Annotated in this window: 44 protein-coding genes and 2 pseudogenes; 21 read left to right on the plus strand and 25 right to left on the minus strand. The window is 61.7% G+C overall.

Annotated elements, in window-relative coordinates; all coding sequences use genetic code 11:
• The 7 genes from VIO10_RS09995 to VIO10_RS10025 all read left to right on the plus strand — a co-directional run.
• The coding region (locus VIO10_RS09995; protein WP_331963142.1) for a HAMP domain-containing sensor histidine kinase at positions 1–1192 on the plus strand (1192 nt) is incomplete at its 5' end.
• The gene (thiL, locus tag VIO10_RS10000; protein WP_331963145.1) at positions 1189–2193 is read left to right on the plus strand and encodes a thiamine-phosphate kinase; all 1005 of its coding nucleotides are present in this window, start codon (positions 1189–1191) and stop codon (positions 2191–2193) included. The genes VIO10_RS09995 and thiL, both read left to right, overlap by 4 nt.
• A 9-nt stretch (positions 2194–2202) precedes the next feature.
• The gene (locus tag VIO10_RS10005; protein ID WP_331963148.1) at positions 2203–3417 is read left to right on the plus strand and encodes a hemolysin family protein; all 1215 of its coding nucleotides are present in this window, start codon (positions 2203–2205) and stop codon (positions 3415–3417) included.
• Positions 3414–4700, plus strand: coding sequence for a hemolysin family protein (locus tag VIO10_RS10010; RefSeq protein WP_331963151.1), 1287 nt, complete (start codon positions 3414–3416; stop codon positions 4698–4700). Before VIO10_RS10005 ends, VIO10_RS10010 begins: the two co-directional genes overlap by 4 nt.
• On the plus strand, positions 4697–5467 hold the full coding sequence (larB, locus tag VIO10_RS10015) for a nickel pincer cofactor biosynthesis protein LarB (RefSeq protein WP_331963153.1): 771 nt from the start codon (positions 4697–4699) through the stop codon (positions 5465–5467). The genes VIO10_RS10010 and larB overlap by 4 nt, the downstream gene beginning before the upstream one ends.
• Positions 5467–6789, plus strand: coding sequence for an AarF/ABC1/UbiB kinase family protein (locus tag VIO10_RS10020; RefSeq protein ID WP_331963156.1), 1323 nt, complete (start codon positions 5467–5469; stop codon positions 6787–6789). Before larB ends, VIO10_RS10020 begins: the two co-directional genes overlap by 1 nt.
• Positions 6786–7655, plus strand: coding sequence for an AlkZ-related protein (locus VIO10_RS10025; protein WP_331963159.1), 870 nt, complete (start codon positions 6786–6788; stop codon positions 7653–7655). Before VIO10_RS10020 ends, VIO10_RS10025 begins: the two co-directional genes overlap by 4 nt.
• Positions 7656–7889: 234 nt before the next feature.
• On the opposite strand, the gene VIO10_RS10030 is transcribed toward VIO10_RS10025, so the two are convergent.
• Together VIO10_RS10030 and VIO10_RS10035 are read right to left on the minus strand one after the other, a co-directional pair.
• A complete protein-coding gene (locus VIO10_RS10030) occupies positions 7890–8636 on the minus strand; it encodes an FAD-dependent oxidoreductase (RefSeq protein ID WP_331963162.1) in 747 nt (248 codons plus the stop codon).
• A complete protein-coding gene (locus tag VIO10_RS10035) occupies positions 8633–9067 on the minus strand; it encodes a 2Fe-2S iron-sulfur cluster-binding protein (RefSeq protein ID WP_331963165.1) in 435 nt (144 codons plus the stop codon). Before VIO10_RS10035 ends, VIO10_RS10030 begins: the two co-directional genes overlap by 4 nt.
• Positions 9068–9147: 80 nt before the next feature.
• On the opposite strand from VIO10_RS10035, the gene lexA reads away from it, so the two are divergent.
• Positions 9148–9756, plus strand: a complete 609-nt coding sequence (gene lexA / locus VIO10_RS10040) for a transcriptional repressor LexA (RefSeq protein ID WP_331963168.1) — start codon at positions 9148–9150, stop codon at positions 9754–9756.
• Between the two features lie 157 nt (positions 9757–9913).
• Here the strand turns inward: lexA and VIO10_RS10045 are convergent, their stop codons facing one another.
• A complete protein-coding gene (locus tag VIO10_RS10045) occupies positions 9914–10747 on the minus strand; it encodes a HAMP domain-containing sensor histidine kinase (RefSeq protein ID WP_331963171.1) in 834 nt (277 codons plus the stop codon).
• Between the two features lie 302 nt (positions 10748–11049).
• On the opposite strand from VIO10_RS10045, the gene cysK reads away from it, so the two are divergent.
• Together cysK and epsC are read left to right on the plus strand one after the other, a co-directional pair.
• Positions 11050–12012, plus strand: coding sequence for a cysteine synthase A (gene cysK / locus VIO10_RS10050; protein WP_331963174.1), 963 nt, complete (start codon positions 11050–11052; stop codon positions 12010–12012).
• A gap of 11 nt (positions 12013–12023) precedes the next feature.
• Positions 12024–12977, plus strand: coding sequence for a serine O-acetyltransferase EpsC (gene epsC / locus VIO10_RS10055; protein WP_331963177.1), 954 nt, complete (start codon positions 12024–12026; stop codon positions 12975–12977).
• 20 nt (positions 12978–12997) lie between these two features.
• Here the strand turns inward: epsC and metX are convergent, their stop codons facing one another.
• From metX to VIO10_RS10110, 11 genes and pseudogenes are all read right to left on the minus strand, one after another.
• Positions 12998–14845, minus strand: coding sequence for a homoserine O-acetyltransferase MetX (gene metX / locus VIO10_RS10060; protein WP_331963180.1), 1848 nt, complete (start codon positions 14843–14845; stop codon positions 12998–13000).
• A gap of 8 nt (positions 14846–14853) precedes the next feature.
• The gene (locus tag VIO10_RS10065; protein WP_331963183.1) at positions 14854–16161 is read right to left on the minus strand and encodes an O-acetylhomoserine aminocarboxypropyltransferase/cysteine synthase family protein; all 1308 of its coding nucleotides are present in this window, start codon (positions 16159–16161) and stop codon (positions 14854–14856) included.
• 684 nt (positions 16162–16845) lie between these two features.
• On the minus strand, positions 16846–18309 hold the full coding sequence (locus tag VIO10_RS10070; RefSeq protein WP_331963186.1) for a wax ester/triacylglycerol synthase family O-acyltransferase: 1464 nt from the start codon (positions 18307–18309) through the stop codon (positions 16846–16848).
• A gap of 158 nt (positions 18310–18467) precedes the next feature.
• Positions 18468–18797 carry a hypothetical protein gene (locus VIO10_RS10075; RefSeq protein WP_331963189.1) on the minus strand — a complete coding sequence of 110 codons (330 nt, stop codon included), beginning with the start codon at positions 18795–18797 and terminating at the stop codon, positions 18468–18470.
• A 165-nt stretch (positions 18798–18962) separates the two neighbouring features.
• Entirely contained in the window at positions 18963–19517 is a 555-nt protein-coding gene (locus tag VIO10_RS10080) for an ATP-dependent Clp protease proteolytic subunit (protein WP_331963192.1), read from the minus strand.
• Positions 19514–20479 (minus strand): P63C domain-containing protein, encoded by a 966-nt coding sequence (locus tag VIO10_RS10085; protein ID WP_331963195.1) that lies wholly within the window; start codon positions 20477–20479, stop codon positions 19514–19516. Before VIO10_RS10085 ends, VIO10_RS10080 begins: the two co-directional genes overlap by 4 nt.
• Entirely contained in the window at positions 20476–21354 is an 879-nt protein-coding gene (locus VIO10_RS10090) for an IS1595 family transposase (RefSeq protein WP_331963198.1), read from the minus strand. The genes VIO10_RS10085 and VIO10_RS10090 overlap by 4 nt, the downstream gene beginning before the upstream one ends.
• Positions 21355–21393: 39 nt before the next feature.
• On the minus strand, positions 21394–21636 hold the full coding sequence (locus tag VIO10_RS10095; protein WP_331963201.1) for a hypothetical protein: 243 nt from the start codon (positions 21634–21636) through the stop codon (positions 21394–21396).
• Positions 21635–21969: pseudogene (locus VIO10_RS16235) on the minus strand (cbb3-type cytochrome c oxidase subunit I); the annotation flags it as partial. The gene VIO10_RS10095 and the pseudogene VIO10_RS16235, both read right to left, overlap by 2 nt.
• 517 nt (positions 21970–22486) lie before the next feature.
• Positions 22487–22834: a hypothetical protein gene (locus VIO10_RS10105; protein ID WP_331963206.1), complete on the minus strand. Its 348-nt coding sequence runs from the start codon at positions 22832–22834 to the stop codon at positions 22487–22489.
• A gap of 520 nt (positions 22835–23354) precedes the next feature.
• Positions 23355–23828, minus strand: coding sequence for a hypothetical protein (locus tag VIO10_RS10110; protein WP_331963208.1), 474 nt, complete (start codon positions 23826–23828; stop codon positions 23355–23357).
• A gap of 237 nt (positions 23829–24065) precedes the next feature.
• Here VIO10_RS10110 and VIO10_RS10115 point away from each other — a divergent pair, with 237 nt between their 5' ends.
• From VIO10_RS10115 to VIO10_RS10130, 4 genes are all read left to right on the plus strand, one after another.
• A complete protein-coding gene (locus VIO10_RS10115) occupies positions 24066–25358 on the plus strand; it encodes a hypothetical protein (protein WP_331963211.1) in 1293 nt (430 codons plus the stop codon).
• A 256-nt stretch (positions 25359–25614) separates the two neighbouring features.
• Positions 25615–27852, plus strand: coding sequence for an acetate--CoA ligase family protein (locus VIO10_RS10120; RefSeq protein WP_331963214.1), 2238 nt, complete (start codon positions 25615–25617; stop codon positions 27850–27852).
• 43 nt (positions 27853–27895) lie between these two features.
• On the plus strand, positions 27896–28813 hold the full coding sequence (locus tag VIO10_RS10125) for an alpha/beta fold hydrolase (protein WP_331963217.1): 918 nt from the start codon (positions 27896–27898) through the stop codon (positions 28811–28813).
• A 5-nt stretch (positions 28814–28818) separates the two neighbouring features.
• Positions 28819–29196: a hypothetical protein gene (locus VIO10_RS10130; RefSeq protein ID WP_331963219.1), complete on the plus strand. Its 378-nt coding sequence runs from the start codon at positions 28819–28821 to the stop codon at positions 29194–29196.
• Positions 29197–29230: 34 nt separating this feature from the next.
• Here the strand turns inward: VIO10_RS10130 and VIO10_RS10135 are convergent, their stop codons facing one another.
• The 3 genes from VIO10_RS10135 to VIO10_RS10145 all read right to left on the minus strand — a co-directional run bounded on the left by VIO10_RS10135 (position 29231) and on the right by VIO10_RS10145 (position 31763).
• Positions 29231–29641: a hypothetical protein gene (locus VIO10_RS10135; protein WP_331963221.1), complete on the minus strand. Its 411-nt coding sequence runs from the start codon at positions 29639–29641 to the stop codon at positions 29231–29233.
• Between the two features lie 95 nt (positions 29642–29736).
• On the minus strand, positions 29737–30537 hold the full coding sequence (locus VIO10_RS10140; RefSeq protein WP_331963223.1) for an RHS repeat-associated core domain-containing protein: 801 nt from the start codon (positions 30535–30537) through the stop codon (positions 29737–29739).
• A gap of 41 nt (positions 30538–30578) precedes the next feature.
• The gene (locus VIO10_RS10145; protein ID WP_331963226.1) at positions 30579–31763 is read right to left on the minus strand and encodes an acetyl-CoA C-acyltransferase; all 1185 of its coding nucleotides are present in this window, start codon (positions 31761–31763) and stop codon (positions 30579–30581) included.
• A gap of 189 nt (positions 31764–31952) precedes the next feature.
• On the opposite strand from VIO10_RS10145, the gene VIO10_RS10150 reads away from it, so the two are divergent.
• From VIO10_RS10150 to VIO10_RS10165, 4 genes are all read left to right on the plus strand, one after another.
• Complete coding sequence (locus tag VIO10_RS10150) at positions 31953–32951, plus strand: glutathione S-transferase family protein (RefSeq protein ID WP_331963229.1); 999 nt, start codon at positions 31953–31955, stop codon at positions 32949–32951.
• A gap of 2 nt (positions 32952–32953) precedes the next feature.
• Positions 32954–34108 carry a glutathione S-transferase N-terminal domain-containing protein gene (locus tag VIO10_RS10155; protein WP_331963232.1) on the plus strand — a complete coding sequence of 385 codons (1155 nt, stop codon included), beginning with the start codon at positions 32954–32956 and terminating at the stop codon, positions 34106–34108.
• A 9-nt stretch (positions 34109–34117) separates the two neighbouring features.
• Positions 34118–34711, plus strand: coding sequence for a TetR/AcrR family transcriptional regulator (locus VIO10_RS10160; protein WP_331963235.1), 594 nt, complete (start codon positions 34118–34120; stop codon positions 34709–34711).
• Positions 34712–34808: 97 nt separating this feature from the next.
• Positions 34809–35717 (plus strand): radical SAM protein, encoded by a 909-nt coding sequence (locus VIO10_RS10165; RefSeq protein ID WP_331963238.1) that lies wholly within the window; start codon positions 34809–34811, stop codon positions 35715–35717.
• Between the two features lie 104 nt (positions 35718–35821).
• Here VIO10_RS10165 and VIO10_RS10170 read toward each other — a convergent pair whose 3' ends face one another.
• From VIO10_RS10170 to VIO10_RS10195, 6 genes are all read right to left on the minus strand, one after another.
• A complete protein-coding gene (locus tag VIO10_RS10170) occupies positions 35822–37063 on the minus strand; it encodes an acyl-CoA dehydrogenase family protein (protein WP_331963241.1) in 1242 nt (413 codons plus the stop codon).
• Positions 37060–37956: a nitroreductase family protein gene (locus VIO10_RS10175; protein ID WP_331963244.1), complete on the minus strand. Its 897-nt coding sequence runs from the start codon at positions 37954–37956 to the stop codon at positions 37060–37062. Before VIO10_RS10175 ends, VIO10_RS10170 begins: the two co-directional genes overlap by 4 nt.
• Before the next feature lie 26 nt (positions 37957–37982).
• A complete protein-coding gene (locus VIO10_RS10180; protein ID WP_331963247.1) occupies positions 37983–39572 on the minus strand; it encodes an AMP-binding protein in 1590 nt (529 codons plus the stop codon).
• A gap of 7 nt (positions 39573–39579) precedes the next feature.
• Positions 39580–40707 (minus strand): thiolase family protein, encoded by a 1128-nt coding sequence (locus VIO10_RS10185; protein WP_331963250.1) that lies wholly within the window; start codon positions 40705–40707, stop codon positions 39580–39582.
• A gap of 207 nt (positions 40708–40914) precedes the next feature.
• On the minus strand, positions 40915–41709 hold the full coding sequence (locus VIO10_RS10190) for an enoyl-CoA hydratase/isomerase family protein (protein WP_331963253.1): 795 nt from the start codon (positions 41707–41709) through the stop codon (positions 40915–40917).
• An 84-nt stretch (positions 41710–41793) separates the two neighbouring features.
• A complete protein-coding gene (locus VIO10_RS10195) occupies positions 41794–42666 on the minus strand; it encodes a TIGR03619 family F420-dependent LLM class oxidoreductase (protein ID WP_331963256.1) in 873 nt (290 codons plus the stop codon).
• 127 nt (positions 42667–42793) lie between these two features.
• Between VIO10_RS10195 and VIO10_RS10200 the strand changes: the two are divergent.
• A pseudogene (locus VIO10_RS10200) lies at positions 42794–43168 on the plus strand (flavin reductase family protein); the annotation flags it as partial.
• Positions 43169–43462: 294 nt separating this feature from the next.
• On the opposite strand, the gene VIO10_RS10205 reads toward VIO10_RS10200, so the two are convergent.
• Positions 43463–44368 (minus strand): hypothetical protein, encoded by a 906-nt coding sequence (locus VIO10_RS10205; protein WP_331963259.1) that lies wholly within the window; start codon positions 44366–44368, stop codon positions 43463–43465.
• Between the two features lie 15 nt (positions 44369–44383).
• Positions 44384–46540, minus strand: coding sequence for an ATP-dependent zinc metalloprotease FtsH (ftsH, locus tag VIO10_RS10210; RefSeq protein ID WP_331963261.1), 2157 nt, complete (start codon positions 46538–46540; stop codon positions 44384–44386).
• Positions 46541–46864: 324 nt separating this feature from the next.
• Between ftsH and VIO10_RS10215 the strand changes: the two genes are divergently transcribed.
• Together VIO10_RS10215 and VIO10_RS10220 are read left to right on the plus strand one after the other, a co-directional pair.
• Positions 46865–47842 (plus strand): hypothetical protein, encoded by a 978-nt coding sequence (locus VIO10_RS10215; RefSeq protein ID WP_331963264.1) that lies wholly within the window; start codon positions 46865–46867, stop codon positions 47840–47842.
• Positions 47843–47985: 143 nt separating this feature from the next.
• Positions 47986–52200 (plus strand): hypothetical protein, encoded by a 4215-nt coding sequence (locus VIO10_RS10220; RefSeq protein ID WP_331963267.1) that lies wholly within the window; start codon positions 47986–47988, stop codon positions 52198–52200.
• The last annotated feature ends 37 nt before the right edge of the window (positions 52201–52237 follow it).

Below are 52237 nucleotides of genomic sequence, written 5' to 3' on the forward strand. Positions count from 1 at the left end.
CGGCGGCGCGGTCGCGATCTTCATGCTGCTGGCGTACCTTGCGCGCGAACAGCAGGTGCGGGGAGAGCATTCGCCGGGGTCAGGCCTGGACTGGCTGATGCTGGGCGTGACCTGCCTGTTCTTCGGGCTGGTGTGGACGCGCTGGTTCAAGCGCCGTTGGAAATCCTGGGTCCTGCTGTACAGCCTGTTCGTGATCGGGATGTTCATCCTGATCAGCCGAGTTACGGGAGACCCGGAGTCGCGCTTTGTCGCGATCATACTGTGTCCGCTGGCAACCGCGGCGTTCGTGAGCTGGGGCACGCGCTGGCAGCTTGCGATGGCTGTCACGGCGCTACTGGGCTATGCCGCGGCCGAGTACCTGGTGCCGATTGCAACGCCATACGGAATCTACCGATGGATGGGTCTGGTCACAGCGGCGATCTTGGCTCAATACGCGGCGATTTTCATCGGCCGATTCCGCCGCCGCCTCAAGAAACAGGTGCAGGACCTGGAGGGAGCCGCGCGGTTCCGGCAGATGCAAATCGCGACGATGGCGCATGACATTCGCAGTCCGGTCGCGGCGCTGAGCGGCTACGTCAATCTGCTCGAGGAGGCAGACATCACTCCAAAGGAGCGCACGGACCTGCTCGAACGAATCGGTTCGACCGCGTGGAACATGGACCTGGTGGTGAGCAACGTGCTCGACTACTACGAGGTGCAGGAAGACGACGTCATCCCGGCGCCGGCCGACCTGGATCCGAACCAGGTGCTCAGCGAGGTCGCGGAGGATTGCGCCCGGCAGGCGCGGCGGCGGCGCCTGAACCTACGCATCGAGATCGCGCGGCTGCCGGCGTGCAAACTCGACCGGCGTCATGTCGGGCGGATCGTGAGAAACATGCTCGCGTATGCGATCGGAAGGACGACGAGCGGCGAAGTCGTGTTGCGCGCGCGGATGCGAAACGAATCGATTGCGGTCGAGGTCACCGACAACGGCCCGTCCCTTTCACCGGCGGAACTGGAAGCGCTGTTCGAGCGCCCCAACAAAAGCGGGGATCGCGGCGCGGTCCGCGGACTGGGACTGTATATCGCGCGCGCGATGGCGGAGGCGGCCGGCGGCCGGGTCGAAGCCCGCTTCGCGGACGGCCGGCATGGACTGACGCTGGTCGCGGAATTGCCGCTTGAAGCGCAACCAGCGAAAGCGCGCACGCCGTGAGCAAACTGCCCGACGCATCCCGCAAACTATCCGGCGAATTCGAACTCATCGCGCGACTGAGCGCGGGAATCCGCCTCAGCCGCCGCACGATCCTCGGCCCCGGCGACGATTGTGCAATTGTCTCGCGGCCGCGGGGGCAGACCCTGTTTACCATCGATAGCATGGTCGAGAATGTTCACTTCGATCTGCGATGGGGCAGTGCGCAAGCGCTTGGTGCGCGCGCCCTCACAGTCAACTTGAGCGACATCGCGGCGATGGGCGGGCGTCCGACCGCTTGCGTCGTGAACCTGGCCGTGCGCGAGGGAATTGCAACGCGGACGCTCGAACGGATTTACGCGGGGCTGCGCGATGCGGCGCGCGAAGCCTCCACAGATATCGTGGGCGGCAACATTACGCGCGCGCGCGAGCTGTCGATCACGATCGCGATGCTCGGCGAGGTTGGGCGCGCTGCGATGCGACGAGATACGGCGCGTCCCGGCGACGAGATCTTCGTGACCGGCACGCTCGGCGATGCGGCGCTCGGCTGGCGCATCCTGGCGCGCAAGCTGAAGCCGCGCGGCAATGCGAAAAAAGATCGCGCCGCCAGAAAATATCTCGTCGGGCGATTTCTGCGCCCGCAAGCGCGGCTGTATCCCGGCCAACGCCTGGCGGCGCTCAGGCCCGCGCCGGCTGCGATCGACGTCAGCGACGGATTCATGCAGGACCTGGGTCACATCCTCGAACGAAGCGGCGTCGGCGCCGAGATCGACGCCTCGCGAATCCCGGTTTCGCCGGCGTACCGTGCGCTGATGGGCGACAATCTCGTGCACGCGCTCACCGGCGGCGAGGATTACGAACTGATCTTCTGCGCGAGGCCCGGCCTGCGCGAATCCGAACTGTCGCGCCGCCTGCGCGTCGGGGTGCGGCGAATCGGCACGATCGTTCGGGGCAGGCGCGTGAACCTGATTGGTGATAGCGCACCGAATATCGCAGGATGGGATCAGCTGCGATCACGCGGTTAGATAGAAGCGATGATGTTCATGCTGCCTCTGGCGGTCCTGGCGCTTATCGTGCTCAGCGCCACGCTGGCCGCGTCCGAGACGGCGCTGTTCTCGATGGCGCGGTTGGAGCACACCCGCGAGCAGATGAGCCTTCTTGTGCAGCACGCGCTCGACCGTCTGATGCGCCGGCCGCTCGAGTCGTTGATCGTCATCATCGGGCTGAACGAAGCGTGCAACATCTTCGCCGACTGCCTCGCGACGATCATTGCGCTGGCGTGGCTTGGCGACAAATGGGGACCGATCGTCGCGGCGCCGGCGATGCTCGCGATCGTACTTTTGTTTTGCGACATTACGCCCAAGACATTCGCACTTGGCTTTCCGGCCGCGGTGACGTGGATCACGGCGCGGCCGCTGGCGGCGCTCGCCGATTTTGTTCATCCGTTCGCCCGGCATTTCACGCCGCTGGAGCAAGCACCGCGCCCGGGCCCGGTCTCCGAGGCGGAGTTCAAGACGCTGCTCAGGCTCGGCGAGCACCAGGGACAGGTTGAACCCGCCGAGCGCGCGATGATTCATCGTGTGTTCGACTTCGGCGCGCGGCGCGCGGCTGAGGTGATGACGCCGCGGGAGCGAATCTTCTCGCTCGACATCGAGATGCCGGTGGCGCAGCTGGTGACGGAAATCGCGCACGAAAATTTTTCGCGCGTGCCGGTCTATCGCCACAGCCAGGACAATATTGTCGGAATTCTGCACGCCAAGGATTTCGCGGCGCGCCGCCTGGAGCCATCGCCGCCGCGCGTGGAGCGCTTGCTGCGGCCGGCGTATTTTGTCCCGCCGGGCAAGCTGCTCGCCGATTTATTTGACGAGATGCGCCGCGGGCGCTTTCAGATCGCGCTGGTGGTCAACGAGTACGGCCGCCTGCTGGGTTTGGTGACGCTCGAAGACCTGCTCGAGGAATTATTCGGCGAGATTCGCGACGAGTTCGAAAGCGAAATTCCCGAGCTCACGAAAATCTCCGACCACGAATGGTCGGTGTCGGGCGCAATCGCGCTGGGCAAGCTGGCGGACGCGCTCGCTCCGGCGCGCGTAGTCGAAGCCTATGGCGGCGGCAAGACGCTGAGCAGCCTGGTCCTGCGCAGGCTCAAGCGCGTGCCGCGCGCGGGCGAGAAGCTGAGGCTCGGAGAATTCGAAGCCACCATCGAGCGCGTGCGCGGCGCGACCGTCGAGCTGGTGAGGATGCATCGATGACGATGGCTTGGCTGATCGTCGCGCTGGCCGGATGCCTCGTGGTGCAGGCGTTTTTCGCCGCCTCAGAGATCTCATTGGTTTCAGCCGACGATTTGAAAGTTCGCGCCGGGAGCGAAGGCGGGCACGAGCGATCGCGAATGCTCGGCGAATTGCTGGCCAATCGCGATCGTTTGCTGGCGCTGACGCTGACCGGTACGAACCTCGCCACGGTTGTCGCGGCGGTCCTGCTCACCAGCTTCCTGCATCAAATCCGGCCGCACCTGGTTTATCTCGCGCCATTTATTCTGACGCCGATTACTCTGGTGCTGGGCGAATGGATACCGAAGCTGCTGACGCTTGGAAATCCGCACGCGTTTGCGCTGTTCGCCACGCGGCCGTTGCGTTTGCTTGCGGCCGTGCTCGCGCCGCTGCTCGGCGCTGAGACTGTCCTGAGCCGATTGCTTCGCCGGCTTGCGGGTGTGCCGGCCGATGCCGGGAGCGTGTTCCTGAGCCGCGAGGATTTAGCGCGCTTGATGCGGCGGCGGCCGGGCGACGCATCCGAGCAGCCGCACGACGCCATCCTGCCCGCCGAGCAACTGATGATCAGCCGAATCTTTCGCTTCTCGCAAGCCGATGCGCGCAAGGCGATGGTGCCGCTGGTCGGTGTCGATGCGGTGCCGGAGGAAACCTCGCTTGCGGCGGCGATCGAAACTGTCCGCCGCGAAGGGTTCAGCCGCATCCCGGTCTTTCGGCGTCGAATCACGGACATCGTTGGCGTCGTTCATGTTTTCGATCTTTTGCAAGCGCCCGATCTCAGCCGCCCGGTGAGCGAAGTGATGCGGCCGGTCAGTTATTTTCCGGAATCGATGCCGCTCGACGAGGTGCTGGTGGCGATGCAACGCACCGGGGAAAATCTGGCCGTGATCGTCGATGAGTATGGCGGCTCGGCTGGAATTCTCACGCTGGAGGATCTGATCGAGGAGATCGTCGGCGATATCGAGGACGAACGCGACCTTGGCGAGGAGCTGGCCAAAATAGTCAGTCCGCGCGTGCTGTCCGTGATCGGGCGCGCGCCGATCGCGGAGCTGAACGAGCGCTTCGGCCTCAAGCTTCCGGAGGCGGATGAGTATGCTACCATCGGCGGGCTGGTGGTCGAACGACTCGGGCATATTCCCAAGCCCGGCGAAAAATTAATCGAGGGCGAGTTGACGATCACTGTCACGCGCAGCGACGCACGGGCGGTGCGCGAACTGATGCTGACACTTGCGCATCCGATCCGCCCCGAGCTTCTCAAGCGACGATGACCGAAAAGCGAATCCGCCAAATCCTCGACGGTGTTGCCGCGGGCAGCATGACTCCCGCCGCGGCGTTCAAACGCATCCGCGAGTTGCCGTTCGAGGATCTTGGATTTGCCAAGCTCGACAGCCACCGGAGCATCCGGCGCGGCATTCCCGAAGCAGTTTTCGGCGAGGGCAAAACGGCCGATCAGCTCGCAGCGATCGGACGGCGGGTGCTCGCGTCAGGAACCAATCTCATAATCACGCGGCTGGCCGCGGACAAGGCGCGCATCGTCAAACGCAAAATTCGCGCGCTGGTGTACCATCGCGACGCGCGGATTGGCGCGGTGGTCAAGGAGCGCCGCAAGCCGTCGGGACGCGGCATCGTGATGGTGTTGAGCGCGGGCACCTCCGACATTCCGGTAGCCGAGGAAGCCGCGCTGTGCGCCGAGCTGTTCGGAAATCGGGTGGCGCGGGTTTACGACGTCGGCGTCGCGGGAATTCATCGCCTGACTGCGCACCTCGAAGTGATTCGCGAGGCAAGCGTGCTTATTGTCGTCGCCGGCATGGAAGGCGCCCTGCCCTCGGTCGTCGCCGGCCTGGTGGATAAGCCCGTGATCGCCGTGCCGACCAGCGTGGGCTACGGCGCGTCGATGGGCGGGCTGGCCGCGCTGCTGGGAATGCTGAATTCGTGCGCGAGCGGCGTAACTGTCGTCAACATCGACAACGGGTTTGGCGCGGCGCTGGCGGCGACGCTGATCAACCGGGTGGGACTCGAGCGCGACGGCCGCTGATGGCGAAACACACGTCAATCACCAGCGGGCGCGCGCGCCGCGCGATCAAGATGGGCGAGCTCGCGTCGCAAGTCGGCTCCAGCTACCTGTGGAATCAGCTGAGGCGTCCGTTTCTGAGCGCGCCCGCGCGCGATCGCGAGCTGCTGGAAACTCACATCCGCAACGCGCAGCGAATTGTCGAGAGCTCCAAGCAGCTTCGCGGCGCCTTCATGAAGCTGATCCAGATGCTCTCGATTCGCAGGGACCTGCTGCCCGGCGAGGCGCTCGACGTGCTGCGGACGACGCAATCGAGCGTGCCGCCGATGAGCTACGCGACTATCTCGGAACAGATTCGCAGTGAGATTGGCAAGCGGCCCGAGGCGATCTTCAGAAGTTTCGACCAGACCGCGTTTGCCGCCGCGTCGCTCGGACAGGTGCATCGTGCGGTCACGCGCGACGGTATCGACGTCGCGGTGAAGATTCAGTATCCGGGTGTCGAGGATACGGTCGAGCAGGATCTGGGCAATCTCAAACTGCTGCTGCGCACGCTGCAGGCGCTCGGCCATGACGTGATGCGCCAGCAAATCGACACCGGCGCCGTGTACAGGGAACTCGAGCAGCGCCTGCGCGAAGAGCTCGACTACGTGAACGAAGCCCGCAACATGGTGGAGTTCGGCCGGCGTCTCGGCGCGGATCGCGAAATCATGATTCCGCGCTTCATCAAGGAGCTGAGTTCGCGGCGCGTGCTGACGATGACCTACCTCGACGGCTATCCGCTGGCAGACGTGATGGGACCGGAGGTCGATTTTGAATTGCGCAAATGGGTCGCGATCAAGATTCACCAGTTCGCGTGGCGGCAGATCCTCGAGTTCGGGATGCTGCACACGGATTTTCATCCGGGCAACTACCTGGTGAGCCACCACCCGCGCCTGGGCGTGCTCGACTTCGGTTCGATTCGGCGTTTCCCGGAACCGGTGCGCAAGGCGCACCTGCAAGTCGCGCGCGCGATTCTGAGCGGCGACGACAAATCGCTGGCGGCGGCGATGGTCAAGCTGGGTTACCTCGGTCGCAATCAGGATGCGGCGCCGATGGTCAGAATCATCCACATCCTGTTCGAGCCGATGAGGATGGATCGCGCCGTCGATCCCCTCGAATACGATACGGTCGGCAAGGCGGCCAAGGTCGGCGAGCTGGCGCTGCAGAATCGGCTCTACCAATCGCCACCGCACAGCGTGTTTCTGATTCGCGCGCTGATTGGGCTGGAGGGAATCACGCGCGGACTCGCGGTGAAGACCAACTACCGGCGGATCTTCGCGGATTGCGTCGAGCGAATTGCGGGATGATCGATCCCGCCGGGATTGGCAATCCGGAGATTCTCGACGCGCTCGAGCGCCATCGCGACTTTCACTTCAGGCGGGTCGCGCCGCGGCGCGTGACCGGCGAGAAGAGCGCGCTCAAATTCATCGACGAGGTCGGATTTTGCACCGGATTCACCGCCGGGATGGGCGTGCCGTGCCTGCGCGAGGCAATCGCGGGAACGCGTGAACCCACGATGCCGGAGCACATCCAGCACGACTACGCGATCGGGATGACATGGCGGATAAAGGACGCGTTGCCGCAGCGCCGCGCGGTCTATTACGGCAAAGCGATCGCGCGACGCCCGAGCTTCATCGCGCGCGAGACCCTGGGCGCGTTTCTTAAGCTTCGCATCGAGCCGGGCGGCTATCGCAGGCTTTACCAGCGCGGCGGACTGTCGCATTGCGGCAAACTGGTGATGGACGCTCTCTCCAAACGCGGCGCGGCCGAGACTCGCGTGCTGAAGCTCGCGAGCGGCTACGCGCAACCGTCGCGCCGCGCGGTGTTCGACCGTGCGATGGCGGAGCTGCAGGAAAAATTTCTCGCGCTCAAAGTGGACGAGCGCGCCGACCCGTTCAGCTACGTGTGGGACACGATGGAGCATCGATGGCCCGACGCGATTGCCGAGGCTCGGGCGCTCACCCGGAAGCAGGCGGCGTATGTAATTGTCGCCAAATATTTCGCGACCGCGGCATTCGGAAGTGAACGCGCGATCGCGCGAATGCTGGGAATCGATCCGGCGCTGGTCGAAGCTGCGGCGCGCCGACTCGAGCGCGAGGGAACGATTGCGCGCGGCGTGAGAATCGACGGGCGCCCGGGTGCGATCAGCCTGCTTTCCAGGTTCGCGCCGTAGCGCGATGTTGAAAACTTCGACTCCCCCTTAACCTTCCTAACAGGGCGAAGCCCGCATCTTTTCTTAACCTTGGGTGCAGGGGTCACCCCTGGCCGTTGGCACGGCTGGCCGGTATGAAGACCCGTTGGCACGGGAAGCCAGTATTAAGAAAGGAAAACACGGCGCGCCCGCAGCAGTGGCCGCGCGCGACAACGGAGCGCGGCCTTAACATTGGGTGCAGGGGTCACCCCTGCATCACCACTGCTCGTAGTGCACGGCGCGGCGCTCGTAGCCCGCCCCGCGGAGCAGGTCGCGCAATCGAATCACGCCCTTGCCGACGCCGCAGATATAGAACTGGCGCGTGCGATCGGCGTCGCCGATGACCCATCGAGCTTGCGCCAGCTCGGACAGACGATCGTAGATTTTTTCGGCAGGCGCAATCACGGTCTGGTACGAAAAATTCGGCGCGGTCCGCGCCAACTCGCCGAGTTCGGCGGCGTACAGGATGTGCTCGCGATCCGGCGCCGCGTAAATCAAATGGATCTTCGGCGGCGCAGCTTCGCGCGACGATGAAGCGAGCGCCCGCTTCAGCATCGGGCGGATCGGCGCGATCGCCGTTGCCTCCGCGATAAAGCCCGCTTCCGCCGCCGGCGCGCGATCGATCGTGAAGGCGCCGAACGGCCCGCTGAAATCGATCGTGTCGCCGACTCGCCGCTCGAACATCCATCCGACGCCGCGGCCGCCCTCGACGCGATTGAAGCAAATCTCGAATGGGCCGCGGTCTTCGGGGTCCGACGCGATCGAGTAGGGACGCGAGCGGGTTTCGTCGCCGAGCGGAATCGCTATCGAGATGAACTGGCCGGGGATAAATCGCAGATGTTTGCCGCTGGTGAGCGAGAGAAAAAGCGAGCGGGTGTCCGACGCGTGATCGAAAATCTTCGCGACGCGGGCATTGAGCGCCGCGCGCATGCCGGCCGCGGCGGGAAGCCGATCGCCTGTCATTCCTCGGCCGCCTCGCTGACCTGGTTAATCGTGTAGCGCGGGATTGTGACGACGATTTCCGCGTCGGGATCCTCGATGACCGCCTGGCATCCCAGCCGCGAGGTCGGAGTGAGTCCCGGCGCCTTGTCGAGCAGATCTTCTTCCTGCTCGCTGGACTCGCCGAGCTTGTTGAATCCCTGCCGTACGATCACGTGGCAGGTCGTGCACGCGCAATTGCCGCCGCATGCGTGTTCGAGATGGACGCCGTGACCCAGCATCACGTCGAGTATTGAGCCCGGCTTGCCGTCGTGATGAAACGGCGCCTTGGCAGGGTCGAACTCGATTAGTTTTTCGGGATCGCCGTTTTCGAATTGGATTCGCAGTTTCGCCATCGGACTGGGGTCGTAGTTGAGATTATGCGCTGCGTCGAGACGGCGAAACCGTCCCCGCATCGTTGAGGCTTCCGCGCTTGCATGTTCGCCTGATTTTCGCCATCATCTGCCATCGCACAAGCGCAGGGGGAGAAGACCCAATGGCGACGCTGACCAAGCGGCAGAAGCAGCTAATCGACTACCTGAACGACTATATCAGGGAACACGGCTACGCACCCACGCTGGCCGAGGTCGGCCAATACTTCGGGTTGTCGTCGCTCGCCACCGTACACAAGCATCTGCACAACCTCGAGCAGAAGGGGTTTATCAAGCGCCAGCACAATCACAGCCGGGCGCTCGAGGTCGCGACGCCGGAGAAACCTGAAGCGGCCAGGGCGATCCGGTTGCTCGGCACCGTTGCGGCGGGCGCGCCGATCGAGGCGGTCGAGAACCACGAAACCATCAGCGTGCCCGACGAGTTCATCCGGCGCGACAATACATTTTGTCTGCGGGTGAAGGGCGACTCGATGATCGAAGACGGCATCCGCGACGGCGATTACATAATCGTCGAAGGCCGCGACAGCGCCGACAATGGCGAGACGGTGGTTGCACTGATCGGCAACGAGGCGACGGTCAAGAAGTTCTACCGTGAATCGGGCGGACAGATCCGGCTGCAACCGGCCAACTCCGCGATGCAACCGATCATGGTCGGCGAGGGCGACCTGGCGATTCGCGGCGTCGTGGTCGGCCTGATGCGTCACTACCGCTAAGCACTCCTGGCTCACACGGCTTAACTAAAAATTCTGGCACGGCAGGGGTGACCCCTGCACCCAATGTTAAAAAGTTAAAAAGAAAGATGCGGGACTTCCTCCCGGTTAGAAAGGGAGGTTGGGGAAGACAAACGACTGACCGTCGAAAGGCGGCAACTCACGTGCGGATCGGATGAGCAGCCTCGGCAATTGGCTCCGCGATCGGGATTATGACGGTAAACACAGAGCCCCGCGGAAGCGCGGGCTTGACGATAATCTTTGCGCCGAGCGCTTCCACATTGCGCTGAACAACGGCCAGGCCCAGGCCCATTCCGCGATGATTGCGGATACTCGAGTGCGAAAGCTGAGCGCAGCGTTTGAATGCCTGCGCGACCATCGCGGCCTCGATGCCGGGTCCCGTGTCGCGGACTTCCAGTTCGACTGCGGAGCCGAGTTGGGATGTTACCGCCCGGCGAATCGCGATGGTGACGCTGCCTCGATCGGTAAACTTGATCGCATTGACCGCGAGGTTGAGCAGTATCGACTTGATCGGCCGGCGCCGCGAGCGAAAAACAGTGGGTGCGGCTCTGAGATCGAATCTGATTTCGAGGCCCTTGGAATCGTTGGCAGCCTCGAGCGCCGGAGCGAGCTCTCCAATCAGATCGGCCAGCCGGATTTCCTCTTCGTCTGCCGCCTCAGCCATCGCGTCCGCGACTGAAAAGTCCATCACGTTTTCGACCGTTTGCGCCAGATCGTGCGCGTTGGCGTTTATCCGCTCGATAATCTGCTTATGGCGGTCGTCAATTGCTTCGCTCAACTCGTCGCGCAGGATGTCGAGATAGCCGAGAATCGCCTGCACCGGCGAGCGAAGTTCGTGCGCAAGATTGGCTAGTGCTTCCATGTGCAGTCCCTGCTCCCATTGAACCGCCTGCATTCCCGAGCGGATGCCTTCACTCGCAGCCGACTCGACGGCTGCAATGCTCGCGTGACCATTATTTGACAGATTCGACAACTGCCTCTTTCCGATTCCTGGCCGGCTTCGCTACGCAGCGAATTTTCTGTGCGAGCTATGCGCGCCAACTGCTATCCACGTTGAAACAAAGCAGCCGGAAGGTGAATCGGAAAATCACCCGGATCACAGGGGAAAAGTGCCTAGTAGGAGTGGAAGGAATACCTAGCTGGGCCTGCTTGAGTCAGCTCCGCCAAGCGTATAACTATTAGTTTTTGTGTTAAAATTGTTTAAGTATAGATGTTAAGTGATCTATTGCATGGCGCCGCACGCAGAGCGGGCCACAGACTGTGAAGGAGGACCTCATGCCCCATTGGTACGAGGATAATTCAAAATCCATCGGGCACACACCGCTGATACGGCTCAACCGTGTCGTCGATGGGGCCCCGGCTACGGTGCTTGCAAAGATTGAAGGGCGCAACCCCGCCTATTCCGTCAAATGCCGAATCGGCGCGGCGATGGTTTGGGATGCCGAACAGCGTGGCCTGCTGGGCCCCGGCAAGGAACTGGTCGAGGCGACCAGCGGAAACACGGGGATTGCGCTCGCCTTCGTCGCCGCGGCCCGTAATCTCCCGCTGACTTTAACCATGCCGGAGACGATGAGTATCGAGCGCCGCAAATTGCTGATCGCGTACGGCGCGAAGCTGGTGCTCACGGAGGGGGCAAAGGGCATGCCCGGAGCGATCGCGAAGTCTGAGGAAATCAAGGCGTCGGCGCCTGATCGCTACGTGCTTATGCAGCAGTTCAAGAACCCCGCGAATCCCGCGATTCACGAGAAGACGACCGGTCCGGAAATATGGGACGACACCGAAGGTGCGGTTGATATTTTCGTGTCGGGCGTGGGCACCGGCGGCACCATCACCGGAGTCTCGCGCTACATCAAGCACACCAAAGGAAAACCGATTATTTCGGTCGCGGTTGAGCCGTCTGCCAGTCCCGTGCTCAAGCAGTTTCGAGCGGGTGAACCGCTGAAGCCCGCCGGCCATAAGATTCAAGGCCTCGGCGCCGGATTCGTGCCCGAAGTCCTGGATCTCTCACTGGTTGACGAAATCGAACCGGCTACCAACGAGGAGTCGATCCATTACGCGCTGCGCCTGGCACGCGAGGAGGGGATAATCTCGGGTATTTCGAGTGGGGCCGCCGTGGCGGTGGCCGCGCGGATCGCCAAACGTCCGCACAACGCGGGCAAGACGATCGTCGTCATACTGCCCGACTCCGGCGAGCGGTACCTCAGTACCACCCTGTTCGAGGGTCTCTTTGATCACTAATGGAGCGGGCAATGAACTCGCGAGATGAGGAAGACGGTAACGGCGGGATTGCAGGCTCGGATTGGAACCTTGACCGGATCGTCGCCGAACTGCGCGCCTCCCGCGCTGGTTCGCAAGCGGGAGGCAAGCGCGAGAAGGCCGCCCCGCTGCCATCGAAGGAGGCGGTGGCGCGCATCATCGACGGCCTGTTCGCGGCGCTTTTCCCCACCCACTTCGTTCTGCCGGATCTTACCGACGAGGGCATCGATTACTTTGTCGGGCACACGCTCGACGCGGCGCTGCGTTCGCTGGTCAACCAGGTGCGGCTGGAACTGCAGTTTGCATCCCGGCCACCGGACCAGAGCAGTCGCGATCAAGCGCGGGATGCGATCCGGATAACACGCGAGTTTGCCGCATGTCTGCCGAAGGTGCGCGCGGTGCTCGAAAACGATATTTTGGCTGCCTACCAGGGCGACCCCGCGGCCAAGAGCGTCGAAGAGGTACGGGTCTGCTACCCGGGCATTTGGGCCATCACCCACCATCGCCTCGCTCATCAACTCTATCTGCTGGGTGTCCCTCTGCTCGCCCGCATCATCTCGGAGCTTGCGCACTCGGCAACCGGGATCGATATCCACCCGGGGGCGAAGATCGGCGCGAGTTTTTTCATCGACCACGGCACCGGTGTGGTCATCGGAGAGACGGCCATCATCGGCCAGCGGGTGCGCTTGTATCAGGCCGTCACACTGGGGGCGAAGAGCTTTCCGGTTGGCGAAGACGGCACGCTGATCAAAGGCATCGCCAGACATCCCATCGTGGAAGACGACGTCGTGATCTATGCCGGCGCGACCATCCTCGGTCGCGTCACCATCGGCCGCGGGTCGACCATCGGCGGCAACGTCTGGCTCACGCGCAGCGTGCCGCCCGGAAGCAACATCACGCAGGCGCAGGTGCGCAGCGAGGAGTTCGATGAAGGCGCCGGGATATGAGCCGGCGCCATCTCGGCGGCTCAGCCGCTGATGAAGAACATTGCGATGTCGGCGTTCAGGTTCGGGTCGTCGTGAACTTCCTGGCCTGATTCGCTGTTCAGGCAGATCTCGCGCAGCACCCGAACGCCGATTGCATGGCAGAGCTCCCGAACATCGACGATCGAGGCGAATCGGCGATTCGGGGTGTCGTACCATTCGTAGCCGTAAAGCCCCGGCAGCTTGGGTGAGCGGCCCAGTTCGAAATACATCTCCCGCAGCTTGCGATAAGCGAAATTCGGAAAGCTGACGATGCCAAACCCGCCGACGCGTGTGATCTCGCGCAGGATGCCTTTGGTGTCGTCGATGCACTGCAAGGCCTGCGAGAGCACTACCACGTCGAAATGCCGATCGCGAAAGCCGGTCAATCCGCGGTTGAGGTCGGCATGGATGACGTTCAATCCGCGGCATACGCACGCGAGAACGGCCTTCTCGTCTACCTCGACGCCCACGACGCGGGAGTGGCCCCTGGCGACGAGTTCGGACATCAGTTGGCCGCTGCCGCAGCCCAGGTCCAGCACGCTGCTGTCGAGCGGAATCTGGTCCACCAGGATTCGGAGGTCCACGCGGTCGCCCTGAAAAAAGGTGCCCGACGATGGCGGTGGCGCCGGCGCCACGCTCGGTTCGACGACCTTCGGCGTCCCGGAAAGATTGGCAAAGAAGCCGCGGATCATCCCGCCGTAAGTCTCGACACTGTCGGCCAAAAGGAACGCGTCGTGGCCGCTCAAGCTGGTAACCTCGCAATACGACACGGGCTTGTCCAGCGCCAGCAAGGCGTCGGCGATCTCGCGGCCCTGTTCCGGCGGGAAAAGCCAATCGCTGCTGAAGCTCACCACCAGCCACTGGCACTGCGATGGCGCCAGCGCCGCCTGCAGCGCCTCGGGTCTGTCGCCCACGTCAAACATGTCCATCATCATCGACAGCGTGACGTAGCTGTTCGCGTCGAACCGCTCGACAAATCTGTCGCCCTGGTAACCCAGGTAAGCGCCGACCGAAAACTTTTTCTCGAATGCCGTGGCGACCTGCCGCGGACGCAGGCGGCTCGGACCGAATTTCGCGGTCATCGATTCGCGCGACAGGTACGTGATGTGCCCTAGCATCCGCGCCAGCGCCAGGCCCACCGCCGGCCCCTGCTCTCCGTAATATCGCCCGCCGTGATAGTGCGGGTCGTGCATAATCGCATTGCGCGCGACTACGTCGAACGCCAGCGCCTGGCTGGTTAGCCGGGGCGAGGTCGCCATCGCCACGCATCCACGGACCCGTTCGGGATAGCGCGTTGCCCAGGCGATCGCCTGATGACCGCCCATCGAGCCACCGATCACCGCCAGCAGCCGGCCCACGCCGAGGTGGTCAATCAGCCGTCGCTGCACTTCGACGGAGTCGGCAATGGTTACGGTGGGAAAGTCCGCCGCATACGGATTGCCGGTGAGCGGGTCGATGCTGTTGGGGCCGGTAGTGCCGCGGCATCCGCCCAGGATGTTGGCGCAGATGACGAAATAGCGGTCGGTATCGATGAACCGGCCCGGTCCCACCATGATATCCCACCATCCGGGATAATCCGCGTCGTCGTGCCGGGCCACGTGCGAGTCGCCGCTGATGGCGTGGCAAATCAGGACGGCGTTGTCGCCCGCCTCGTTTAGCTGCCCGTAGGTCTCGTAAGTGAATGTTACCGACGGCAGTTCGCCGCCGAGTTCCAGTTTGAGCGCAGTGTCGAAGGTGACCTGCCTGGCATGCAGCAGCGGCGCCGCGGTACGGACCGCGTCGCTGCTGTCGAAATCGCCCTGCCCCACCTTCGCCTGATGGGCGAGCGGCTGCGTGGCACGTCTATCCACTGGCTCGTTTACCGTTGCGAAGCTGCCAGCGCCTGATCGAGATCCTCGATGATGTCCTCGATGTCCTCGATCCCCACTGACAGGCGAACGTACTCGGGCGTTACCCCCGTGCTCAACTGCTCCTCGCGCGTGAGCTGCGAGTGAGTCGTCGAGGCGGGATGAATAACCAGCGTCTTGGCGTCGCCGATATTGGCCAGGTGGCTCATCAACTTGACGTTATTGATAAACTTCACCCCGGCGTCACGGCCGCCCTTGATGCCGAACCCAATGATGGCGCCCTGGCCCTTGGGCAGGTACTTGCGCGCGTTGGCGTAGTCCTTGTGGCTTGGCAGACCGGGATAGTTCACCCAATCCACGGATCGATGCTGCTCCAGATGCTTGGCAACCTTCAATGCGTTTTCGCAGTGCCGGGGCATCCGCAGGTGCAGCGTCTCCAGCCCTTGAAGGAAAAGAAACGCCGCGAACGGGCTCATGCACGCGCCGGTATCGCGCAGCCAGTGCGTGCGGATGTGCAGGATGTAGGCGATATTGCCGATGGGCCGCAGCGCCTCCTCGAACACCATCCCGTGGTACGACGGGCTGGGCGCGCAGAATTCGGGCCATTTCTTCGGGTTGTCACCCCACTTGAACTTCGCACTATCGACGATCGCGCCGCCGATGTGCGTGCCGTGCCCGCCGATGAACTTGGTGGTCGAGTGAACGATGATGTCGGCCCCGTCTTCGATCGGCCGGTACAGCCACGGCGTCATCACCGTGTTGTCTATGATCACCGGCAGGCCGTGACTGTGGGCCAGCTCCGAGATCTTACGGAAGTCCGGGACATCATTTTTTGGATTTCCCAGCGTCTCGAGGTAAACCAGGCGCGTCTTGTCGTCCACCAGCCGGCTGATTTCCTCGGGCTTGGCGGAATCGAAGAAACGCACCTCGACGCCGAGCTGCTTGAACGTCTGCGTGAACAGCGTCCACGTACCGCCATACAGGCTGGTGGCCGAGATGATGTTTTGGCCGCTGTGGGCGATGGTCAGGATGGCGGCATTGATTGCAGCCTGGCCCGACGCAAAAGCCAGCCCTGCCGCGCCGCCCTCCAGCGCCGCCAGTCGCTTCTCCAACACGTCGTTGGTCGGGTTCATCAAGCGCGTGTAGATGTTGCCGAACTCTTTGAGCGCGAACAGGTTCGATGCGTGCTCCGTGTCGTTGAACAAATACGACGACGTCGCGTAAATCGGCACGGCCCGTGCGTTGGTGGCGGGATCGACCTGCTGTCCGGCGTGAAGCGCAAGCGTCCCCAGCCGATAGTTGGAACTGCTGTCTGCCATTAACTTCCCCAATCGATGGATTCGATCATTTGGCCGATTTTATAAGATAAGCAACGTTTTTTGATAGACTTGTGTCAAGAGCGCCCGGCGCTGCGCCGAGATGGCTTGCCATGCCCGAGGTTCGCGCTGACCGGCGATGCATCCGCGCTGCACGCCCGGAACCCAGCGGACCGGCGGGATCGTCGCCGGCATCGCAGGCGCAATTATCGCAATTTAACAATCTCGCCGAAGCGCGCGACCTGCCAGCACCGCTTTAATCAGGCTTGACGAAGGCTTCGACACGATTGATCTAAATGATGCCAAGACGCTACTCAAGGAACTAGACGATTAGTTGCATTTGCGTAGAGGGCATAAATTGACGTGTCGGAAACATCGATAGGGAGGAGTCGTCGCATGCGGGTACCCGGCAAACTAATACTTGCGGCCACTTTCGGAATGCTGATCCTGGCTGGCGGAATTTCAGGATGCAGCATGTTTTCCCCGTCTAATGCTCCCGTGGACTGCGACGCAGTGAAAAATCAGGAGCAGGCGGGTTTGACTGACGCCCAGATCGCCTCGAATCTTGGCTCCACAGTCGATCAGGTCGCAGCCTGCCACGGTCCGAAAACCGCCGCAGGGCCCCAGGATTAATCAGGAACGCCGGCGAAGATGCCCGCATCTTTGTCTTAACATTGGGTGCAGGGGTCACCCATGCCGCGCGCGCGGTTTGCGACTGCGGGTGCGCGTTTGAGCGTGCGCCGTCTCAGCCGCCCGGAGTAACTCGTCGAACGATGCGCGAATTGCTGTGACAAGGTCGCGGAGATCGGGCAGCACATCCCAGTCCCCATTGAATCCCCAATACAACCGGCCATCGTAGCTGAGCAGCGCGATGTTGAGCGATTGATCCAAAAACAGCGGCCCGATTGGATATCCGGCCAACAGTCGCGCGCCGATCATATAAAGCGGGATCTGCGGTCCGGGCACGTTGGTGACGATCAGATTGAACGGGCGCGCCCGCGCCGCCAGACGCATCGCGAGCGACAACAGCGTGGCCGCCGTCCACTCGCTGACCTGCGCGAGCACCTCTGCTCCCAGCGCCTGCCGCGACCCTTTGAGATCGGCCGTGATTGCGCGGACCGCCTGCAGGCGCCGGCGCGGATTGGTTTGGGCGATCGGAAGGCGCGCCGCCCATGACGCGATTCGATTTCCCAGCGTGCCTCGCTCCGACGACGCGCGCACGCTCACCGGAACCATCGCGCGGAAATCGAGTTGCGCAATTTCTTCAGGAGAAAATCCCCGGCCGCTCAGAAACAATCCAACCGCACCCGCCACCGTGGCCAGCACGACATCGTTTACCGTCCCGCCCAGAGCGTTCTTCACCCGCTTGACGTCGGCCAGCTCCATCGCCGTCCATTCGAATCGCCGATGCGGGCCGATTGGCTGATTAAACGGCGAATCCGAAGCTGAAGACATTCCTGCGCTGAGCGTTTCGGTTACCGCGGAAATCTGCTCGCTGATGCGCTCCGCGGTCTCGGCCGGATTTTGCATCGCGCCGAGGATTGCTTTGCCCAATTCCAGCGGCCCCGCCAGCCGCCGCCGGGCTTCCTCCATCACCAGCTCGCCGCGCGACGGCGCGGACTGCGGCTGCCACGGCTGCGCGTCGGGAATCGCCGCGTCCGGCGCCGGACTCATCAGCACGGCTGCGAGATCGACGGCGGCTACTCCGTCGATCATGCAGTGATGGGTCTTGGTGATCATCGCGAAGCGATCGCCGTCGAGTCCCTCGACTATCCACAATTCCCACAGCGGTTTGCCGCGATCGAGTTGCTGCGAGACGATTCTTCCCGTCAATCGCTTGAGCTGCTCGTCGCCGCCGGGGCGCGGCAGCGCAGTGTGCCGCACGTGATATTCAAGGTTGAAGCGATCGTCGTCCACCCACACCGGATGATTATCGAGCGGTATCCGCGCGATCCGCTGCCGATAACGGGGGATGAGATGCAATCGCGACGCGACGTATTTCCGGATCTTTTCGATATCGATTCCGCCGCCGGCAGTCCGCAGCGGACCGGCGTCGAAGACCATCACGCCCGCGACGTGCATGTGCGTTTCAGGATATTCGAGGTCGAGGAATGTCCGGTCCAAGGCGCTTAGCCGTTCGTGCTTGGCCATCGCGTCAGCTCCTCGCGTCGGGCTCGTGATGATGCGGTTTTAGCAGGAAGCCCGCTCGCATGACCATCGTCGCCCGTGGGCGATGCGTCCGCGTTGCACGCCCGGAACCAAACCGATCGCGAAAAAGAAAGTTGCGCAGCGCTGGTTGCCGGAGCCCCTCAGGGTACGGCGTGGAAGATGCCGATCGCACCCTTGTATGCGCGTGCGATGGCATGATCCACGAAGGGGTAGTCGCCCGCTTCGTGGACGGTGAACTCGAAGACGGCCCCATCGCCGGGGCCCACCTCAAAACTCTGCACCCCGTGGAATGCGTTGGCGGGGTTTCCGCTTCGATAGACCGTGCTGAACACGGTGCCGACAACGTGAAAGGTAGAGGTGCGCTTTGGGCCTATGTTCACGAAGAAAATGCGCACCGGCCGGCCGACTTTTATCTGGATCGGGTGGTCGGCATATTTTTCCGGAATGTCCCGCTTTACGGTAGCGCCCACAAGCGGTAGGATTGGCTAGCGTGACAGGCCGGTGCAATTCCAGTAAGGTTGACTTGTCCTTCGCGCGACCGTATTTAGATTGCCCGAAGGGGAAAGCCGATGCTTAATATTTACGGAATCAGCGTAGTCCCGCAGATTGATCAGAACGGGCGCACAACGCTCGTTTTAGATTTGAACAACTTGGTTGCCGACCCCAAGAATGAAGTCCCCAATCTCATGAATCAGACCGAATTTGAGAGCTTCTTGGGGCGGCAGATAGACTTCTCTAGTCCGCTTAGCAAGTAAAATTTCCTCGCTCAAATTCGCTCGCTCCTTGAGTATTCGTTCGGTTCGTTCGTCTTCGCCAGACGCATAAACCAAGTTCGTCTTTAACTGCTCTGCGTTAACAGATTGGTATGGTCCGACGGTGGTTGAATGCACCATAAACATTGAATTTGCTGAGGCATATCGAATCTCAGCACCTACAAAAACGACGGTCGCGATTGAAGCGACTAATCCCGTCGCGTGCATGATCACTTTCGTAGGTAACGCGCGGATATGGTTGTAGAAATAAATTCCATCGGCCACGGAACCGCCAAGAGAATTCAAGCATAGATAGATGTAGTCCGCCTTTTTGTTAGAGGCGATGTTGAATGCTTGGCAAAGGCGCGTGACCCCGTTTGAGTCGATAATCCCAGTATAACCATAGTAGGCAACGTTCTTTCCGGTCAGGTCGATCATTCTTCTCCCCTTTCGTTCGATTCGATGAGTGCAAGTTCGCCTTGTGGTGCTGGGAAAACACGTCTAAAAAGACGCTCAAATACCGTCCAGTTTGGCGATGCTTTCATCAGAGTTAAGACCGCTAGCACCTGTTTTTCAAGATGCGGATTTCCTATGTTCTCAGTGAGATACTGATGATGCTTGCGGCGACGCTGGCCCTTCTCGTTTGGCGGATTCAGGCGTTGTAGCTCGGGCAATACACCTGGTGGCAAGTGCGCATAGATAAGCTGATTATTCAATTTACCCACGTACCGTGGGCCGCGAGGCCCTTTGGTTGATGGATCGGATGCCCACGTCCAATTTCTTAGTCGGAACAATTCCTTGAAATATTCGATCGGAAAACGTTGCGTCCACGGCAAAAACTCGGGCTGAATGTAAGCCTCTAAAATGCGCTGAAGTGCATCTCGTTCGCGTTCCTCTTGGTAACCGGTTGCTTCATCTATCAGCGCGATAATACCGACACCCGCCAGACCGCGAAGAAGACGATCGCACTGTTCAGCGATCCGCACCTGAGATTTAGGCAGTGCGCCCTTGTCCCGCGCTTCAACGAAGACCCTGCAAACTTCTGGAAGAATGCGAGCATCAAATCCCAGTGCATATCCGCTACCGCCCTTTCCGCCTTTCTCGGTGCGGCGACCGCCCGTTCCTAATGGGCGAAAAAGTACGGGTTTCGACGATCGCCTTAAGTCTTCGGAAATAAAGGGGATTAGGTTGGGTGAGGCCAAGAAAACCGGCAAATCTGCGATCGCTGCTTTTTGCGCTACCCCGCCAGCTGGTCGCGAACGCCCGATGGCCTGCAAGAGCGTCTTTTGCGTCAGGACGCGCGTTTCGTCTTCAAGGACCGCAGAACCTAATTCAACATCACCGATTTTGACCGGCGCCTGTCGAACCGCACGCAGAATCTTTTCTCTTTGCTCGCTCATGCTCCCAACCCCCTTGCCAGAGTAATTTCAAAGACGTTTGCAACTTTGCGAATGTTGTATCGGTAGCTGAACTCATCAAGGTATCGCGGTAGATAACGCTTACTGAGCCGGTGGTACTGGCCCATCAGGCCCCTCCTGAGCAATGCCCAATAAGATTCGAGCGTGTTCGTATGGATGTTCCCCGAAACGTACTCAACTTGGTGGTTGACGGTCTGATGCCTAATGAAAGCGGATAGACGCCAGTAAGACTGCATTTCGTCCGTCATCACCGTTGTGCCTTCGGCTTCAACGTGCTCGCGAATAAACTGAGTCAGCGTCTTGGCTTTGACGTTCGGAACAAGTCGAGTGATAACCTTACCGCCGCGCTGGACCGCGCCAACAACCGCGAGCTTCTTGGTGCCGCGTCCGCGTTTATTGTGTGGCGCTTCATCGGCGCGCCGAGCCCGCTTGCGAGGTTTTCCGCCGATGTAAGTTTCATCGACTTCAACAACGCCTTGCAGTAGCGCGCGCTGATCCGGATGCTCTTCCATAGCGCGTCGAATCCGCATCGCCATGAACCACGCGGTATCCTTGTTAACTTCCAGATCGCGGCCAAGCTGGCGCGCCGCGATGCCCTTCTTTGCGTTCAGGATGAGCGACAGCGCCAGAAACCACTTCTGCAACGGCAGATGGGTGTGATGGAAAATCGTCTTGACCATCGCGGAAAAGCTAGTCTTGCAATTGTTGCAATGATGCCGCTGTTCCTTCGGCATCGCTGTAGAGCGATCCGATCCGCAGTACGGACAGACAGGTTTGCCGCGCCAACGCACGGCCTCGATATGTGCGATGCAATCCGATTCTTTAGGATAAAGCCGATAGATTTGAGCGATGTTCATACAACCATCCCACCGTGTGATGGGACAGTTGTACCAAAATCAACCGACAGTGTCAACTACCTTAAACTGGGACATTCCGTATTTTTCGATGACGCCGTTGAACACCACGAAATCAGGGCGCTCATCCATCATCCGCTTGCTGTCGCCAGAGACCATCCCGTTCTTGTCCGGATCGCCATAGAATTCGCCCTGCTCGAGCGTCACTTCCTGGGCCTTGGACCATCCGGCTTTGGGATCCACGATCATCATCCCATACATTCCGTTGGCGATATGGGTGACCATTGGCGGCGCGCAAATGATGACTGCCCGCGCCGTACACCGCATGCACCACCATCCCGAGCAGCGGCAGCGGTTCCAACGCCGAAAAAAATCCGCCGATCGCGAACCAGTAGCGCGGCGTGCCGATCCAGAAGTAGTGATGGCCGAGCCCGAGGATGCCCGTGCCGAGCACCAGCGCAACTTCCACATAGAGCCAGCTCTCGACCACGCGCCGCGACGCGCCCACCAGGTGAATCAGGGTCCACACGCCATGATGCATCCGATCAGTACTTCCCAGGTCGCTTCGACCCACAGATGAACCAGCCACCACCACCAGAACAGGTCGTGCGACATGTTGCCAAGTGCGGGAAAAGCATCGAAGATAAGCTCCTCGCCCCCGATTTTCGGCGCATACTCGGCGCGCGCCGGATCGTATTGGTATGCGATCGAGTTGTTGATTACGTCGTACGACGGGACGCGCGGGCTGCCGGGAGTGATTTGCCGCAGCGTGTCGATGGTGAGCGCGGCAAGCACCATCGACATGAAGATTGTGGCGGCGATCGCCCCGGCGCGCCAAAAGAGCGGATCCTGTATGTAGCGTTGCTCGCGCTCCGTCATTGGCGCCCCCCCCGCACCGATGTATGGCAACGAACGGCTACTCTTTACAGAGCAACGTGGAATAACTCAAGCGAAACATTCGCTCGCGACGACGTTCGGCTCACCGCTAACTCCAATTGGCGAACAGCTTTTGAGATAAACCAGAACTCAAATAGCATTCGCCGGAATCACGCAGACGCCGAGAATCGTTTTACCTGCGTGCCCGGGACGCCTCACGATCATAAGCGCCTCTTACTTGTCGACCTCGTGGACGCGATTACATTCCACCGCCACCCATTCGACCACCAGCGCCCATCATGGCGCCTACCAGGTTCAGGTAAACATTCCCCGAGCCGTCCGTTGCGAGAACGGTGGTTCCTGCTCCGTTCGCGGTGGAGAATGCGCCGGTCCCGCTATTCACGATGTATGACCCGTTGAAGGTGGTTGGGGTTGACGCCGATCCCACCTGACAAAACAGGCCCACATCGCCCAAACTTACGCTGTCGTTGTTCGCCGCAGTCAGAGTAATCGTGCCACTGGCGCCATAGCACGAGCCGCCGTTGCCGTTCTCGATCGGGTTGGCGTTGGAGAAATTCAGCGTCGCGCTGAAGGAGCCATTGCCCATGCCCGTACCGAGTAAAGTTCCAGTCGCGCTCTCTGTGCAATTGCTTCCGGTGCAGTTAGTAGAGCCAGTTCCGATACCCGATCCGCTGATTCCCTTCATGTGCTGGCTATGTTTGTTGCCGCCGCCGCCTCCGCCGCCGCCTCCGCCTCCGCCTCCGCCCATGGCAAATGCCGGCACGGCCGCAATTGTGACGAAGCATGCGACAAGAATGATCGACCTGGTAGCGTTCAGAACCGCGGATAAGTTGGATTTACGCATAAAATCACCTCAGATAAGTTTTATTTAAGCATGGAAATGCCTTCACGTGCAAACTATGCCCTAAGATTTGACCACGCGAATAAAGCTACCGACGTGCTTTTTCTAAAATTAGCGAAGCTTCGCAGGATGGAAAATTGCCGCAGCGGGCTGCTCCGCGCCTTGCGCGCGCGGATGGCGACGGCGCACGCGGCGCAATGCCTGACGGACCCGATAGCTGAGCCCGCTGAAGTCGTGGGGGTAGCAGCGCCGTCGGTCCGGCAACTTAGCTGATAGACAGACCATTGGTGCCCGCTACCGCGGCGCCAATCGTAAGCAAACTGAGGATCAGCAATACCCAATGAAGCAGCTCCATCCTCCGGAAAGCGGCCTCCGGGTCTGTGTGGACCGAGCGAATGAACCAGGAATGCAAAAAGAGCGGCTCGACGACAAACAGCATGAGGGCGAAGATCGTCCACAGAATCACCATGCTATCTAGCCACCAACCCCTCGCCGCAAGCATCGACCTCCAGAGGTCAAGATGGTTGAGCATGTAGAGACCGGTAATGCCGACGACCAGGACCGAGATTCTGGCTTGCGGTGCGAAACGAGACTCGACGAGGTCGAAAATGCGCAGCCGGTCCTCCACCGTGTCCATGCGACGGGCAGTCGGCAGGATCACGGTGGTTACCAGAGCGACACCGCCGATCCAATGAACGACGGCAAGCACATGCACAGCGATAGCAATCACGAACAGCATCAGTCACCAGCGCGAGTGTGTTGCCCAAGGCTTCAGAAGCCTCGGAAAATTCGGTCAGCCATAGTCGAGCCTTTCACCTATGAGATGCAGGCACAAATTCATCTTCTAATTTGATTCTAGAAAGTATCGCTCGGAAAGAGGGAACGAAAAAACCATAAACGAAGTTAAAACGATTTTTTCATCGCCCGGCGCCTTGCGTGCGAGACGCCGCCGGCTCTATGGTTGCCCGGAGGACGTATGCGAAATATCGACGCAGTCCGCGGGCTCAAGGACCTCTTCGTCAGCGCGCTCAACGGCGGCACAACCACCGTCGAGGAGCTTCATACCGCGATCGCCCGGCGTCCTTTCGAGGCGCTTGAACTCGACCCGGCGACCCGTCTCCCGGCGGCTGCGGTTCGGATGCTTCACGACGCAATTGCGGGCGGTGTTTACTGGAGTATTCGCAGCATGATGGAGTTGGCCGGGATTGCGGCCGAGTTGGCGCTAACGCCGCTCGAACAGACACAGCCGGCCGAAGAAGAACCGCTGCCCGCCGCCCTGGATCTCGCCGTCAGCGCGCTGAACGGGTTCATGGGCGACCATCTGGAACGCAATCGAAACGGTTTGCGGACCCGCATGGAGTTTCGCCATGAGGGTCGAGCCGTCGCCCTGGAGGCCGAGACTCTCCGCCGTACATACCCGGGCGCCGGCCGAAAGCTCGCCGTGTTCGTTCATGGTCTCGCGTGCAACGAGCAGTCGTGGCGGTTTTACTCGGAAGAAACCTACGGCGACCGCGAGACGACGTACGGATCGCTTCTGGAACAAGACCTCGGCTACACGCCGCTCTATCTCCGCTACAATTCCGGTCTCCACGTTTCGGAAAACGGCGCGCTGCTGGCCGGGAAAATGGAAGAGCTGGTCAACGCGTGGCCCGTCGCTGTGCAGGAGATCGTTCTCGTCGGCCACAGTATGGGCGGGTTGGTCGCGCGAAGCGCGTGCCATCAGGGCAAGCAACGTCGAAACGGCTGGATCGGTTCCGTTCGCCATATCTTCTGCCTCGGCACCCCGCATCTTGGAGCGCCGCTCGAGAAGCTCGGGAACGTTATGGGATGGGCCTTGAACGTGTCCGACCTGACGCAGCCGATCGCAAACATCGTCAACGGCCGCAGCGACGGGATCAAAGACCTGCGCTTTGGCTATCTGGTCGAGGAGGATTGGCGGGGACGAGATGCCGACGCGCTGCTCGAGGACAATCGCCATGACATCCCGTTTCTCGACTCCGCGGCGCACTACTTCGTTGCCGCAACCGTGACGGAAAGTCCGAGCGATCCGCTCGGCTTCATTGTCGGAGACATGCTGGTGAGATTTCCAAGCGCCCTGGGTCGCGGCGTGCAGCCGGCCAGGCGCGTCTCGTTTCCAGCCGTGAACAAGAGCCACCTGGGGATGACGACCCACCTGCGGATGCTCAACCATCCTGCGGTCTACGAGCAGATCCGATTCTGGCTTGAGCCGGCGGCCGCCACGCTGACGACGCTCGGCGAAGCTCAGTGAGTTGGCGCCCGGCCTTCAATCACTGCAGACAGAGGAGCGTGTTCCGTCATTCACGCCGCGTGGGTGACGGGTTCGCCCCCTTCCATGCTCTGCCGCACAACCTTCGCCGCACCGGCCATCGCGCAAGAGTCGTCGTCCAGTTCGGCGCGATCGCGCTTGCAAATGCGACCTGAACTAACCTAATCAACTAATACAAGAGATCGGTAGGCTACACGGATTCTTATCAACCCAAACTCTCGCTTATAAGTCGGAAGTTGTGAACGAAAACATTATCGACGAAACCATCGCGCGCGCCGCGGCCGAACGCCGCAGTGCGCTTTCGGAAATCGAATCCAAACGGATCCTCGAAGCGATCGGCATCGCAACCCAGATGCCCGAGCCGGCCCGCAGCGCCGACGAAGCCGCGGCGGCGGCCGAGCGGCGCGGCTTCCCGGTCGTGCTCAAGGTGCTTTCGCCCGATGTCACGCACAAGAGCGACATCGGCGGCGTCGCGCTGGGCCTCGCTTCGAAAGTCGAAGTGCGCGAGGCCTTCGCGCGCATTCGCGCAAATCTCGCGCAAAAGGCTCCCGACGCGCGATTCGAAGGCGTCGCGGTGCAGGCCATGGCGGCGGCGGGACTGGAGCTGCTCGCAGGCATCGCGCGCGATCCCCAGTTTGGTCCGATGGTGATGGTTGGTCTGGGCGGAGTGTTGGTTGAAGTGCTCAAGGACACCGCGGTCCGGATCGCGCCGGTCGATAAGCGCGAGGCGCGCGCGATGCTGGCGGAGCTGCGCGGCGCTGCGCTGCTTGACGGCGTGCGCGGCAGCGCGGCGGTTGACCGCGAGGCGATCGTGGAATTGCTGGTCCGGATATCCGAGTTCGCCGCGCGCCGCGCGGAAATCCGGGAAATGGACCTGAACCCGATCGCCGCCTACGCGTCGGGGCTGAGCGTGCTCGACGCCCGCATTGCGCTCGAGCACGAGGTCAAAGACGCCGCGCGCGGGCAATTGCCGGGGGCAGAAGCGGCGGCGCTTCAAGCTCGCCGCCAGGAAAAACTCCGGCGCGCGCTCAAGCCGCGCTCTGCGATTGTGATCGGCGATCGCGCCTCGCGCGATTTCATGTGGCTGCGTGCGCTCGATAACTTCAAAGGCAAGCGCTTTTCGGTGCAGCCCGACGCAAAGGAAGGCGCCGCGATCGAGGCGCTCGGCATCAGGAACTTCCGCAGCGTGTCCGAGATCGGGGAACCGATCGACTACGCGATCGCGTCCGTTCCGCGAAAGGTCGCGCCGCAGACGCTGGCCGAATGCGCCGCGGCCGCGGTCGCAGGCATCGGATTCTTTACCGCCGGTTTTTCCGAAACCGGCGATCCGATCGGAGTGGAACTCGAAGCGGAACTGAAAAAGATCGCTTCGCGCTCGGATATCGCGCTGGTCGGCCCCAACTGCATGGGCCTTTGCAACCCGGGGCTGGGACTGCTCAATTCCCCGAGCCTGCGCGCGGGCGAACCGGGCGACGTGTGCTTCATCTCGCAGAGCGGAACGCACGCAATCAGTTTCTGCATGCAAGCTCCGGGACGCGCGATCAAGGTCAGCATGTCGGCGTCGATCGGTAACGCGCTGGTGCTGCAGGCCGCGGACTACCTCGACGTGATGGCCTCCGACCCCGCGACCCGTGCGGTCGGCATCTACCTGGAGGGAGTACGCGACGGACGGCGCTTTTTCGAGAGCCTCAAGCGCGCCACAGCGCGCGTCCCGGTGCTGGTCTGGAAGGGCGGCGTGACGGACTCGGGCGCCCGCGCGACATTTTCGCACACCGGATCGCTCGCGACTCCGGCGGCCGGATGGCGGGCGGCGATGCGTCAGAGCGGCGCGGTCGAAGTGGCGGGGCTCGAGCCGATGCTGGACGCGATGGAGCTGTTGACCCGCGCGCGGCCGGTGAGGGGACGCGGGATGGCGCTGGTCGCGATGACCGGCGGACAGTCGGTGGTGATCAGCGACACGTTTGCCAGTCATGGACTGGAAGTTCCGGCCTTGTCGGAAGCTTCGTACGCCGAGTTCAAGAGCTTCTTCCAGGTGATCGGCGGCAGCTACCGCAATCCGCTTGACGCCTCGTGGACGCTCGGACCCCGCACGGCCGGCGGCCAGGATAATGTCGATCGCGTACTGGACATTCTTGACCGCGATCCGGTTATCGACGCGATCGTGATGGAGGTCAGGCCGGGACTGGGGTTTGGCGGCCCGAGACGCCCAATCGACGTCAACGACACCATCCCTTTGCTGGATCGGCTCGCGCGCTTCGCCCAGCGCGCGCACAAGCCGTTTGCGATCGCGGTCGAATCGCAACATGTGGTGCCCGACCTGCGGGCCGCAGTCGCGGCCGGCGCAGGCGCGCTTGCACGCGAGCGGGGACTGGCGACCTTCGACACTTTCGAGCGCGCGGCGGGTGCGTTTCGCGCCGCGGCTGAGTATTTCGAGCGTGCGGGAGCCTCGGCCCAGAGACCGAACGCCGTGGGTTAATTAAAATCAGAGAGCCGAGATGGAAATTCCGGCGCCATCCGCCATGAACCAAAAGCCCGCATGGCTTCGAGCGCTCTTCCCATGGGAGCAGAAAACGCTGCGTGTCAACGGCCGCAACATGGCCTACGTCGACGAGGGGAGCCGTGGCGCGCGGCCGGTGCTGCTGCTGCACGGAAATCCCACCTGGGGATTTCTCTACCGCGACTTCATCGACCCGCTGGTTAAGGCGGGCTACCGCGCCGTTGTTCCCGATTGGATCGGGTCGGGCTACTCCGACCATCCGCGCGTCGATGCCGCGCTTACGCTGGCGCATCATATCGCCGACCTGGTCTCGCTAATCGACCAGCTCGATCTGCGCGGCTGCGTGATCGTCGGACAGGACTGGGGCGGCCCGCAGGGCGTGGGAGCGGCTCTGCAAAGACTCGATCGACTCGCCGCGCTGGTGCTCATGAACACCTGGCTCTTTACCGATTACGCCGGCAAGTTCCATCAGTCGCCGCTGCCGTGGACGACCTGGCATGCGCCGCTAATCGGCCAGCTCCTGATGAAGCGTTTCAAGGTGCTTTCCCATGCGGGACCGTCGGCGATAAGCAGGCGCGGGATGACGAACGCGCAGAAGCGGGGCTATCACCACGTCTTCGACGAACCCGATTCCGATCACGTCGTGCTTACCTGGCCCAGGACGATCCCGCTTCGCCAGGGCGACCGCGGATGGGCCGACATGACGATGATTCAGCGCCGCCTGCCCGAGCTGGCCCGGACGCCGACCCTGCTGCTGTGGGCGCCGGAGGACGCCGTCTTCCCGATCGAGTACGCCAGTCGGTTGAAGGAGCTGATGCCGCATGCGGAGGGGCCGATCCTGTTCGAGCGGGCCGCGCATTTTCTCCAGGACGACCGCGGACCCGACCTGGTCGCCGCAATCATCCCGTTTCTCGATTCCGCGGCGGGCAGTCGCGTATGAACTTTATGACGCCGACTGCGGACGAACTGGCCGGCTTGCGCGCCGACCCGCTGCTCTGGGAGCAGGAACTGGACACGCGGCCTGAAGTGGCCGAATCGCTCGAGCGTGCGGTGGGCAAGCGCGCGGGCAGAGTTTACTGGCGATCGAACAGCGGCCATCTGTACGCGCTCGAACTCGCGGACCTGGGGCGAGGCCGCCCGTCAATGGCGATGGTTTACGGCTTCTGGAGCCGCTACGAGCCGCGTCCGCCCGAAGATCAGATCGACCGCGATCTGATCGATTTCTGCCTGTGGGTTGCCGAGGTCTGCGACGGCCTCAACCCCGAGCATCTCGCGCGCGTTCTGACCTTCGCCGGCCATCCCGTCGCGTGGCCGCGACCTTAAAAGTACGGGCACGGCTGACGCCTCCCTCGACCCGCTATTTGTGGGGCGGGTGCGCCAGAAATTCAGGCGGAATCCAGTCGGGCGGCTGCGGGCAGCGCCGGCTTGGATTGAGTGCGATGAGATTGCGCAGCGCGTCTCCGGACATCAGTTGGAAGCCGGCCTTGACCAGGTCGTCGGCCATGAATTGCAGCCGGTGTTGGGACCATATGCCGCCGAGGGGGTCGACCAAGGTCGGCTTGCCTGATTCAAATCGTATGCCGGCGCCGTTGTAGACTTCATGACCTGTGAGCGTCGTGAGGTCACCGGACTTACTGCCAAGCGGAATCACCAGAATCTCCGTATCTCCGCTGTCGGGACCACCGGGCGGAGACGCGCAGGCACTCACAAACGCCATTCCGTTCTTGGAGGCCACCCCGCCCAAGTACTCTCCATAGCCTACGGTCATGCGGTGGTCAGGAAATATTTGAGCAGAGGCTCTCCGCGCAGTCCCTGAAAGTGATAGAGTAACGAAGACAGCCGATATGATTATACAACCTAGCTTCATGGGTAAATATCTATATAACGGTACCTGTTGACAGCGTTATCGAACGGTCCGAAAATCATCGTGGGTCTTTCGGGTGGTCTCAACTTTTTGTTGGGATAATTTTCTGCCGTAGTTCTATTATTGAAGTGTATCGCGCCGTGGGTTGGATCAATCCCGGCCGCATCCTGGCTATTCGCGGCTTGCGCGCATGAGAAACACTCATTCCATAGGCGCTGCCCTCTCGGATTCAACCCGGTCAGCGGCGCGCCGGAGGCATGCGTCGGAGGATGAGGGGTTCTGCTGCCATTGATGAGGGCGTGACCCATGGCAATACGTGCCGTGTCAATATTGTCGCCGGTTAGCACGCTGGTTTCACGAAACAGAATATTTGCAAGTCGGTCGACGCCTCCGCCATGAGAGTAGACGTTTGTGCCGTCTTGCAGCCCGATGGTTTGAAAGCTGCCGCCGAACCCGCGCCCGAGCTGTGCCAGTTTCGCGTAATTGACCTGGGAAACCGCGACGGCCGAGGTCGATTGGGGGAAGAAGAAGTTGAAGATGAGCTGCAGGATGCTGCCGAGACCATAGGAGAGAGAACCCTGGTTCTGGGAATAGCCGCCAGCGCCAGGTGTCCCGCCGCAGTCGCCGCCGGGGCAGTCGTCCATCCCGCTGAGGTCGCTGCCGGTGATGGCGTTATCGCTTGCATAGTCGAACAGGTTGGCCTTGCCGCGTTCGGGGTCCTCGGAGATGAACCGCGCCAGTTGCGGATTATAATACCTCGCGCCGGCGCTGACGGAGCCAGCGCCGCGAAGGCGCGACAAATCGGAAATCGGGGGGGGTCGATTCCCCCCCCCGTCGATCCTTATGCCACTTCGAACAAGCCGGCCGCGCCCATTCCGCCGCCGACGCACATCGTGATCACAACGTATTTCACTCCGCGCCGCTTGCCCTCGATGAGCGCATGGCCGGTCATCCGCGAGCCGCTCATTCCGTACGGATGACCGATCGAGACCGCGCCACCGTCAACGTTTAGCCGCTCGTCCGGGATGCCCAGCCGGTCGCGGCAATATATGACCTGGCACGCAAACGCTTCGTTGAGTTCCCAGAGCCCGATGTCGTCCATCTTGAGGCCGTTGCGCTCCAGCAGCTTGGGCACCGCGAATACCGGCCCGATACCCATCTCGTCGGGTTCGCATCCCGCCGCCGCCATCCCGCGATAGATGCCGAGCGGATGCAGCCCGCGCTTCTCGGCCTGCGCGCGTTCCATCAATACGCAGACCGAGGCGCCGTCGGAGAGCTGGCTTGCGTTGCCCGCGGTGATGAAATTTCCCGGACCCCTTACCGGCGGCAGCGAGAGCAGCCCTTCCAGAGTGGTGCCGGGGCGGTTGCATTCGTCGCGCTCGAGCGTGACCTGCTGGTGGGTGGTCTCGCCGGTCTTCTTGTCATCGAAGCGCTTGGTAACCGTGGTGCTGATGATCTCGTCGTTGAAGCGTCCGGCTTCCTGCGCGGCGAAGGTTCGCTGCTGACTCTGGAACGAATACTGGTCCTGAGCTTCGCGGGAGATTTTGTAGCGCTTCGAGACGACCTCGGCGGTATCGATCATCGCCATATACACCGCCGGCGCGTTCTTGAGCACCAGTGGATCGGCCTGGCGGTATGCGTTCATGTGCGAATTTTGCACCAGGCTGATCGACTCGACTCCGCCCGCGACCACGGTCTGCATGCCATCGACCATGATCTGCTTCGCCGCCATCGAGATGCTCATCAGGCCCGACGAGCACTGCCGGTCCACGCTCTGGCCTGCGATGCTTTTCGGCAGCCCCGCGGCCATTGCGCACTGGCGTGCGACGTTGAATCCCTGGCTCCCCTGCTGGAGCGCGGCGCCCATGATCAGGTCGTCGATTTCGCCCGGCTCGATGCGGGCGCGTTTGATGGCCTCGCGAATAATCGGGGCGGCCATCGACGGCGACTCGATATCATTGAACGCGCCGCGATACGCTTTGCCGATCGGCGTGCGGGCGGTGGCTACGATAACGGCTTCTCTCATAAAGAACTCCTTGCTTTCCGCGCGCACTCACCGTGATCGCGTCGGATGCGTTTGTTGAAGTGCATAATGTCGCCGCTGGCCGGTTTTGGCAACTCTTCCAAACTGCTTCATATATTGACATATGATATGCCAATATATTAGCCTGTGCGGGCTTTTGGTAACGGAGACGCCGGCAGAGGAATAACCCGAATGGCGGATAGATATCGCATCTTTGGCGCCGAGCTGTCTCCCTACTCGGTGAAGGTTCGTTCCTATTTCCGGTACAAGGGAATTGCGCACCAGTGGATCATTCGCAACGCCGATAGCCAGGCCGAATACCAGAAATACGCCCGGCTCCCGATCGTACCGCTGGTGGTTACGCCGCAGAACGAAGGCCTTCAGGACTCGACGCCGATAATCGAGCGCATGGAATCCGTGCACCCCCAACCGGCGATTCATCCGTCGGATCCGGTCGCCGCCTTCGTCTCGGTCCTGCTCGAGGAGTTCGGCGACGAGTGGGGAAACAAGTGGATGTTCCACTACCGATGGGCGCGCGATGTCGATCAGCTCAGCTCCGCAGGACGAATCGCGCGTATGCTGATGCCGGCGGCGGACGACGAACAGCTTTCCGCCGCGATCGCGCAGGTGCGTGAGCGGATGGCCGGGCGAGTCTGGTTTGTCGGCTCGAACCCGCAGACCGCGCCCCAGATCGAAGATTCCTTCTGCGAGACGCTCGCGATGCTCCAGACGCATCTGGCCAACCGGGCCTATCTCTTCGGCGCGCGGCCCGCCTTCGGCGACTTCGCAATGTGGGGTCAGATCTACAACGCATGGACCGATCCTACGCCCGGCGCGATCATCGAAGCGCGCGCCACGAATGTCCTGGCGTGGATCCATCGAATGCTGTGGCCGCGAGCGGAAGGTAATTTCGAGGATTGGCCGAGTCTCGAGCCGACGCTGATGCCGCTGCTGGAGCGCCAGGCCGGCCGATTGTTCATGCCGTGGACGACAGCCAACGCGGGCGCAATTGCCGATGGGCGCGAAGAATTCAGCGTCGAGCTGGCCGGCCGCACGTGGACCCAGAAGCCGCAGAAGTATCACGCCAAATCTCTCGGCGCGCTGCGCGCGAAATACGCCGCTCTGCCCGACAAGCGAGCGATTGACGCAGTCCTGGATCGTGCGGGCTGTCTTGCCGGACTGCGCGGCTGACGTTGGCGACGGCGTCTGACCGCAAGCCGCGCGCGTCAGCCTATCGGGTCTATGGGATGGGGCAGTCCTACTTCACGCGCAAGCTCACCGGTTACCTCGACTACAAAGTCATCCCATACCTGCTGCGGCGATTCGCAGGCGCAAACCGCGCAGCGCGCGAGGCGGGATGGCCGGGCGCGATGCCCGTCGTGACGACACCCGACGGTAATTTCATGTGGGACACGACCGCGATGATCCATCATCTGGAGTCGCGCTTTCCCGAACCACGCGTGTTTCCCGACGATCCGCTGCTGAGCTTCATCGGCTATGTCCTCGAAGATGCGCTCGACGAATGGTTCTATCGCCCTGCGGTCGGATCGCGATGGTTTTATGAGGAGAACCATCGTGTTGGCGGATGGGAGCTTGCGCGCGACGCGACCCATGAGCTGCACGTTCGGTGCGACCAGGCATACGCAGTCGTGAAGGCGCACGTCACCGCGACCTGCGAGCCCTTTGGCGTGACGGCCGCGAACATCGATTTATGGATCGGGGAAATTCTGCGGCCGTGGTTTCGTGTGATGGGTGCTCATCTCGCCGCGCATCCGTTTCTTCTGGGCGGCCGGCCGTCGCTGGCGGATTTAGCATTCTTCGGCGGCAACGCGGCGCATTTCATCAACGATCCGTTGTGCCGGCGCTGGGTCGATGCGGACGCGCCGGCAATCGTGACGCACACTCATCGCCTCATGGAGCCTGAGGATGCACAGTTCGCCGATTGGATGGCGCCCGGAGAGGTGCCGGAGACGATGATCGCAATTCTCGCCGAACTGGGCCGCTTCTACCTGCCGTGGGTCAGCCGTGCGGCGGCGGACGGCAAAGCGCAGCTCGCATTCGCAGGCGGCCAGCGGATCGAAATCGCGATCACGCCGTTTCTCGCCCAAGCCCGCGCAACTCTGCTCGCCCGCTACGTGGAGTATCGCAGCGATGCGCTCGACGCGGTCCTGGCGCGCGCGGGAATTCTTTCCTTCTTCGCGGACTACGCCGATCATGCCGGCACGCTGCCGAACTACAGCGCTCCGCCGCGCCCCGCTCTCAACCGCCCTTTTGGACCGCCGTGGGAACGGGAGCCGTGGCCGGCCGACGCTGGCAAAGTCCGCAACACAGGGTCGGTTACTGATTGAAGCGGGACAATGAATATAGACACACCCACCCGCGAACAGACCGATGGCCGGCGGCAGCGCAGCGAAGCAAGCCGCGAGCGTATCGTACGCGCGATGCTGGAACTCGTCGGGGCTGGCGAAGTCACGCCCAGTGCGGAAGCCGTCGCCGCACGCGCCGGCGTGGGGCTGCGCACGGTGTTCCGCCACTTTGACAATATGGAAAGCCTGTACCAGCAGATCGATGCGGTGATGACCGCCGAAATCCGTCCGATGGTCGAGCGTCCCTTCGCTGCCGGCGAATGGAAGGCACAGCTGGGCGAATTGATCGAGCGCCGCATCCGCATCTTCGAGCGCATCATGCCGTTCAAGATCGCGGCGGACGCTCACCGCCATCATTCACCGTTTCTCGCCAGCCAAGGGGCCGAGATGACACGGGAGCAGCGTGCCGAGCTTAGCCGCCTGGTCCCAAGGGGCAAGCGCGACAATGCCTTGTTCTTCGAGGGCCTTGATCTCGTCTTGAGTTTTGAGAGCTGGCGGCGAATGCGCAAGGATCAGAAGCTTTCCTTGCCCCGCGCACGCCACGTGCTTGAACGCCTCGTCGGCGCGCTCCTCAAAGCCGATTAATTACCTCGTAAAGCCCGAGACTGTGATCCGCCGGCGCCGGCTGCGAGGCGGGCGGAGAATTCGCACACTGCGCGAGGGCCGTGGTAAGCTCGAACTTATGGCGGCCAACGATCAGGGGGCGCTGCGCGAGCCGACGGACTTCGGCAGGCGCAAGTTTGGTGCGGCGCTGGTCAATGTGACCAACGTCTGCAACCTCGAATGCCGCCACTGCTTCGTTTACCGCGCCGGCAATCCCAACCTCGCGCGCGACAAGATGGACGACGCGACCATGCTCCATCAGTTGCGCATGCTGCGCGACAAGCACGGCATCAAGTCGATGCTGTTCATGGGCGGCGAGCCCATGATTCGCAAGCGCCTGGTATTCGAGGCTATGAACCTGTTCGAGCGCTCCTCGATCGTGACCAACGGGACCTACGGGATTCCGTCCATCCCCGGCCGTCTGGTCACTGTGTCGCTCGACGGACCGGAGCGGATGAACGATCCGATCCGCGGCGAGGGCGTGTTCCGCAAGGTCAAGCAGGCGATCTTCGCGCGCGATCCGCGCGACGGCACGACCGTCATCATCCAGATGGCGATCACGAGGGAGAACGCGCCGGGACTCGAAGAATTCATCGAGGAAGTGAAGGACTGGCCAGTCGATGGCGTCGCATTCACGTTTCATGTCCCCTCCAAGGGAGAGCACGGCCCACTTGCCTGGGATGACCTGCGCGAGCGCGACGCGGTTATCGACCGGGTCATCGCGCTCAAGCGCAAGCACCCGACGCTAATCAAGAGCAACGTCGAAACGCTGGAAATGATGAAGTCCGAGCGCGCGCTCAATTACACCGGCGAGCGCGGTGAGCATTGCGCGCTGCGCGCGATGCTGCCGCTTTACATGGGCGATAACGGGAATTTCGAGCGAACCTTCTGCTGCTACGGCAACGATGTGGACTGCGCGCGCTGCGGCGCCTACGGCGTTTTCAACAGCGCGTACCATCGGATGAAGGGCGACCACGCGGAAGACTGAAGCTTCCCGGACGCTCGTTGGGCAGCCGCCAGCGCCGCTTGCGCCCGCCGCTCACGGAACGCGGCTCAGCGTAGTTGCTCGCCGAGCCGCATCCAACTTCGCAATCACGCTTGCGCGAGGATCAGTTGCGCGCCGGCAATGCTCAACATGTCGTTGGTGCCGTCTTCGATCAGCGACGCACGGGCATCGCGGAAGATTTTCTCGATCCCGTACTCCCTGCTCAGCCCGTTGCCGCCAAACACCTGCAGCGCATCGCTGGCGACTTCGAAGGCTGCCTGAGTGCAGAAAGTCTTGGCCGCCATCGCGTACTCGAGTGCCGGGATGGCCGCGGCGTCGTTGTATTCCATCGCCGCGCGCGACAGGCGCCGGCAGGCCTCGACCTTGGTAAACATTTCGAACAGACGCTTCTGAATCAGCTGATGCTCGCAGATCGGCTTGCCGCCCTGGATCCGTTGCCTGGAGTAGTCGAGCGCCGCCTCGAAGGCGGCTCGCGCGACGCCCGTAAACACGGCGCTCATGGTGCCGTTGGCCTTGGTCAACACCTGCATCCCGAACAGGTCGAAGTTACCCGGCTCGGCAAGCATGTAGCGCGCGGGAATGCGAACGTTGTCGAAGAAGATTTCGCCCTGATTGAGTGCACGCTGTCCAATCTTGTCCAGCGGCCTGCCCTTGGACACCCCGGGCAGGTCGAAGGGAACGAAAATGGCGGCGCCGGCGCGCGGTTGGCCGTTGTTGGAGGCGGCCATCAGGTAGGTTAGTCCGTGGGTTGCGATGGTGCCGTTGGATACCCACGCCGCCTTCTGGCCGTTGATGACGTAGTCGTCGCCCTCGCGGCGCGCGATGACGCGCCCTCCGCGATTGGTCGGATCGGCGTCGTCGAGGATCGAGGAACCCCAATCGGAGCCGTGCGCCGGCTCGGTGACCGGCCAGCATCCGATGTATTTGGCCTCGCGATCGGCGACAAACGGCTTGAGGTATCGATCTATCAGCTCGCGATTGCCACTGGCCGCGAGCGCCTCGAACGGAAAGCCGGCAACCCCGAGACTGATCGCGAGGCCCGCGCTGCCCCAGCCTAATTCCTCGAGGAAGACGTGCATTCCAACGCCGTGGAGCCCCAGCCCGCCAAACTCCGTGGGAATCATCGCCGCGTGGTAGCCGAGTTGGTAAGCCGACCGATAGAACTTCCACAGGATCGAGTCAGGCGCGATCACTTGCTGCGGATCGGCAATCCGATCGAGCGCGGTGGCGGTAGGGCGCACGACGTTCTCGGCGAAGCGGTGGACGGCGCTTTTCAGCTCCGCCAATACCGGCGGGAAGTCAATGTCAAGCTCCACGTATGTCTTCATTTGCCGGCTCCTGAAGGCGCCGGATTAGCCTTTACCGCGGCCGCTTCGGGCTTCGCATTGGGCGCCGCAGTGATGGGATTGGGCACGATCTCCAGCGCACGATGCATGAATTCGAGCTCTTTCTGCCGGTACGGCAGCGGCGCCGGGGCCTGAATCATGCCGTCGCGTTGTAGTTCCGCCACCACCTTGGGGTCGCGCTCGAACGGTTCGCCGTGCTCGTTGACGAAGTAGAGTTGTCCGAACGGAAGCTTGGGGCGCTGGCCGCCGGCCTCGCGGCTCTCGAGCGGATAACCGACCGTCATCAGCACCAGCAGATGCGCCGATTCAGGCAGCTTGAACAGCTTGCGCATGCGCTTCTCGCGCGGACCGTCGAGCGAACCGGTGCCGATGCAGCAGGTGCCAAGCCCCTCGTCATAGGCGACCAGCGTGGCCTGGCCGATGCCTTGGCCGCAATCCATGTCGGTCAGTCCGGTCTTCATCAGGCCGTCGTAGTTCTGCCTGAAGTAGGGGATGAGCACGGTGTCGAGATATTGATGCTCGGCGGCGGGATCCAGACCCATCACGCGCGCGTCGGTCAACTCATGCAGGCGGTCGCCCTGAGTGGCGTGATCGGTCTTGCGATCGTAAATCGCTTCCTCGACCCAGTACCACAGAATCACCACCGGCGCGTGTTTCAACTGCGAGGTCCCCAGCGGTGCGACCAGCGCGTCCCATTTCTCCGGTGGCGATTCTCCGCGGAACATCACGATCGCCCGCAGCGCCTGCACATTGCCCCAGAACGAGGCGATCCGCGCCGCCTCGAGCATCTTCTGGATCTTTTCCCGCTCGACCGGGCGATAGGGGTTATAGAAGCGGATGGTGCGGCGGATGCCGATGGCCTGCTTCAGTTCCATTGCTCAGACTCCCTTGCTTCGAAGGTCTAGGAAACGTGCGCCTTGACCGGCGCGGTCTTGCTCTTGTCGCGATCCCAGGTGGTCGCGGTAAGGCCCTGCTTCTTGAGCACCGCCTTTTGCACCCGATGGGTTTCGGTTTTGGGCAGGCTTTCGCGGAAATCGAGGTAGCGAGGCACCATGAACTTTGCCATCCGTTCCTCGCAGAACCGCACCAGTTCTTCGGGCGGAACGCTCTGGCCGGGGCGCAGCACCACCGCGACCATCACATCGTCTTCGCCCAACTCCGAGGGCACTCCGAATGCGCCCGATTCGAGCACCGCCGGATGCTGGTTGACGATCTTCTCGACTTCGAACGATGAGATATTCTCGCCGCGCCGGCGCATCGAGTCGGTCTTGCGATCGGCGAAGAAGTAGTTGCCGTCGGCGTCGCAGTAGGCCATGTCGCCGGTGTACAGCCAGCCATCGCGGATCTTGGCGTCCGTGGCGTCGGGATTCTTGAAATACTCGACGCGGCGCGCACTCGGGTTGTCGATTTTGAAGATCAGGTTGCCGGCCTCGCCGACCGGAACCTCGGCGCCATTGTCGTCGACCACCTTGGCCTGGATTCCCGGGGGCGGTTTGCCCATCGAGCCCTTGGGCGAAGTCCCCGCGTTGAACAGACTGAATCCGCCGCCGTCGACCGCTCCGTAGCCTTCCCACACCGTGAGCTTGAAGCGCTTCTCGAATTCCGCCCATGCCCATGCCGGAGTCGCGGCACTGAAGATGATCCGCACCGGGTTGTCGGCGTCATCGGGGCGCGGCGGCTGCTTGAGCAGGATCGGGATCATCGCGCCGAGCGCGTTGAAAGTCGTCGCGCGGTAGCGGCGGATATCGTCCCAGAAGCGGCTCGCGCTGAAGCGGCGTCCGAGCGCGACCGTGTAGCCGGCGACCAGCCCGCGCACCACGCTCAGGAACAGAGCGTTGGCGTGAAACAGCGGCAGGCAGGTATAGAGGATGTCGCCCGGCTGGTAGCCCGCGCCGGGTGCGGCGAACATCGCGAACCCGCGGTACCGAAAAACCACGCCCTTGGGCAGCCCGGTGGTTCCCGAGGTGTACAGCAGCGCCGCGATTGCGTCGGCCTCGAGCGCGACATGGGGCTCGCCGGCCGGTGCTTTCGTCAGTTCGGCCAGCGTGATCGCGCCGGGCGGCATCGCGAAGCCCGCAGGCGCTTCGATCGTGTCCACGATCAGATGTTTGATCGCGGGAAGGGTCTCGCGAATTGGGAGCAGCGACTCGACCAGATCGGCCGAGATGAACAGCGCCTTTGCTTCCGAGTGATTCAGAATGTACGCGAGGCCCTCGCCCTTGAGCGCGATATTGACCGGAACCGCGTAGGCGCCCAGCTTCTGGGTGGCGAAGAACGCATCGAGGAACTCCGGCCGGTTCGGCATCATGATCGCGATACCGTCGCCCGGCTTGATCCCCAGTCCGGTGAGCCCGTTGGCAACCCGGCTGGCGCGCTGGTTGAGCTGGCCGTAGGTGATTTGCTGATCCTCGAACCGCAGGAAGACCTTGTCGGGATCGGCGGCGGCCTTCTCCCGCAGGATGTTTGCCAATGAGAAGAATTCCTCAGCCATTGTTTTCCTATGCCGCCAGAATGTGGATGCAGGCGGCGCCGCCGAAACCCTGACAATGCGCCAGGCCGATCTTCGCGTCGCGTACCTGACGCGGGCCCGACTCGCCTCTGAGTTGCTCGACGATTTCCACGATTTGCGCAACGCCGGTTGCGCCGAGCGGATGGCCCTTGGCGAGCAACCCGCCCGAGGCGCTTACCGACACCCGTCCGTTGATGGCGCTCAACCCCTGTTCGACAAACTTTCCGCCTTCGCCACGCTCGCACAGTCCAAGGTTTTCATAGTGGACGATTTCGGCGATCGCGAAGCAGTCGTGCAGTTCGATCACGTCGAGGTCGTCGGGCTTGAGGCCGGACTGCTGATATGCGATCGACGCCGCGCGCGTGTTTATCTCGGTCACGAACGTGAGCGGGTCGCTCGCGCCTCGCTCCGATTGCAGCACGGAAGCGACGATGGTTGCCGGCTTGCGGGGCGAGGTGCGCGCGAAGTCCGCGCGCGCGACGATCGCGGCGGCCGCTCCGGAACTGGTCGGACAGCACATCATCAGGGTCAGCGGATCGGCGACCATGCGAGAGCCGATGACATCTTCCACCCCGACCTCGATACCGTACTGCGCTTTGGGGTTGTGCGAAGCGTTGCGATGGTTCTTCACCGAAACCATCGCCATCTGCTCGACCGTGGTGCCGTACTTCTTGCTGTGCGCACGGAAGACCTCGGCAAACATCTCGGGCATCGGCGCCGAGCGTTTAGCTTGCGACGGCGCCGCGAGTCGCGCGTCGGCAGCCAGCGGCCCCCGCTGCATCTTCTCGAATCCCACCGCCAGCGCCACATCGACCATGCCGGCCCGCACCGCCATCACCGCCTGGTGAAACGCGGTCGAACCGGTCGCGCACGCATTCTCGACGTTGATGATTGGGATGCCGGTGGCGCCGACGCGATTGAGGAGCCGCTGGCCGGCCGTGATCCCCTGCATCGCGTGGCCGCAGCAGGCCATTTCGATCGCCGAGAAGTCGAGTCCCGCATCGGCCAGGGCGGCCTTGACCGCTACCTCACCGAAATCCTCGAAGGACTCCTCCGGGTGCCGTCCGAAAGCCGACATTCCGACTCCGATCACACACACATTCGGACTCTCACTCATATGAAACCTCCAGCGAGCTATGTTTTTGCAAGTATAGTCAGATGCAACCGACATGCCATGGAAATAATGTGATGGTCCCGCGCTGCTGGGCGAACTAACATTTCGAATTAAACAGCCTAATCGCCGCCCGCACATGATGCCGTTGGCATCACAGAGGTCCGTTCTGATGCGAACGGAAGCACTCGGGCGTCCGGCGGCCCCCTCTTCTCACTTTTGCTCTTCGAGGCCCTTAACGTATGCCTTCATCGCGTCGATCGCCCAGTCGGTCGTCATCAGATCCATGAAGAGGTTACGTTCGAGCTTGAGGCCCTCGGCCATCGGCGTCTGCATTGCCGATCGCGCCAGGCGCTTGATGTGGGCCATCGCGCGCGGAGACTGGCTCGCGAGCTGACCCGCCACTTCCATCGCGCGCTCCAGCGCCTTGCCCTGCGCCAGCTCATTGACCAGACCAAAGGCGGCCGCTTCGCGTGGGGTGACTCGTCGCCCGAGCAGCATGAACTCCAGCGCCCGTGCGGTGCCGACTACGCGCGGCAGTCGTTGCGTGCCTCCGCCACCGGGCAAAATACCAACGGTCACTTCCGGCAGTCCCAGCTGATACGGGCCGTCTTCGGCGATGCGGATATCACAGCAGAGCGCGAATTCGAGCCCGCCGCCCATACAGTTGCCATTGATCGCGGCAATGGCCGGCTTGAGCATTGTCTCGACGCGGCTGCAGGCTCTATCGAGTGAAAAGCTCTGTGGCTCGCTGCGTTCGTCGAACCTGGCTCCATTGGCTCGCAGTTGCTCGGCGATCGATACCAGTTCCTGGACCGAGTAGTGCTGGATGAAAACCCCGGGCGAACCGCCGGTGAAGACCGCGGCGCGCACACTTTGGTCGGATTCGATTTCGCGCGTGACCGCGTCGAGTTCGTCCCCGGTCTGTGCCGTGAGATAAATCGACTTCGGCGTGCCGATCGTCACCAAAGCGATTCCCTGGTCCTTGACCATTTTGACTTGCTGCATTGGTTACTCCTCGCCCTTGTCGCTCACCTGCCCGGTTGCTCGAGCCTGAGGGCTGTTAGCGGTGAATGGCGGCGGCGCAGAATTTCAAACCTTCGCTGCGCGCTCGACCAATGGTGCGATCGCACGGATCGCCGCGACTCCGTCACCGGACGCCGCCGCGGTCGCCATCACGATTATGCGGCTCACGCCAGCCGATTGGTAACCCTTGAGCGTGTCAGCAGTCGGCTCGTCCCCGCGCGTCGCCAGCGCCACCGAGAACTGCAGTTGCTCGGCGTCGCGACCGTACTCGCGCGCCATCCGCTTGATCTGCGCAATGGATTCCATTGCTTTGTCCGGTGAGAGTCCGCCCGGCATCCAGCCGTCGGCATAGCGCGCAACCCTTCTCAGCGCATACTTCGGATCGTGCGCACCGAGCATGATCGGCGGACATGGCTTCTGCACCGGCTTGGGACCGGCGCGCAGCGCGGGAAACTTGACTATGTCGCCTGCGTAGCGCGCTTCTTCCTGCGTCCAGAGTATGCGCAGGGCCTCCACCGACTCGCGCAAGTGCTTCCAGCGCTGTTCGAACCGAACGCCCATAACCTCGGCTTCCTCACGGAACCAACCGGCTCCGACGCCCAGGATCAGCCGCCCGCCGGAATAGAGATCGAGGGTTGCGGCCGCACGCGCGGTGTCGATCACGTTGTGCTGAGCCAGCAGCAGGATGCCGGTGCCAAGCTTGATTCGCTTGGTCGCCGCGGCCGCGATCGCGAGCATCACCCACGTCTCGGCCAGCTGGGCGTACATCGCCGGCACCTTACCGTCGGCCGAGCGGGGATAATGAGTGGCGTAGCTCGAAGGCACGCAGGAATGCTCGACGCTCCAGATCGATTCGACGCCGAGGTTCTCCGCCTCATGCGCGATCGCGCCTGGATCGCCCGAGGCTGCCGTCAGAGGCAGCGAAACTCCCATCTTCATTGTTACCGTCCTCGCTGACTTGGGGATTCAACCGATCGCTACCGTGTACGCATTAACACGGCGCTTCCAGGGGCGAAAGCGCGCAATCGATCTATGAAGCGTTCGTCAAACCGGCATCTACAAGGGCCGCGCCAATCACAGCTTTGCCGCCTTGCGGTCAACCAGTGAATGCGTGATCGCCGTGCCGGCGCTGAAACTGGCGCCCAAAGTCGTGAAAGTGGGGAACTGCTCCGGGCGCGACTTGGACAAGTTTATGGCGTTCGGACTAACGCCGATACCGGCCTCACGGATTGCAGCGCCTCTGGTGGCCGAATGTTTTGCCAATCTTGAATGCAAGGTGACCGACACCAGCCTGGTGAAGAGATACAGCCTCTTCGTCTTCGAAGTGCTCAAGGCCTGGAGAGATCCGGCACAGAAGAACCCTAAGACCATCCACCATCAGGGATACGGCAAATTCATCGTCGATGGCGAGACGATCAAGCTGAAGTCGAGGATGCGATAGTGGTCGCCACAATGCGTGCTGTCACGGGGCGCTCTGCCCGACCGCCGTCATGGATTCGCGCCGCCGCGCATCGTCATAGGTGTAGGCGGCGCGCTTGCCTCTTCAGCCACCATATACCCAACGCCAGAGTGATCGAACGCAGCTTCGGCAAGGCCGCTCGCTGCGCCCTCCGCCGGAAGGGCGATAGCTGGCGAGACTCGAGACCTATATCGAGGACGCTCGCACAGCGCCGCTGAACGCACCGGCAATCGAGGCTCCTTCAGCCAATCTCATAATTGCTATTACCATCGGCAGCTAGCCTCCGATGCGCTGTGGTATGAACTCGCCCGCGAAAGATGACACACACGCCATGACGTGGGTGATCGCATCCGTATCGTATTCATCTCCCGATCGGTACGTTTCGAAATAGGAGTTCAATCGCGCGACGCGCTCCGGCCACGCCTCAGCGGCCTGCAGGCCGACCGAGACGCCGAAGTTAGTGAAGGCAAATTTCACCGAATGCGCTCCCGGCTCGCGGCAGAAGTAGCCGGGCGGATCGATCCACATTCGGTCAAGTATCGCGAGGCTCCGCTCGCGCTGAACGCGCGCCCACTGTTCCTCAGGAAAGAAGCACGTCATCCATAGCATCATTCCAAGACCGAGGTCTTGGGTGATGACCAGGTTTTCGTAGCTTCGTTCGACGATGGTTTTCATCTGCCGGATCTCGTCTGCAAGCGTATCTTCATCAAGTAGCCGGTAAACAATGTATCCATGGAACGGATCGAGCGAGCCTGGTCCGAAACCCGGGTATGCTCCGCTCAAGTCTTCGAGCATTTTCCAGCGCACGCCTCGACCCGGAATCAGGAAAGCGGGATGGATGTCCTTCACCAGCCGGATCGCTTTCGTGCGATATTCGGGAACTATCCTGCCCAGTCGTGATAGCGCGAAAACCCACATCGCCAGATAGTGAAAGTATTGGCCGTCACGATCTGCGGCTTCGCCAATTCGCAGGCCGCGCCGGCGTCCCAGCACCCGCTCAACGTCCGCGACCAGCCGCTGAGCTTCGTCCAAGAACTTGCTCTGGCCCAGTTTGTGGTAGAGCGAAACCAACAGAACGACGCCGAAAGCGTCGGTCCATAGGTATCGCATTCCATTGGGCCAGATGCGTTGTTCGCGCATCCAGTCGAGCTTGCTCAATACCCTTGCGACAGTCGCGGTCATCTCATATGTCCGGAATTATTTTCGTGAATCTGCGACAATCCTGCCGGTCTGCTCCGATCCTGAATCGACCCGCGGACCAAGGATACGATTCAACTCGTCGGAACCAACCGTCTCCTCGCGCAGCAGCGCTTCTACCAGCCGATCCAGCCGCTCTCTTGAGTCGGTGAGGCAGCAGCGGACGCGTTCATGGGTCTCTTGCAGCAAGCACAGGACTTCCTGGTCAATTCGCGCAGCCGTCGCTTCGCTGTAATCGCGCCCCTGCGAAATCTCGTAACCCAGAAAAGGTTGCTGCTCGTCAGTTTTGAAAGCGACGAGTCCGAGCTTGCTCATCCCCCAGCGCGTTACCATCCGGCGAGCCAGACGGGTTGCTTCCACCAGGTCATTCTCCGCGCCAGTGGTCACGTCGCCAAAGACGATCTCCTCCGAAGTGCGCCCGCCCAGCATCACTGCCAGCCGCGCCTTTAGATAGGACAGGCTCAGGTTGTGGCGCTCTTCGCCCGGGACCTGCTCCGTCATCCCGAGAGCCTGTCCGTGCGGCACAATCGTCACCTTGTGCACCGGATCTGCGGCCGGCGTCATCCACGCCACTACTGCGTGTCCGCACTCGTGATAGGCGACCACGCGCCGCTCGCCTGGATTCACCAGGTGTGGTTGGGCCGCACCCATCCGAACCTTGTCTTCACTCTCTTCGAAATCGGCCATGGTAACCGCCGGACGATTATTTCTCGCCGCGGTAAGCGCCGCCTCATTGCAAAGGTTAGCCAGGTCCGCCCCGCTCATGCCGATCGTGCTGCGCGCGAGAGTAGCCAAATCGACATCGGTGGAAAGTCGCAGCCTGCGCGTGTGGATGCGCAAGATGCCTTCGCGCCCTTTCCGATCCGGAAGACCAAACACCACCTGACGATCGAAACGCCCCGGCCGCAGCAGCGCCGGATCGAGAACGTCCGGCCGATTGGTCGCCGCGAGAATGATGACCTCGATACGCTCGTCAAAACCATCGAGTTCGCCCAACAACTGGTTCAATGTCTGCTCGCGCTCGTCGTTGGTGGCTCCCAGGCCCGCGCCCCGCCGCCGTCCAACCGCGTCGAGCTCATCAATAAACACGATCGACGGCGCCGCCGCTTTGGCTTGCTGGAAGAGATCTCGTACGCGGCTCGCTCCTACTCCGACAAACATCTCGATGAACTCGGACGCATTGAGGCTGAAGAACGGAACCCCCGCCTCGCCGGCTACTGCGCGTGCCATAAGAGTTTTGCCGGTTCCCGGCGCTCCGACCAGTAGCACGCCTTTGGGAATTCGCGCCCCCAAGTCGTGATACTTTTGAGGGTGCTTCAGGAAATCGACCTCCTCCTGCAGCTCGGCCTTGGCCTCGTCCGCTCCTGCCACGTCATCGAAAGTGACCTTTGGCTGCTCGCTGCTGTAGCGCTTTGCCCTCATCCGCCCGAAACCGAACAAACCCGATTGACTACGCACGGCCCGGTTGCTCATCCACCAGAAGAATCCGAACAGAAGTATCAGCGGTCCCCACTCAACCAGCATCTCAACGAACCAGGGCATCGACGACGACGACACTTCCACGATGACGTGATGTGCAATCAGCAGCGGCATCAGTCCGGCGTCGCCGACCGCGGCGGGAAAGGTCGTGGCGAACTCGCGGTACGCTATCGCAGCAGGCGACGCAGCTTTCGCCGAGGCTGGCTGCGAAGGCGCAGCAGGTGGAGGCGGTTTCGACGACAGCTCGGCAGTCCCGCTGGCTGGTGGCCAGACGAGAGGCTTTGCAAAGGCACCGTCGATCGCGTCTCGGGCGATGTGAACCGAGCGGACGTTGTCTTCGCGTATTTGCGCGAGAAAAACGGAATAGGGAATCCGCGCCTTGGGTTGCGACGGCGGCCAGAGTCCGGTCACGTACCAGAGAAACACCGCCAAAGAGATCAACCACCAGAACAGGACACCTCGAGGAAGCTGCGGTTGCCGCGTCCCCGGCATTCTCTTTTCTGGTTTCCCTTCCTGCTGCGCCATTTGCCGCATCCTTCGCCGTTGGCAACATTCACAAGAGCCAGGCAGAGCGGCAACCGCCTGACCGGGCGACCGCGACTCGATCGCAGGCGCAATTACCCGCGTAGCCGTTCTTTTCGACCGTCTCACTTCGGAAACCACGCCGCAAGCCACCATCAGCTACAACTACGATAACGCGAACCCACGCACGACGACGCAGGTTGCCGGGCAAATGCAGGTCGTTTATGGTTGGGACAACTCGAATCGGTTGACCGGAATCACTCAAGGCAGCACCTCGGTCGGGATCGGCTATCACAACGCTAACCGGCGCACGGCGCGGGGGGAGAAATGAGCATTCGGCGGAAGAAGAGTGAACGACGATCGGGTGCCGCAACTCTCTGGATGCTGCCGCTGATTGCGTTTCTGGGATTCGGCGCCGCGGCGTGCGGCGGTGGATCCAGCGGCGGTGCGCCTGCGCCGACGCCGCCTCCTGGACTTTGGGTGCCGAACTTCTTTGGCGCCGACGTCGTGGCGTTTGATGGCAAACAGCGTGCACAAAGCGGCGCGCCCAATCCCGCCCTGACCAACAGCAGCGCGGCGATTGATTTGCCGGAAGAAGCGCTGTTCGACGCCTCGGGCAATCTTTGGGTCACCAATTGCTCGGATCCGGTGATCGGTGCCGGCACGATTACGCAGTTCACGCGCAAGCAGCTCGATAATTTGTCGAAAGATCCCAGTCCTAATCCCAACGTGACTCTATCCGACAACGGCAGCTTCGATATTTTCGGTTGCCCATACGGCCAAGCGTTCGCGATCGACCACAGCCTTTGGGCGTCCAACCGTTTCTCGGCCGATTTGGTCAACTTCACGCCCAGCCAGTTGAGCGCAGGCGGCGTGCAGTTCCCGAACACGAAAATCGTGTCAAGCAGCTTCGGCCAGCCGGAGGGAATTCAGTTCGACACGGCTGGGACGCTGTGGGTCGCCGACATCGAAGAGTCTGAAATATTCGGATTCAAGGCTGCTACCCTTGCAGCCGCGCAAGGTACGCTTGCAGACCTCACTCCCGACATCATCAATTCGTCGGCCGGCCTCGACGGCCCCGCCGACGTGCTGGTCGACCAGTCCGGCAATCAATGGGTCTCGAATTGTGCCGGAGACAGCGTGGTGGAATTTGCCGCCTCCGACGTGGCCGCGAGTGGCAGCCCGACTCCCATCGTGGTGCTGAACAGTACCAGCGTAAGCACGCCGCCCGGTAACTCCTTCAGCCTGAGTTGTCCCCAGGGGCTGGCGTTCGACAAGCGCGGCAACCTGTGGGTCAGCAATTCACTCAGCGACAATGAGGGCAGCATCGTCGAGTTCACGCCCGATCAGCTAACCGCCAGTGGCTCCCCGGCCCCGAACATCTTCCTGGATTCCGATCCAGCCGGAGACAACCTGAACCAACCCGCGTTGTTTAGCTTCGATGCGAGTGTCAAGTAGCAAAAAAGTTTGCATTCAAAATGAGCCGTGGTTTGCGATGACAAAGGATCGTATGTCACGCTACCGGTGCGTCCTTTGACCGGAGGGGAAACATGAGTTGCCACCTGGATTCCAGTTTCGCAAAGGCCTCACGCATCGGGAACGTGGCCCTGGTATTCGCGGTCGGGCTTTTATTCGGAGCCGTATTCAGCGGCGCCGAATCGTCTAAGGCGGATACGTTTGCGGTCATGCCGCCTATTACCAACGCCAAAGCGGCGGAAACTTGCACCGGACCGCTCAAACCAAAGACGCCGCCGGAGGATCTCGATGTCACCGGCGCGTGCACAGTTGGCGCCGGCACCTATGTGTACAAGAACGTCAGAATTTACGGCAACGCCGACGGCACGGTCAAAGGCTCGCTCGCCTTCGCCGACGCAGCTATCGACTTCTGGGCCGAGTCGATAATTATCGAAAACAACGGAACCCTTACCGCCGGCGTAGCGCCCGATGGTGTGACGATTTCACCCGTCGGTACGAATCCGGGCGGGAAAATCACGATCCATCTATATGGGGCGCAGCAGAGCAGCAAAGAGCATGCCGTGGGTGTCCATTGCCATGACAAGACTTGCGGCATCCCGTCGGAGCTCTTCACCTCCAACAACCTGAAGTCCTTGGATCCGACCAGTTGCGTCGCGGCCTCGACAAAAGGCGGTACGCTTCCGAACGACGATTGTTTCTACCAGTACGAGCCGCTGATGTATGACGACGGCGGAAATGTGAAAGGCTTTTACGGGTACAAAGTCCTGGGCCTCGGGTACGGTGGTACGCTGCGGCTCTACGGCTTGAAAGGTGCGACGTATCCCGATACCACCGTCGATCCAACCAGCACCGGCACCAGCTGGGTGCGGCTGAACAATTGCGCGACAGGAACCACGGATTCGAAATGCACCGAGGGCGTACTCCAGCCGGGCGCCACCACTCTAACTCTTTCCCGCGCTGTCAATTGGAAAAAAGGGGATCAGTTCGTCGTCACGACGACTGACTATCTGACCTCGCACACCGAGCAGTTGACACTCGCAGAAGACGCAGACGGCAACACAATTACGATCGCGTCCCCCGGGCTCCAGTATCCCCATCATGCCGCGACAGTCGATCTGGCCTCGCGGATTCCTGCCGGGCGCGGGCTTACCGATCTCACGTCCGTGGACACTCGCGCTGCCGTGGCGCTCCTGTCCCGCAACATCCGCATCGTGTCTGGCGGCGACAAGCCAATGTCTGACCTTCCCACTGCCCCGGACCCGCCCCCGACGAAACCGCCCGACCCGAAGCTCTACTTCGGCGGGCACGTCGTCTTCCGGCAGGGCTTCACGCAGCTTCAGGTCCAGGGAGTCGAGTTCTATCAGCTCGGAGAAGGCGGCAGGATGATGCACTATCCCGTGCACTTCCACATGGCGCGCCAGGTCCCGACCGATACCTACGTAAAGGACAGCTCGATCTGGGACTCGATGACGCGCTTTATCGTCCTTCATGCGACGCAGGGCGTCCTGCTCGCCCGTAACGTCGGCTACCGGTCGATCGGAATGGGCTACTATCTCGAGGACGGCACCGAGACCAACAACAAGCTCTACGCAAACATCGGCATTTCAGCAATCGCGGCGGTCAACGACAAGGCGAACTATCGGGGGATCCCCGGGATACTTGCCAGGAACAAGGATGGCGCCGACAAGCCTTATCCCGCCAACACCGAACACACTCCTTACGACTCCGACTTCGAGCATCCTTCCCTATTCTGGATCATGAATGGCTGGAACGACTTCGAGTACAACATGGCGGTCGGCGCCGAGATGTGCGGAAATTGTTATTGGATGCCGCCTGGCGCCAACAGTGGCTCATCACGAAACATGTACTGGACAGGTTACTCTTCCCTGCAAAAGAATTACGATAATAAGGGGACTTCGCCCCTAATGGAGTTTCTCGGCAATTCCTGCTCGACGGCGATGGTGGCCTTTCACGTCGTCGGCGATACCAGTTACTGTGGGGGCATCAACACAAATTTTAGTGACGGCGACGCGAAAAAGCAGTTCCACTCGATCGAGAACGACCTTATACCGCCGCCCGTAGGCGTGAAGAAGGACCCGGCCGCACCCGACCGAGTGAACGAAGACTTCTATCCAAGGATAAACAACGGAGGAAATCATCATCCGACCAAATGCCCCAGTCTGACCGGCGATTGCAGCACTCAAGGCGATTGCTCCAATAGCAACCTTGGTAACTGCATGGTCATTGTCCTCGATCGTTTTACGAGCTCCTTCAACTTTGCCACCAAGAACTTCGCCGCTATCTGGCTCCGCCCGCAATTTAACCTGGTTCTCAACAGCGCGATCACCGACATTCTTGGCGGTGGCCTCACCTTTGTGACCGGCGGCGGCTACACCCGAGCCGATGCGCTAATCGGGCATTGGGCGTTGGCTAGAAAGACTGTTTTTATCGGCGAAACTCAAGATCCCGCCGCCAATCCCTATGCGACCAACGGAGGCCCGGTCAACCCCACCTCCTTCGCCGCCGGCGTCAAATGCGGCAACAAGCAGCCCGCTACGGGCTTTTGCATTCCCGTTGACGGCGCGGGCAACGACTTGGGGGTTACTTTCGACCGCGACAGCTTCTCGGCGAATCAACGCTTCTTCAACATCTACGACGGTCCGGCGCTCGAGGACTCCAACGCCTTCCTCGACATCACCGCGACCCAGCTCACAGACTGCCTGCTTACGGGCGATGTCGATTATCGGTGCTTTAACAGCAAGTGGATGGAAGGAACGCAACTCGGTATTCCTGGCATCTTTGCCGGCAGTGGCAAGCCGCCCGCAGCCTGCTATCTTCCCAACGCGGCGATCGCATGGAAACAGCCTAACGGCTTCTACTATCCTCCTTCCTTCCACTCGACCAATCTCTATTTCAATAGCGTCGAGATTCACCACTACGTGATCGAGCCTAAATTCCTGACGGGTACCTACAAGACCGACGATGACGCCACCAAGTCGCTCTACTGCAACCGCCAGCCGGCTATGTTCAGCCCCGACTTCACAGATATCGATCGCCAGACTGAACTGAACGATGACGACGGTTCGCTGACCGGCCTCGTGAACACGGTGTCGGTCAACGAGGATGCCTTTTTTCAGGCGCCAACTCAGGATGTCGAGTGCAAATCCGACGTGCTCGCCAATACCGCGGGTACCGCCATCACCAGCCCCTACGACTACGTCACCACCGTTGTGTATCCCGATTGCGCGACAGTCCCCTGGAGCGGCCCGCCGCCAGAAATTCCCAATAAGGGCGCCTGCAATGATCCGGCGGCCGGGTGGACCTGGAGCTACGACTGCGCCAACTCAGCGTGTTATGGCGTCGCTCTGTATCGCCAGTATCTGAATACGGGTGAAACCACAGCGCCGTTTATCCGGATGGCAGCGTCGGCCACCGGGCAGCGCGAAACGATGGCGCCGAATAACGGCCTTTACTACATCGACACGACCGTGGACGAAAACACGCAACGCCAGTCGGGGAATTTGTACAGCGTGTTCCAGGCGAACAAGAAGTACCACGTGTTTCTGCTCTTCGCCAAGCCGGGCCCCCCAACCACCCCAACCACCCCAGCCACCAGGGAGACTTACCAGATATACGTGGGCAAGGGCCTCGACACGGCGGCCGTGCTGGATTCCGTGGTGGCCGAGAAGGCCAATGTATCCAGTGCTGCGGCCTCGTTCACGACCTTCTCGTGGCCTGCCGGATGGACCAAGACCTACCAACCCCTGGATACTGGTAGCCCCCCGGCAGGAGGAGGCATTCTGACGGTTACGGTGGATCTTAGCACTGCGGGCGGGAGCGGATTCCCGACCGACTACGACAACTCGCTCTATAATCCCTCCAATCCCACCCAGACGCGCTGCCAGCCGTCAACTATGTGCGCGTGGAGCACCACCAACTCGGACTGTGAGTGCAACATCTCCGCCAACGCCAGCGATCCACTGGGCCAATTCTATCTGCGCAACGATTGCATGCAGGGCAACCCCGACGGCACCGACCCCGGCACCGCGTTTTGCAAATGGGCGATCAGTGACGTCGATTATCCGGATGCGGGCGCGTACGGCTTCTCGTTCATTCCGGGGAGCACCTTCGCAACTGTGGCCGACCCAGTGGCCAGAGCCGCTTTGCGGCCGTCACCGAGTTGCTTCCCGCAAACTGTAACGAATCCGACGCCGCCACCACCGACCTTGCCTTCGCCCTGGAACCTCCCATTCACCCCTGCGTCGAGTGCCGTGGCCCAAGACTGCTTTTATGCCAGCGCCCCGCCCTCGCCGCAGTTCTGCACGGCTCCCGGCCCATAGCAGCCGCAATTTGCAGTAGGCCGGCGCAACGGAGGAC

The sequence above is a fragment of the Candidatus Binatus sp. genome (genome assembly GCF_036567905.1).
Lineage (GTDB): Bacteria > Desulfobacterota > Binatia > Binatales > Binataceae > Binatus.

Bases quoted from the DNA above. Each gene is read 5' to 3' on its own strand.
- VIO10_RS10005 (WP_331963148.1), top strand. From the start codon at position 2,203: ATGATGTTCATGCTGCCTCTGGCGGTCCTGGCGCTTATCGTGCTCAGC.
- VIO10_RS10010 (WP_331963151.1), top strand. From the start codon at position 3,414: ATGACGATGGCTTGGCTGATCGTCGCGCTGGCCGGATGCCTCGTGGTG.
- larB (WP_331963153.1), top strand. From the start codon at position 4,697: ATGACCGAAAAGCGAATCCGCCAAATCCTCGACGGTGTTGCCGCGGGC.
- VIO10_RS10020 (WP_331963156.1), top strand. From the start codon at position 5,467: ATGGCGAAACACACGTCAATCACCAGCGGGCGCGCGCGCCGCGCGATC.
- VIO10_RS10025 (WP_331963159.1), top strand. From the start codon at position 6,786: ATGATCGATCCCGCCGGGATTGGCAATCCGGAGATTCTCGACGCGCTC.
- VIO10_RS10030 (WP_331963162.1), bottom strand. From the start codon at position 8,636: ATGACAGGCGATCGGCTTCCCGCCGCGGCCGGCATGCGCGCGGCGCTC.
- VIO10_RS10035 (WP_331963165.1), bottom strand. From the start codon at position 9,067: ATGCGGGGACGGTTTCGCCGTCTCGACGCAGCGCATAATCTCAACTAC.
- lexA (WP_331963168.1), top strand. From the start codon at position 9,148: ATGGCGACGCTGACCAAGCGGCAGAAGCAGCTAATCGACTACCTGAAC.
- cysK (WP_331963174.1), top strand. From the start codon at position 11,050: ATGCCCCATTGGTACGAGGATAATTCAAAATCCATCGGGCACACACCG.
- epsC (WP_331963177.1), top strand. From the start codon at position 12,024: ATGAACTCGCGAGATGAGGAAGACGGTAACGGCGGGATTGCAGGCTCG.
- VIO10_RS10065 (WP_331963183.1), bottom strand. From the start codon at position 16,161: ATGGCAGACAGCAGTTCCAACTATCGGCTGGGGACGCTTGCGCTTCAC.
- VIO10_RS10070 (WP_331963186.1), bottom strand. From the start codon at position 18,309: ATGGCCAAGCACGAACGGCTAAGCGCCTTGGACCGGACATTCCTCGAC.
- VIO10_RS10080 (WP_331963192.1), bottom strand. From the start codon at position 19,517: ATGATCGACCTGACCGGAAAGAACGTTGCCTACTATGGTTATACTGGG.
- VIO10_RS10085 (WP_331963195.1), bottom strand. From the start codon at position 20,479: ATGAGCGAGCAAAGAGAAAAGATTCTGCGTGCGGTTCGACAGGCGCCG.
- VIO10_RS10090 (WP_331963198.1), bottom strand. From the start codon at position 21,354: ATGAACATCGCTCAAATCTATCGGCTTTATCCTAAAGAATCGGATTGC.
- VIO10_RS10095 (WP_331963201.1), bottom strand. From the start codon at position 21,636: ATGGTCACCCATATCGCCAACGGAATGTATGGGATGATGATCGTGGAT.
- VIO10_RS10105 (WP_331963206.1), bottom strand. From the start codon at position 22,834: ATGGGCAATGGCTCCTTCAGCGCGACGCTGAATTTCTCCAACGCCAAC.
- VIO10_RS10110 (WP_331963208.1), bottom strand. From the start codon at position 23,828: ATGCTGTTCGTGATTGCTATCGCTGTGCATGTGCTTGCCGTCGTTCAT.
- VIO10_RS10115 (WP_331963211.1), top strand. From the start codon at position 24,066: ATGCGAAATATCGACGCAGTCCGCGGGCTCAAGGACCTCTTCGTCAGC.
- VIO10_RS10125 (WP_331963217.1), top strand. From the start codon at position 27,896: ATGAACCAAAAGCCCGCATGGCTTCGAGCGCTCTTCCCATGGGAGCAG.
- VIO10_RS10130 (WP_331963219.1), top strand. From the start codon at position 28,819: ATGACGCCGACTGCGGACGAACTGGCCGGCTTGCGCGCCGACCCGCTG.
- VIO10_RS10135 (WP_331963221.1), bottom strand. From the start codon at position 29,641: ATGACCGTAGGCTATGGAGAGTACTTGGGCGGGGTGGCCTCCAAGAAC.
- VIO10_RS10145 (WP_331963226.1), bottom strand. From the start codon at position 31,763: ATGAGAGAAGCCGTTATCGTAGCCACCGCCCGCACGCCGATCGGCAAA.
- VIO10_RS10150 (WP_331963229.1), top strand. From the start codon at position 31,953: ATGGCGGATAGATATCGCATCTTTGGCGCCGAGCTGTCTCCCTACTCG.
- VIO10_RS10160 (WP_331963235.1), top strand. From the start codon at position 34,118: ATGAATATAGACACACCCACCCGCGAACAGACCGATGGCCGGCGGCAG.
- VIO10_RS10165 (WP_331963238.1), top strand. From the start codon at position 34,809: ATGGCGGCCAACGATCAGGGGGCGCTGCGCGAGCCGACGGACTTCGGC.
- VIO10_RS10170 (WP_331963241.1), bottom strand. From the start codon at position 37,063: ATGAAGACATACGTGGAGCTTGACATTGACTTCCCGCCGGTATTGGCG.
- VIO10_RS10175 (WP_331963244.1), bottom strand. From the start codon at position 37,956: ATGGAACTGAAGCAGGCCATCGGCATCCGCCGCACCATCCGCTTCTAT.
- VIO10_RS10180 (WP_331963247.1), bottom strand. From the start codon at position 39,572: ATGGCTGAGGAATTCTTCTCATTGGCAAACATCCTGCGGGAGAAGGCC.
- VIO10_RS10185 (WP_331963250.1), bottom strand. From the start codon at position 40,707: ATGAGTGAGAGTCCGAATGTGTGTGTGATCGGAGTCGGAATGTCGGCT.
- VIO10_RS10190 (WP_331963253.1), bottom strand. From the start codon at position 41,709: ATGCAGCAAGTCAAAATGGTCAAGGACCAGGGAATCGCTTTGGTGACG.
- VIO10_RS10195 (WP_331963256.1), bottom strand. From the start codon at position 42,666: ATGAAGATGGGAGTTTCGCTGCCTCTGACGGCAGCCTCGGGCGATCCA.
- VIO10_RS10205 (WP_331963259.1), bottom strand. From the start codon at position 44,368: ATGACCGCGACTGTCGCAAGGGTATTGAGCAAGCTCGACTGGATGCGC.
- ftsH (WP_331963261.1), bottom strand. From the start codon at position 46,540: ATGGTGGCTTGCGGCGTGGTTTCCGAAGTGAGACGGTCGAAAAGAACG.